Here is a 56,773-nt window from a genome sequence, read left to right on the forward strand (position 1 = left end):
GCGTGTCGGGTCCGGCCTCGGGGAGCGGGCCGGGGGCGAAGGGCAGCAGCGGAATGCCGCGCAGCCCCTCGACGCCGGGGCGGACGGCGCCCTCGCGGGCGAGCCGGGCCATGGCGCGGACGCCGGGGAGCGGGGCGGTGAGGCGGTCGGTGAAGGAGCGGGGCCAGTCGGTCCTGGTCCGGCCGAGGGGCCGGAGGACGGTCGACGGGGCGGAGGCGGGGGCGGTGCGGCCGTCGCGTACGGGCTGCGGGGCCTGCGTCGGCCGTGCCGTCTGTTCCGTCATCTGCGGGCTCCGTTTCTACGCGGTTCGTCGGAACGGTCTCGTCGGCGGTCGAAGTGCCCCGGCGGTCACCGGAGTTCTTCCAGGGCGGCTGCGAAATCGGTCAACGCCCGGGCCACGTGCGGCAGTTCCACCGGGTTCGCGGAGGTGAGGGACTCCGTCCGTTCCTCCTCGTCGGCGCCCAGGAAGGCGCCCGTGTCGAACCGCACGCGCAGGGCGCCGAGTTCGTCGCCGAAGCGGTGCCCGCCGGGTACGGGCGTGCCGAGCCGCCGGCCGAGGTGGTTCTCCAGCTCCATGGAGTCCGTGACGCCCCGCGCGGCGAGCCCGGAGCGCAGCGGCCCGAGGTCCGCGTAGAGGTGGCGGCCCGCCTGGGGCGGCCGGGCGAGAGCGCCCGCCGCGAGGACCGCGTGGTGGACGGCGGCGGCCACGTGCCCGTGCAGGGCGGCGGCGCAGGCGGCCCGTACGGTGACGTCCTCCGGTTCGTCGAGGGCGTGCGCGGCGGCGGGGGCGACGGGGCCCGCGACGAAGGCACCGAGCGCGGTGAGGACGTCGAGGGTGCGGGCGCGCGGGTCCGTGTAGCGGTCGGCGCGGTCGCGCCCCGTGGGCGGGAAGCGGGCCACGGCGCAGGGCCAGGCCGGCGGGGTGAGGGCGCCCGCCAGGTCGTACAGGACGGTGACGTCGTCGGGGCACATCTCGGCGGGGCTCAGCAGGACGGTGTCGGCGCGCCGGTGCAGGGTGTCGCGCCAGGTCTCGTCGCTGACGATGTGCAGCCCCTCGGCGACGGCGGCCTCGCAGGCCTCGCGGAGGAGTTCGGGCGGGGCGACGGTGCCGGTGGTGTCGTCGGCGACGGAGAGCAGCAGCAGCCGGGGCCGGCCGCCCTCGGCGCGGACCCGGCGGACGGTTTCGAGCAGGGCGTACGGGTCGGGCACGCCGCCGCACTCGGCGGGGGTGGGCACGTGGTAGGCGGGGCGGCCGAGGAGCCGGGCCTGCGGGGTCCACCAGGCCGGGCAGGGCCGGGGCAGCAGGACGTCGCCGCCGTGGGCGGCGATCAGGGCCAGCATCAGGGGCCGGGCGCCGGGGGCGGCGACCACGTCCTCGGCGTGGGTGCGCAGGCCGCGCCGCCACCAGTAGCCGGAGGCGGCCTCGCGGAGCATGGGGCCGCCGCCGGGCGGTTCGAAGGCGGTCCGGTCCGCGGCGGCGGCGAGGATCGCGGCGAGGCCCGGCAGCACGGGGAGACCGGGCTCCGGGGCGGGTGGTCCGTAGCTGACGGGTCCGCGCCCTTCCGGGGCCGTCTGCCGCATCTCCCGCACCTCCCGCGCACCCGAGCATCGGGGGGCGCCGGCGCGGCGCCCCCAGTGCCTTTATACGAAGGTTCGGGGAGGTTCGCCGTCTCAGGCGACGGCGACCGGGTGGCGGACGACCGCGTTGAAGAGGTAGCCCTGCGTGTTGTGGACGGCCCGCTCGGGCTGGACGTTCCCGGCCGCGTCGGTGGTCCGGGAGAGCAGCGTCGCCGGGCCTGCGTGGCGCGGGCGCCACGGCGTGGTCCAGCGGACCCAGCCGTCGCGGCGGGGCGCGTCGAGGAGCCGGGCGGGCCGCCATCGGGCGCCGCCGTCGGTGGAGACCTCCACCCGGCGCACGGGCGCGTGCGCGGACCAGGCGCGGCCGGTGAGGCGGTGGACGCGGCCCGCCTCGAGGGTGGCGCCGAAGGGGAGCTCGTACCCGGACTTGAGGGTCTGGCGGGTGATCGGCGCGCTGCCGCCGGGGGGATGCGCGGCGCCGAAGAGCCGGTAGTAGTCGGTGGACCAGGGCGAGGAGAGCGGGGTGGTGGAGACCTCGATGTCGCCGAGCCACTTGACCGAGGAGATGCCGACCCAGGACGGCACGACGACGCGGACCGGGTAGCCGTGGTCGTACGGGAGGGGCTCGCCGTTCATCTCGTACGCGAGGATCACGTCGTCGAGCGCCTTGGCCACCGGCAGCGGCCTGCGGACCCGGCCGAGGTTCACACCCCCGGTGACGTACTCGTCGTCCAGGCCGCGCGGCTGGACGTCCACGGCGTCCCTGGCGATCCCGGCGCGTCGCAGCACGTCGGAGAGGCGGGCGCCGCGCCAGCGGGCGGCGCCGATCGCGCCGAGGGTCCAGGCGGTGCCGGTGACGGTCTCGCCCTGCTGGCCGGCGTAGAGGCTGCGGCCGTTTCCGGCGCACTCGACCAGGGCCGTACGGGTGACGGAGGGGAGGTCGCGCAGCTGTCCGTACGTGAGGTGGACGGGGCCGCGGCCGTGCAGTCCGTCGCCCCAGAGGGTGAGCCGCCAGGTGGTGGCGTCGAGGACGGGGGTGGAGGTGTGGTTGCGGACGAAGAAGCGTTCCGTGGGGGTGAGGAGGCCGGTGTCCTGGAAGGCGTCGAAGCGGGACTCGGCGTTGGTGCCGCGGATCGTGAACAGCTCGGGCGGCAGCGGCTTGAGGATGCCGGGCGTGGTGGCGGCCTTCGCGGGGGTCGCGGTGGCCAGGCCGCCGAGCGCGGAGGCCGTGGGGGCGGCGGCGAGCAGCTTCAGCAGGGACCGGCGGGCCGGCGCGGACTCGTGGGGCACGTTTCTCCTCCGTGCGGCGGCGGACACGCGGTGGGTGGGGGGCGGCGGGCCCGATGCTAGGCGCAGGGAAGGCCCGGGAACGATCTGTTCACGGGCTCGTCATGTTTCGTCCTCTGACGGACCGTCAGGGAGGTGTCCTTCATCCTGTGACGAATCGTCAGGGAGGCGTCGTCTCAGCGCACCAGCACGCGCTCCAGCATCAGTTCGACCGCCGAGACGATCGCGTCAGCGTCGATGCCCGCCTCGTGGAGCTGCTCCTCCGGGGTCGCCGACATCGGCATGGAGCGGACGGCGAGCCGGGCGAGGCGCGGGACACCGCCGTGGCCGTTGGCGTACGCCTCGGCGACCGCGTCGCCGAGGCCGCCCTCGGGCCGGTGGTCCTCCACGGTCAGCACGCAGCCGGTGGCCCCGGCCGCCCGGTCGAGGGTGGCGGCGTCGACCGGCTTGACCGAATAGAGGTCGATCACCCGGACCGGCAGCCCCTCGCCCGCCAGCCGGTCGGCGGCCCGCAGGGCCTCGTGGACGGTCACCCCGGCGGCGACGATCGTGGCCCGGTCGTCCTCGCCGTGGTCGCGGAGCACCTTGCTCCCGCCGACCGGGAACTCCTCCTCGGGCCCGTACAGGACCGGCGTCGCCCCGCGCGTGGTGCGCAGATAGCGGACCCCGGCCAGGTCGGCCATGGTCGCGACGAGCCGCGCCGTCTGGTTCGCGTCGCAGGGGTAGAGGACGGTGGAGCCGTGGACCGCGCGCATCATGGCCAGGTCCTCCAGGCCCATCTGGCTGGGCCCGTCCTGGCCGATGGAGACACCGGCGTGCGAGCCGACGAGGTTGATCCCGGCCCGGCTGACGGCCGCCATCCGGACGAAGTCGTGGGCGCGGGTGAGGAAGGCGGCGAAGGTCGCCGCGTACGGGACGTAGCCGCGCGCCTGGAGCCCGACCGCCGCCCCGACGAGCTGCTGCTCCGCGATCCAGCACTCGAAGTGGCGCTCGGGGTGCTCCTTGGCGAAGCGGTCGGTACGGGTCGAGTCGCCGACCTCCGCGTCGAGGGCGACGACGTCGCCGCGCGTCCGGCCGAGGGCGGCGAGGGCGTCGCCGTAGGCGTCCCGGGTGGCGACCTCCTTGCCCCGGGCGTAGGTCGGGAGGGACGGCGGGCCGCTCGGCACCGGGCGCGGCACGAGGGCGGCGGGCGGCTCGGTGACCTCGACGCGCAGGTCGCTGGTGCCGCCGAGTTCGGCGATGGCCGCCTCGGCGTCCGGGAGCGGTTTGCCGTGCATGCCCTCGCGGTTCTCGACGGCGGCCACGCCCCGGCCCTTGCGGGTGGCGGCGAGCACGGCCGTGGGCCGGCGGAGGGTCGCGCGGGCCTCGCGCAGGGCCGCGTCGACGGCCTCGACGTCGTGGCCGTCGATCCGTACGGTGTGCCAGCCGAAGGCCTCCAGACGCTCGGCGTAGGCGCCCAGGTCGTGCTGGTGGCGGGTGGGGCCGCGCTGGCCGAGCCGGTTGACGTCGACGATCAGGGTGAGGTTGTCGAGGTGGCAGTACGCGGCGTGCTCGACGGCCTCCCAGACGGACCCCTCGGCCATCTCGCTGTCCCCGCCGACCACCCACACCTGGTACGGGACGTGGTCGAGGAACTTCCCGGCGAGCGCCATGCCGACGCCGACGGGCAGCCCCTGGCCGAGCGATCCCGTGGCGACGTCGACCCAGGGCAGCCGGGGTGTGGGATGCCCTTCGAGGAGGCTGCCCTCGCGGCGGAAGCTGAGCAGCTCCCGCTCACCGACGACGCCCGCGGCCCGGTACATGGCGTAGAGCAGGGGCGAGGCATGCCCTTTGGAGAGGACGAGCCGGTCGTTCCCCGGGTGGTCGGGGCGGTCGAAGTCGTAGCGGAGGTGACGGGCGAGGAGGACGGCACCGATCTCGGCGGCCGACATGGCGGAGGTGGGGTGGCCGGAACCGGCGGCGTCGGTCGCGCGCACGGCGTCGACGCGGAGCTGCCGGGCGAGCGAGGACATCGTTTCGTACCGCATCGAGATCCTTCCTCCACGGGCCCGTGGCGGTCGACCACGGCGGGCTCCCCACGGGCCGGGTACCCAGGCGGGCGCCCCGTATGCCCGCCTCCGTGGGGTGGCGGACGGGGGGGGCGGGCGGGGTCGGGGGCGGCGGGCGGGCGGGATCGCCGACGGGTCGTGGCCGGGATCGCGGGCGGGTCGCGAAATCCGCTCGCTGTGCTCGCGCGGGCGCGCGGAGAATGCGGCGCATGCCGATCCGATCAGCGCTGCCCGAGGACGCGGCGGCCATCGCCGCCGTCCACGTCCGCTCCTGGCAAGCCGCCTACCGCGACCTGCTCCCCCGCCCGTACCTCGACGGCCTGGACATCGACGCGCGCGCCGCCGTCTGGGCGGCGCGGCTCGCGGAGCCGCAGGCGCCGGGCGTGCTCGTGGCGACGGAGGACGGGGCCGCCGGGCAGGTCGTGGGGTTCTGCTGCTTCCGGGCCTGGCCGGGCGAAGAGCCGGACGCGGGAGTTGGCGAGGGCACGGCCGAGGGACCGGACGCGGGAACGGACTCGGGAAGGGACGACCGGCTGGATCCGGCCACGACCGGGGAGATCGCCGCGCTCTACGTGGTGCCGGAGGCGTGGGGGTCGGGGGTGGGCCGGGGGCTGCTGGCCGCGTCCGAGGAGGCGCTCGTGGCGGACGGGTTCCGGGACGCGGCGCTGTGGGTCCTCGCGGACAACGCGCGGGGGCGCCGCTTCTACGAGGCCGCGGGCTGGCGGCCGGACGGCACCGTCGTCCGGGACACGACGGCGGGCCGGGCGCTCGACGAACTCCGCTACCGGCGGCGTCTGTTCGCGTGACCGGTTGCCCACATGGCGAGATGCGGGTCTCACCATGCGGGTGATGCGCGTACCGTTGCCGTACCCACCGATACCGAGGGAGTCCGGCAATGACGCATGCCTCCGATCAGCAAAGGCCGCACGAGACCGCCGTCTACACCCATGGGCACCACGAGTCGGTGCTGCGCTCGCACACCTGGCGCACCGCCGCGAACTCCGCGGCCTATCTGCTGCCCGAACTGAAGCCCGGTCTGGACGTCCTGGATGTGGGCTGCGGCCCCGGTACGATCACCGCCGACCTGGCCGCGCTGGTCGCGCCGGGCCGCCTGACCGCGGTCGACGCCTCCGAGGACGTCCTGGCCAAGGCGCGGGCGGTCGCCGCCGAACGGGGCCTGGAGAACGTGGAGTTCGCGGTCGCCGACGTCCACGCCCTGGACTTCCCCGACGACTCCTTCGACGTCGTCCACGCCCATCAGGTGCTGCAGCACGTCGGCGACCCGGTGCGGGCGCTGCGCGAGATGCGGCGGGTGTGCCGTCCCGGTGGAGTGGTCGCCGCCCGGGACAGCGACTACGGGGCCTTCACCTGGTACCCGGCCTCCCCCGTCCTGGACCGCTGGCAGGAGCTGTACCGGCGGGTCGCGCGGGCCAACGGCGGCGAACCGGACGCGGGGCGGCGGCTGTTCGCCTGGGCGCGCGCGGCGGGGTTCACCGACATCACCACGACGGCGGGCACCTGGTGCTACGCGACGCCCGAGGAGCGGGCGTGGTGGAGCGGGCTGTGGGCGGACCGGACGACGGAGTCGGTCTACGCCCGACTGGCCGTGGAGGGCGGGCACGCGACGCCGGAGACGCTGAAGGAGATCGCGGAGGCGTGGCGGGAGTGGGGCGGACAGGAGGACGGCTGGTTCATGGTCCCCCACGGCGAGATCCTCTGCCGGGTCCGGTGATCCTCAACTAGGCTCGTTCGCATGGTGATTCTGGGGACCACTCTGCGTATCTGCGTCGACGATCTCGAATCCGCGGTGGAGTTCTACGAGCGGCTCACCGGCACCCCGGCCCAGCGTTTCGAGCGGGGCGGGGTGTCGGTGGCGGCCGTCGGGTGCTTCCTCCTGATGAGCGGACCGGAGGAGGAGCTGGAGGTCCTGCGCAAGGTCGCGGCGACCATCTCCGTCCAGGACGTGGACGCGGCGTTCACCGCGCTCGCCGAGGCCGGCGCCAAGATCCTTGCGGGCCCGGTCCCCACGCCGGTGGGCCGCAATCTGATCGCGGTCCACCCGGACGGCTCGGTCTTCGAGTACGTCGACCGGCGGGCCTGAGCCCCGCCCCGCGGTACGCGGGGCCGCCGGATCAGGCGGCGGACGCACCCTGCCCGAGGGCGCGTTCCACCGACTCGTAGGTGATGCCGTGGTCCGCGAGTGCCTCGGCCACGACGCCCGGGCGGGCGGTCAGGGCGAGGAGCAGGTGCTCGTCGCCGATCACCTTCTCGCGGCGGCCGAGGCAGATCCGGAGCGACCGCTCCAAGACGCTCGCGGCCTCGCGACTGAACGTGGGCCCTCCGAAGCGCCGGGAGCCGTCCTTCCGGTCGTCGGCGAGGGCGCCCGGCCCGTGGGCCTCCTCGACCCGGGCGACGATCTCCGGCACGTCGATCCCGAGGCCCGCGAGCGCCTCCATGTCGGCCTTCGACAGGCCGCCCCGCCGGTGGGCGTCGGAGAGCTGCGCCTCCAGCGAGGCCCGCCGGTCGGTGGCACCGAGGGCCCGCAGCACGAAGGACACCTTGGTCCCCTCCGCGTCGAACAGCGCGAGCAGCAGGTGCTCTTCGGTGACCACGGCGGCGCGGTCGCGCCGGGCCCGCTCCACGGCCTCGATCACCGCGGCCCGGGCCCCTGCCGAGAATCGCTCGAACATCAATGCCTCCCGTACTTCTTGTGCACGGCCTGCCTACTCACGCCCAGCTCCGCCGCGATCTCCTGCCACGACCAGCCCTGGGCGCGGGCGCTGCGCACCTGGACGGCCTCCAACTGCTCGAGGAGCCGCCGCAGTGCGGTCACGGCCCGAAGGCCGATCCGGGGATCACGGTCCCCGGCCCGCGCGGCGAGATCGGTTGCATCGGTCATGGCGTCAACCTACGTTGACACCCCTTCTCCTGTCAACCACAGTTGACAGGAGAAGGGGTCCGACGCGCCTAGGACGCGAGGAGATGCCCCGCGGCGACCGCCGAGGCGACCGTCCCACCGGCCACCACGGCCGACGCCGCGACCACGGGAACCCGCAGGCTCCACCGGCGCAGCGCCGCCGAGCCGGAGACGCGGGCGCGGAGCGCGTCCCGGCCGCGCAGCACGACCAGGCCGACGCCGGTCAGCGTGAGCGCCATGCCCAGACCGAAGGCGCCGACCAGCACGAGGGCGGTGCCGACCTTGCCGGTCAGGAGACCGGTCAGCAGCACCAGGAACGCCGAGGGCGAGGGCAGCAGCCCGCCCGAGGTGCCGAGCAGCAGCAGCCCGCGCCAGGTGAGGAGGGAGGGGGCGTCGGGGATGTGATGGCTGTGCCCATGGCTGTGGCTGTGCCCGTGGCCGTGCTCGTGGCCGTGGCCGTGGCTGTGATCGTGCGTGTGCCCCTCTCCATCGTGGTGATGGTGATCGTGGTGGTGATGGCCATGGCCTCCCTGCCCCCGCAGATGGCGCCGCAGCAGACTCACCCCCACCCCAACCACCACCAGCGCGGCGAGCAGTTGCAGCCACCCCGTCAGCGCCGCGATGTCCGGCGTGCTGTTCGCCGCCAGCCACCAGCCCACCGCGAGGACCGCCACCGAGAGGGTGTGCATGACGGCCACGATCCCGCCGAGCCAGACCGCGTCCCGCGCCCTGCCCCGGCCTGCCACGAGGTACCCGGCCGCCAGCGACTTGCCGTGTCCCGGCGCGCACGCGTGCAGCGCGCCGACGGCCGCCGACACGAGGAGCGCGAGCGGGAGCGCGGCGTCGTGGTCGAGCAGCGACGTCAGGTCGGTGGTCCAACTCCAGGCCGACAGGCCCGACGCGCCCGACCCGCCCGACCCGGAAGGGCCCGACCCGCCCGACCCGGCGGCCGTCCCCGTCAGCGCCAGGCTCCGCGTGGGCTCGTCGGCCGTGTGCAGCCCGCCCGCGCCGGAGTGGGTCACCGAGAGAGTCCGGTAGGCGGCGTCGACGTCCGTCAGGGCCGTGACCGTCAGTTCGATGCGGTCCGCCGCGCGCGGGCAGGCGAAGTGGACCGTCATGCCCTCGGCCCGGTCGACCGGGCAGGCGCGGCCGTCCTGGCGTACGACGAGGTGCCGGCGCAGATAGCCGGCCGGGTCGCCGCCGGACCGGTCCTTCAGGACGGCGACGTCGTCCGGCTGGGCCGACCAGGTGGCTTCGACGGCGGTGCCGGACGCCACGATCTTCACGACGGGCGGGGTTCCGAAGGGGTGCGCCTGCGCCGTCCCCGCGCTGCCGAAGAGCAGCGCGGAGACGGCGGTCAGCAGGAGCAGCACCCCGGTGCGCAGAGCTCGCACGGTGGTGCTCCCCCCTTACTTCCGGCGCCCGGCCAGCGCGTGGACCGTGCCGTCGTCCGTGAGGGCGAAGAGCCAGTCACCGCTGACGGAGAGGGCCGAGGCCACTCCCGCGCCGAGGTTGTACGAGGCGGTCTGCCGGCCGGTGGCCCGGTCCAGGACGAGCAGCCGCCCGTCCCAGGTCCCGACGTACACCTGGTCGCCCGTCACCAGCGGGTGCATCGTCGGGGAGCCGTCCCCGGCGGAACAGCCCGCCGCCGCGCGCCACTTGTCGTCCAGCGGGCTCTCGCCCGGCAGGTAGCCGGCCTTGGTCTCCCAGACCGGCTTCGACGGGGTGGGAGAGGTGGTGTCGTAGGCGCGGACGACACCGTCGCGGCCCGCGACGTACGCGGTCGTGCCCCACACGGCGGGGCTGGTGAGCGGGGCGCGCCCCGGCTCGCAGGTGCTGCCGCCGCCGAGCTTGGACTCCCAGACCACGGCGCCGGTGGCCGGGTCGTGGCCCCGGGTGCCGTACGCGGTGTGGGTCACCAACTGCGGTGTGCCCGTCGCCGGGTCGGTGAGCGCGGGGGACGAGTGGCTGTCGATGTCGCCCGCCGTGTCCTTCACCCACAGCTGGGTGCAGGTCGCGAGGTCCATGGCGATGACGGTGTTGCTCGACATGGAGTGCAGGTAGGCGGTGTCGGTGCCGGGCACGCGCACGGCGGTGCTGTGTGCCTGGCCCCAGGAGAAGGACGCTCCGAAGCCGCCGGGCAGCATGCCGCCGGTCTCGGCGTCGCGGCAGCGGACGGTGTACGCGTCCTGGTAGACGGCGACTTCCCGCTCCGTACCGCCCGTGAGGGAGAAGACGCTGACCGGGCCGCCCGCGCGGCCGTAGCGGCGCACGGTGTCGCCGTGGTTCTCCTCGCGGTCGATGGACTGCCAGGCGATCTTCCCGGTGGCCGCGTCGAGGGCGTAGATCCGGCCGACACCGGTGGTCAGATAGACCTTTCCGCCGTGGAGCGTCGGCGCCGACTCGGCGTCACCGTCGAGGTACGTACGCCACACCTGACGCCCACTGGCGATGTCGTAGGCGAGCATCATGCTGTACGGCGAGTCGAAGGCGCGCGAGGAGACGATGAGCCTGCCGTCCGCGACGACCGAGCCGTTGAGGTTGAACTGCTCGCCGGTGTGCCGGGCCCACTTCAGGTCGAGCTGGGCGCCCGGGTCGTCGCCGCTCGCGGAGCGGCCCTCCTCGGTGCCGCCCTGCCGCAGCCAGTCCTGGCCCGCCCGGGGCTTGCCGAGCGCGGAGTCGTCCACGACGCGGAAGGTGTTCCGTACGACCGGGAACTTCTTGCCCCGGGTGTCGTACGCGACCGATTCGGCGGTGTACGTGCCGGGCCGCAGCCCGTCCACGGTGCCGCTCGCGCGGGTCCAGGCTCCGCGCGGTGCGGGGCAGGCCTCGGCCTTGCCGCCGGGCGGGGTGTAGCAGTTCTCGATGCCCGGACGCGACGCGCCCTTCCCGAACCGCACGTCCTCGCGCTCGACGACGCGCCCCCGGCTGTCGCGGACGGTGAGGACCGCCTTGGCGGGGGTGCGGCCGTCGTCCTCCGCGTACACCTCGACGGGCACACCGGCCCGGCGACCGTGGACGCTGCCGTCGGCGGGGCTGACGAGCGCCGCGTCGTCGTCGATGTCGAACTGGCGGTGGATACCGGTCACATGCCCGGTGTCCTCGTTCCGGTGGGTGCGCGGGTCGTCGGTGATGGAGCTGAAGTCGAGGACCTTGTAGTCGGGCCGGGCACCGTCGATGCCGTACGTGCCCTGGTTGTTGATCTCGACCGAGCGCTTGAAGGCGCCGCGGCGGAACTCGGCCTGCTGGTTGTGGCCGGCCGCGACCATCCGTACGTCGTACTTGGCGAGTTCGTCGATGGTGGGCTGCATGCCCGCGCCCGGGCCCCACTGGGTGAAAAGCGAGCGGTGGGCGAAGACGAAGACCTGCTTGCCGACCGCGTGCCGGGCGAGGTCCTGGCGCAGCCACTCCAGCTGCGCCTTCAGGCCGCCGGCGTCGTAGTTGTCCTCCAGGACGACGATGTGGCGGCCGTTGCGGTCGAAGCTGTACCACTCGGGGCCGAGGTTGCGGCGGTAGTACTCCATGCTGCCGGCGTAGCCCTGGGAGGCCGCCGTGCCGCCGAAGTCGTGGTTGCCCATGACCGGGTAGAAGGGATGGCCGAGCCGGCCCTCCTGGAGGCCCTTGCTGAACAGGTCGTAGCCGCCCTGGCGGCGCGGTTCGGCCGCGTAGTCGGTGACGGTGAGGTCGCCGGTGGCGATCTGCAGGGTGGCGCCGTCGACCTCGGACATCGCCTGCACCTGTCCGGTCCACTGGGGCAGGATGCGGCGGGCCTCGTCGTCGGTGCGGTTGCCGACCTCCGGGTCGGAGTTCATGACCCACTTCTCGGTGGGGTTCGAGGCGTTGCGGTCGGGGACGAGGGCGAAGTCGACGCCGGTGGCGCCGGTCTCGGGGACCTTCTGGAAGAACCGCGGGATCCAGTCCTCGCGCAGGGCGGGCGTGTAGCCGTCGGGCGAGACGATGCTGACGAGGTCGGTCTCGCGCCGCGCCGGGTCGACCTGGAGGCGGTACGAGCCGTCGGCGCCGGTGGTGGTCCACACGGCGCCGTCGGTGACGTCGACGCCGGGCATGGGGCGCTCGCCCCGGTCCCGCTCGCCATTGCCGTTGGCGTCCTTGAAGACCGAGCCCTCGACCGTGACCGTGGCGGGTTCGGCGGTGTCGTCGGCGAACGCGGCCTGGGGCGCGAGGAAGGAGAGCGCGAGGGCGCCCGCGGCAGCGGCCTGGACGCGCCGCGTGGAGGCGCGCAGCCGGCGGGCGGCCATGAGCAGCGCGGCGGCGGCCACCGCGCCCAGGGCGACCGTGAGCACCGTGCGCCAGGGGAACGACGGGAGGGCGTGGACGCCGTCGGAGTCGACGAGCGGCGTGGCCGCGGTGGCGTCGGCGGTCGTGCCGTCGAACTCGACGACGACCTGGGTCAGGCCTGCCGTCTCGATGAGCGGGCCGAGGTCGAGGGCGTCGATCCGGCAGCTCCAGGCGAGCTCGACGACCACGCCGCCCGGCGCCCCGCCGTTGTCGCCGGGGACGCCCGAGCCGGTGGCCGGGCAGCCCGCGGCGAGCAGGCCGGAGGCCCAGGCCCCGGCCTGCTCGGGCGTCACGATGTCGTGGTGGACGATGAGCCGGCCGCTGGTGACGCCGTCACCGGGGGCGACCACAAGCTCCGCGTGCTCGCGCGAGACATGCGCGAACGCGGGCTGGGCGCCGATGCCCAGCACGAGGAACAGCAGCGCGAGGGAGAGCCCGGCCGCTGTGCGTATGTGTGTCATACAGCGAAAGCTAGCCACGCCGGTGTTCGGTTTCCGGTCATTCATCAACGGAAGTCATCAACCCGACCGCAAGTGTTCAGCCTTCGCTCGTTCAGGCGCCTAGGGGCGCATCCGGAACTCGTACGCGTCCGGCAGCGGTTCGTCGGTCAGGGCCGACCACAGCTCGCCGAGGGTCTCCGCGCCCTCGCGCAGGTCGGCGACCTCGAAGCCCGCGTCGAAGACGGCCCGGGCCTCGGCCCTCCGCCCCTCGGCGAGGAACAGCCGGGCCTCAAGGAGGCGGAACGCCCCACGCGCGCGTGCCTCGTCCGGCAGCCGGTCCAGGAGCGCGCGGGCCTGCGGGACGCACCCGGCCGCCAGGAGCGCGGTGACCGCCTCCCGGCCGAGCGCGCCCGTCACCAGGAGGTCGTCGCCGTCGAGGGCCTCGAAGGCCTCGGCGAACCGTTCGGCGGACCTGGCCGGGTGCCCGCCCTCCTGGTCGGCGACGGCCAGGCAGTGCAGCAGCGGCCAGCGCACGCCGCCTTCCTTCTGGAGTCCGCGCTCCCAGCTCCGTTCCGCCTGCGCGAGGTCGCCCGCGTGCCATTGCGCGATCCCGAGGTGGTACTCGGTCAGCGGCTCGGCCGGCGCGGTCTCCAGCATGTCCCGCCAGTGGTCCGCCACCAGGGACGGGCCGGGCGGGGCGCCCTCGGGCAGCGGCGGCAGGACGCCCGTACGGAGCAGCTCCAGCCACGGCTTCTGCTCCTCCCCCAGGGTCGACGCGGGGAACGGCGTCCCGGGCAGTTCGTGCCCACGGGCCAGGACTTCGAGGGCGCCCCAGCCGGAGCCCGCCGCGAGGACGGTGACAGGTTCGGCGTCGGCGGCCGAGGCCCGCCAGGTCGCGTACGCGGCGTCCACGGCGGCGCGCGGCAGGGCCGATTCCAGGGCCCGCTCCACGTCCGCGCGGGCCGCACCCCAGTCCTCGCCGTGCACGGTCCCGGCATCGGCCGCCAGCGGTCCGTACGTCTCCAGCCAGCTGAACTCCGCGCCGCCCTCCAGCTTCAGGTGCTCCAGCTGGGTCCGGGCCAGTCCGGCCTGGATCTCGGCGTACCCGGGGGCGCCGGGAGCGGTGAGCCACTCCTGCCAGCGCCGGCCGCCGGGCGCGGTGCCCCAGAGGAAGAGCTTCCGCCCCCGCAGCAGGTCCGTCGACGTCTGCACGAGTCCCCCGCCGGTCTCGTCGAGGGCGGCGATCCAGCGCCTGCCCGCGTCCGGGACGTCGTAGAAGTAGTCGGCGGGAAGGGTGCTGCGCAGCGGGTACGTACGGTCCTCGGACCGGCCCGCGCCGTCCGGGGCGACCGGTACGGGCACGCGGCGCAGGCCGCGCTCGTAGCCGTGATGCCACGCCGTTTCGGCGGGGGCGAGGATCCTGCGGTCCTCGGGGACGGCGGTGTTGGACCACCAGTAGACGGGGACGGTCCGCTCGTGCGGATTGCGGATCCGTACGCCGACGTAGAGGAAGTCGCTGCCCTCGGGCAGCCACAGGTCGACCTGGAAGGGCAGGTCGCGCAGCCGCTCCCACTCCCACAGGCGCAGCATCTGCCCGCCGCCGGGCGCCGGGACGATCGCGGCGTGCAGCGGCGAGCAGGAGAGGGTGGTGTGGCCGGTGGCGCCGATGTTCCACTCGATGCCGCCGGCGAACCAGGCGCCGTTGAGCGCGAAGGCGGCGGGCTGGAACACCGGGTTGCGGTGGACGAGTTCGCGGCCCGTGGGCTTGTGGTGCAGGGAGTGGACGCGCCCGCCGAGGCCGGGCAGCACGGTCGCGCGCACCCGGTCGTTCTCGATGACGAGCGCGTCGAGGTCGGCGGGCACGCGCTCCCGTCCGTAGCCGTCGCGGACCGGGGCGGGCATCATGGTGCGCAGGGGCGCGTACCCGAGCTGCCGGGCCATGTCGCGCGGCAGCTCGCCCTCGACGGCCCGTGGGTCGACCGCCGGGGTCCCGTCGAGGATCCGCAGCGCGGGCAGCGGGTTGTCCGGGCCCAACGGAGCCGCGGGCAGGGTCAGTACGGCACGTCGTACGGTCGTCATGGCGCCATCGAACACGGCGGGCGCGCGTCCGACCAGGGGGTCTGTCCGTCAGTCTTCGGCAAAGGCGGCGACGACGAGGTCCGTGAGGAGTGCTCCGGCCGTGCCGTCCGGGTCGAGATCGGGGTCGTAGATCGTGACGTTGAGGCCGACGCAGCGCTCGGAGCGGACCAAGGTCCGCAGCAGCGGGACGAGTTCCTCGGGAAGCAGCCCGTCGGGGTCGGGGCTGTCGACGGCCGGCATCACGGAGGGGTCGAGGACGTCGGCGTCCAGGTGCACCCAGAAGCCGTCGAGCGCGGGGGTCCCGAAGGCGGTGACCGTGGCGGCGGCGAGCTCGGCAGGTCCCCAGGCGCGCAGGTCGGCGACGGTGACGACGGGGACCTTCAGGGCGCGCAGCTCCACGAGTTCGGGGTCGTCGTGGTAGGCGTCGCGGATGCCGAAGAGCCGGACGTCCTCCTCGCGGAGGTAGGGGCCGCGGCCCTCCAGGTCGGTGAGGTCCCGCTGGCCCCGACCGGTGGCGAGGGCCAGCTCCTCGCCGCCCGCGGCGCCGACGCGGTCGGAGTTGCCGGGGTGGCGGAAGTCGGGAGAGGCGTCGACGGCGGCGAGTCCGTAGCGGCCGATGCGGCGCAGGGCGAGGGAGGCGCCGAGCTGGATCGAGCAGTCGCCGCCGAGGACCAGAGGGAAGTCCCCGGCCCGTACGTGGTGTTCGATCCGGTCGGCGAGGGTGCGGGTGTACGTCGCGAGGGCGGCCGCGTTGAAGACGCCGTCGCCCTCCTGCCAGTCGCCGAGGTCGTAGCGGGGCGGGGTGACGACCCCGCCTTCGAGGGCGCCGAGCCGGGCCACGATCCGGTTCTCGCGGAGGACCCCGGCGAGCTTGTGGCAGCCGGGCACGGTACCGGGAACCGGCGGTCGCAGGCCGAGGTTGGAGGGGGCGTCGAGGGCCACGATATTCCGCATGCGCCCCATCCTCTCCGCCGTACTCTGGATCTTCAACGGTGACGGGAGTACGGAGAGAGATGAGCACCCAGCACACCTACCGGGTGATCGTGCGCGGCGCGTTCGAGGGACTGTCCGAGGAGAGCCGGGCCCGCCTCCTCGCCGAGGTGGACGCGCACGGGATCGAGTCGATGCGGTTCACCGAGGAGGGCTCGCTCAGCTACGACAGGACGCTGAAGCACTTCTCGTACCGGCTTGTCGTCGTCTCGGACGCGGCGGACGGCGAGGAGATGGCCGGCGTCCTCGCCGAGGACCGGGTGGAGACGGCGCTCGCCGAGCTCGGTCACGCCCACGGGGCGCTGAGGTCGTCCGTGACCGACATGGACACGATGAAGATCAACTACAAGCGCTGAGCGGGGGCTGGAGGCTCCGGCGCGGTGATCGCCCAGCGCTCGTGGTCCCGCCAGGCGCCGTCGATGTGCAGCATGGCGGGCGAGAACCCTTCGAGCCGGAAGCCGGCCCGGCGCACGAGCGCGCGCGAAGCGGCGTTGCCCGGCTGGATGTTGGCCTCCAGGCGGTGCAGCCCGAGGGGACCGAAGGCGTACGGGAGGAGCAGGCCGAGGGCCTCGCTCATCAGTCCCCGGCCGGCCGCGTGCGTGAAGGCGCCGTAGCCGAGGGCGCCGCTGAGGAACGCGCCCCGGACGATGTTGTTGATGTTGAGGAACCCGGCGATCCGGCCTTGCTCCGCCCGCTCGCAGACCAGGAACCCCGCCCTGGCGGGGTCCTCGGTCAGCGCCTTGGCGTACGCGACGTAGTGCTCGGGCCGGTCGGGCGGGAAGAGACAGGGCCGGTGGGTGGCGCGGCTCTCGCGCGCCCGCGCGGTGAACTCCTCGGCGTCGTCGAGGGAGTAGCCGCGCAGGCCGACGCGCGGGCCGGCGGTGAGGTACGGGTACGGGTCAAGATCGTCGGACATGGTCCCAGGGTGCCAGGGCGGGGACGTCAGCGGCGGGCCGAGCGGACGCGGGGCGGGCAGGTCTCGCCGCGCTTGACCACGCCGATCACGACCGTCGTCCGGCCGTCGAGGGCCGCGCCCTCGTCCGGGTACTGCGTGCAGACCCACCAGCTCGGCGGCCAGAGCACCCGTCGGTCGCGGCCGCCGACGTCGTGGACGTCGAGGCGGGTGCGCGGGGCGAGGGCGGTGAACACCCGCCAGAGGCCCTTGCCGACGAAGGCCGGCATCGGCCGGGCGGGCACCGGCACGCCGTCGTCGGCCGCGACCGCGTCGTCCGCCGAGGTGACCGCCACGGCCGCGAGGGCGAGGAGGGCACCGGCGCCGAGGAATGCCGCCTTCCTCATGCGCGCCGCCGGGTCGCCGCGTAGTAGCCACAGGCCCCGCCGAGCAGGGTCGTGGCGAGGAGAGCCAGATAGAGGGGCATCGTCACCTCGGGAATGAGCAGCCGGATCCTGACCTGGCGGGTGTTCTCGAAGATCAGGACGAGGGTGATGACGGCGACGGCCGCCATCGCGATCCGGCCGGGCGTGAAGGGTCCGGTGGAGCGGGGCGCTGCGCCGCTCGATGTCTCCTTGGGACTCATGCCCGGACCTCTCCTCCGTCGTACGCGGCCGCCCCCGTGGGACCAGGATGGAGGGATCCGGTCCGCACGGGGGCGGTGGGAGGGCCGTACGGGTGAGGGTGCGGCCTCGCCCGTCGTGCCTGGTCGGTGAGCCCGGCCGGTGGGCCGACCGGCTCAGTGGTGGGCGAGGACCAGTTGCGGCTCGTCGGCCGGCTCCTCAGCCGGGTCGGGGCGCTGGATGAGCAGGGCGGTGACGACGCCGATGCCGAGCAGGGCGAGGGCCGCGTACATCGCGTGCTGGTAGCCCGCCTCGGTCGGTCCGCCCGCGTCGCTGCCCGCGGTGATCATCGCGGAGGCCAGGGCGATGCCGAGGGAAGCCCCGATGCCGAAGCAGGCACCGTTGAGGCCGGAGAGCGAACCGGGCTTGTCCTTCGGGGCGGTGGTGACGGCGAGGCCGTTGAGGCCGGTCAGCATGAAGCCGCCGTAGGTGACGCCGAGCGCCGCGAGCGAGGCGACCAGGATCCACTCGTCGTGCAGGAAGAAGGTGGCGAGGAGGAAGATCGCGAAGTTGGCGATCGCGCCGGTCACGACGATCTTCCGCCAGCCGATCCTCGGGCCGAGGCGCCCGGTCAGCGGGGCGGAGACCACACCGATCAGCTGGATCGGGGTGAGGAAGAGGACGGCCGCGGTCACGGCGGAGAGCCCGAGGCCGACCCGGGCGTCCTGCGAGAAGAGCGGGATGGTCAGCGCGATGGCGCCGAAGGCGCCGCCCAGGGTGCAGACGGTGGTGAGCAGCAGCGGCCAGGCGCGGCGGGAGGCCAGGACGTCGAGGTCGATGACCGGGTTGGCCGCGCTCTTCTGCGAGACGACGAAGAAGACCAGCGAGGCGAGACCGCCGAGCAGGAAGCCGAGGGTGAGAGGCGAGGTCCAGCCCCAGGCGGCGCCCTGGGCGAGGCCGACGAGGATGCCGGTGAGGCCGAGCGCGAGGGCGGCGATGCCCCGGGAGTCGAAGCGGCCGTCGGTCGCGGTGGGCGGGACGTCGGGGACGTACTTCCGTACGCCGATCAGGCCCGCGACGGCGATCAGGGTGGAGCAGACGAAGATGCCGCGGAAGCCGATGGTGTCGGCGATCTGGCCTCCGGCGATGGCGTCGATCCCGGCGAGGCCGCCGTTCACGGCGGTGATGATGCCCGCGGCCTTGCCGAAGCCGGCCGGCGTGAGCAGCTGGTTCAGGGTGAGGAAGGCGAGGGTGAACATCGCCGCCGAGATGCCCTGGAGGATGCGGCCGGCGATGAAGATCTCGATGTTCGGCGCGAAGACGCAGAGCAGGTTGCCGGCGATCAGGACGAAGGCGCAGACGATCATCATCGGCTTGCGGCCGCGCTGGTCGCTGAGGCGGGCGAGGGTGACCTGGCCGATGGCCGCCATCAGGAAGAAGAGGGTCTGGGAGAGACCGGCGGCGGCCGTGGTGGTGCCGAGGCGCTCGATGACATCCGGCAGTGCGGGGCTGAGCATGGTGGCGTTGATCTGGTACCCGAGAACGGCGAGCACCATCGCCAGGAGCATGGGACCTCGGCCCTTGAGGTCGGATGTGGCTGACATGTGGGCCCCTTTGCCGTGGATGTCATAACGATGAACCGAGCTTGTCTGACAAGCAACGCCCGAACAGAGTGAGTTCTACGCGCGTCACACGTCAAGACCCTTTGACCTGTGATTCGGAATACCGTTCACTTGCCGACAAGTCGACGGAGGAGGGGCAGTGGCGGTCAGCGGACAGCAGCGGCGACCGGTCGTGGTGCTCTACGAGCGCATCGCCGACGCCATCCACGACGGCACCTATCCCCCCGGCTCGACCCTGCCCTCCGAGCCGAAGCTCGCCGGCGAACTGGGCGTCAGCCGCCCCGCCCTGCGCGAGGCCCTGCTGCTGCTCCAGGAGGACGGCCTGCTCTCCGTACGGCGCGGGGTCGGCCGTACGGTCAACGACCACCCGCCCCGGCGGGGCTTCGAGCACATCCAGCCCCTGGAGGAGCTGATCGGCGCGGGCGCGCCGCTGCGGGTACGGGCGCTGCTGCGGGCGGTCGAGGAGCCGACCGACTTCACCACCCAGCACCTGCTCGCGCCGGCCAGGGCGGAGCTGCGGTTCTGGGAGTCGCTGCTGGCCGGGGAGGGTGCGGCGGCCGCGCTCAGCCAGGAGTGGGCGGCGGCCGACGACGTATTGGAGCGGGCGCACCCGGCCTTCGCCGAGGCACTGCGCACCGAGCCCGCGCCCGCGCGGACCTCGATGCTGGCGGTGCTCGCCGGGGCCTCGCGCGGGGTGTCGCTCGGCGCGCACAGCAGCGTGACGGCGACCCTGCTCGGACAGCGCAGGGGCGAGCAGCTCGGCCGCCCCGCCGACACCCCGGCGGTCCTCGTCACCCAGGTGGTACGGGTCGGGGAGACCCCGGTCCTGGCCGCCAAGCACATGCTCCCCACGGGCGCGCCGGCGCTGCCGGTCCTCCAGTCCAACTGAGCGGGCGACGGCCGTCACAGCGCCCCGCCCCCGCCGTGGCGTACACTTCCGCGCCATGCACTTGTCTGACAACCCTGCCGCTGCCCCTGCCGTCGTCGCCGAGTGGATCCGCCGCGCGCCGAAGGCCGTCCTCCACGACCACCTGGACGGCGGCCTGCGCCCCGCCACGATCGTCGAACTGGCCCGGGAGTGCGGCTACACCGCACTGCCCACCGAGGACCCGGCCGCGCTCGCGGTCTGGTTCCGGGACGCCGCCGACTCCGGCTCGCTGGAGCGGTACCTGGAGACCTTCGCCCACACCTGCGCGGTCATGCAGACCCGCGAGGCGCTGCACCGGATCGCGGCCGAGTGCGCCGAGGACCTGGCGGCCGACGGGGTCGTCTACGCCGAGATCCGCTACGCCCCCGAGCAGCACCAGGCGGCCGGGCTGACCCTGGACGAGGTCGTCGAGGCGGTCAACGACGGCTTCCGCGAGGGCGAGCGCCGTTCGGGCGGCCGGATCACCGTCCGCACCCTCCTCACGGGCATGCGCCACACCGACCGTTCGCTGGAGATCGCCCAGCTCACGGTGGCGCACCGGGACCAGGGCGTGGCCGGCTTCGACATAGCCGGCGGCGAGATCGGCAACCCGCCGGCCCGTCACCTGCCCGCCTTCCAGCACCTGAAGCGGCACAACTGCCACTTCACGATCCACGCGGGCGAGGCCGTCGGCGCGGAGTCGATCCACGAGGCCGTGCAGGTCTGCGGCACCGAGCGGATCGGTCACGGCGTGCGGATCACGGACGACATCGCCGAGGACGGCACGCTCGGCCACCTGGCCGCGTACGTCCGCGACAACCGGATCGCCCTGGAGGTCTGCCCGACCTCCAACCTCCAGACGGGCGCCGCCAAGGACTACGCCTCGCACCCGATCGACGAGCTGCGCCGCCTCGGCTTCCGGATCACGCTGAACACGGACAACCGGCTGGTCTCCGGCACCACCATGAGCGAGGAGTTCCAGCACATGGTGGACGCCTTCGGCTACGGCCCGGAGGTCTTCGAGGAGTTCACGATCGCGGCCCTCGACGCCGCCTTCCTCCCGCTTCCGGAGCGGCAGCGGCTGATCGACGAGATCGTCCGCCCGGGATACGCGGCGCTCACGTCCGCGTAGGGGGTGGGACCCCGGTCCGGGCCGGTCAGCTCTCGCGGTCGGCGAGCAGCCGCCACGTGGTGAGCGCGACGGTGGCCCGGACAAGGCCCGCGGGTTCGGCGAGGTCGATGCCCAGGGCCTTCCCGATCTGCTCCAGGCGGCGGGCGACGCTGCTGTGGTGCAGGTGGAGGAGCTGGGCGGCCCGGCGCTGGGAGCCGGTGGCGCAGTAGGCGTCCAGGGTCGCGAGGTCGCCCGCGTTGCCGGCGAGGGCGGCGATCGCCGCCACGTCCGGGTCCTCCCGTGCGGCGCCCGGCGGCACCTGCGCCAGGAGCGCGAGCGCCCCGAGCCGGGCGTGGTGGACGACCGGCCGGTGCGGGGTGGTGAACCGGAGCGCGGTACGGGCCTGCCGCCAGGACCGTTCCGGGCCGTCGGCGGCGCCGATGCCCGCGCGGGCGTCCGCGGGGAACCGGTCCTCGTCCACGCCCGTGGTCAGGAGGACGCCCACGTCGCCGACCGTGGCCGCCTTCACCGGGCGACCCGGGCAGACCAGGGCGCCGATCCGGTGGAGGGGCAGCCGCGACCGTACGGCGACGACCTCCACCGGCACGTCGGGGGCGAACCCCAGGAGCCGTAACGCCCGTGCCGTGGCGGCCTCGTCGCCGCCGGAGCTGATGACCAGTTCGACGAGGGCGGGATCGGCCATGGTGGTCCGGGCCGGTCCGTACCGCTCGACGACCGTCGCGGCGGCCAGGGCGAGCCGCTCCAGGACCACCACGTCGAGGAGCAGCGGAGGTCCGGGCCGCTCCAGCCACACCTCGCCGATCTCCTCCTCGTCCAGGGTGATCGGCACGGGCGCGGACCCGGGTACAGGCGTCGGCGGATCCGCCGGCGGGCTGCCGTCGGGCGCGACGCGCAGCGCCCGTCCCGTGCCATGGAGCCGGATCCCGGCCACGCACTCGGCAAGCCCCGCAGAGGCCCGCGCGAGCGCCGGAAGGTCCACCCGGCGGCGCATGAGCGTGTCGTAGAACGCGACGACGCGGATCGCGCCTTCGGCGTACGCATCCAGTCCCGACAGCCGTACGGCGAGTGCCTCCATGGCGCAAGAGTAGAGCGCGCGAGGGGCGCGGAGGGGCGCGCCGATCGGTGCGCGATCGGGGCGGGAGACGCGACGGGCGACGGGGTGACCGCGCGGTCGGGGGCCGTGAGGATGAGGCGCATGGATCCCGAACTCGAACCCTTCGTCCCCCTGCTCCCCCGACTGGACCTGACCGACCCGGTGGCCGCCCGGGCCAGGGTCGCCGCGCTCGCCGCCTCGATACCGGCGCCCGACACCACGGGCCTGGACGTCGAGGACCGAACGGTGCCCGCCGATCCTGACGTGCCGGTACGGATCTACCGGCCGAAGGACGCCCAGGGCGCCGTCCTCTGGCTGAGCGGCGGCGGCTGGGTCGTCGGCGACCTGGACACCGAGCGCCACTGGGGCGCCCGGCTCGCGGCCGGCTCCGGCGCGGTCGTGATCTCGGTGAACTACCGCCGGTCTCCCGAGCACCGCTTCCCCGCCGCCCTGGACGACGTGTACGCCGTGCTGTCCTGGACGGCCGAGCACGCGGCCGAGCTCGGCGTCGACCCGGACCGGATCGCGGTCGGCGGGCACAGCGCCGGCGGCGGTCTCGCGGCGGCGGTGGCGTTGCGGGCGCGGGACGAGCAGGGTCCCCCGATCCGCTTCCAGCTGCTCAATCAGCCGGCCCTGGACGACCGGCAGGAGACCTGGTCGCAGCGCACCTTCACGGACACGCCCGCGCAGGACCGCGCCACCGTCGCGATGGCGTGGCGGCACTACCTGGGCTCCGGGCAGGCCACCCCCTACGCGGCGCCGGCCCGGGCGACCGACCTGTCCGGGCTCCCTTCCGCGTACCTCTCCACCGCGGAGTTCGACCCGCTCCGCGACGAGGACATCGCCTACGCGCTGCGCCTGCTCCAGGCGGGCGTGTCGGTCGAACTGCACCAGTGGCCCGGCACCTTCCACGGGTCGCAGGCGATCCTGTCGGCCGACGTCTCCCAGCGGCAGCTCGCCGAACTCGGCGCGGCCCTGCGCCGCGCGCTGACCGGGCCCACCGGGTGAACGACGACCACCCGACCACCACCGAGGAAAGGCCTCACGACATGAGCGTCACCCCGATCGACCTCTTCTCCTCGTTCCTCCGCATCGACCCCGGCGGTGAGGTGCACGCCGTGCCTCCCGAGTTCGACCCCGAGCGGGACGGCTGGCAGGTGATGACGTTCCACGTCGAGGACGACGCCGACGTGCACGCCGACCACTGGGAGATCCACACGGAGGCGGACGAGGTGGTGGCCTGTCTGACCGGTGGGATACGGCTCTCCTTCCGCCCCGAGTCCCCGGGTGGGGCCGAGGAGGGGATCGAGCTGGCGGCCGGGACCGCGGCGGTCGTGCCGCGCGGCCGATGGCACCGGATCACGCTGAACGGCCCCAGCGACATCATGTCCCTCACCCGGCCGCGCGGAAGCCGCCTGGAGCGGCGGACCGAGGCCTGAGAGCACGTCAGGGCAGCCCCCGGGTCCGAGCGGGGGGCTGCCCTGCGGCTTCGCGCGACGGCCTACGCGCAGACGAGCGGACCCCGGGGGTCCGTGGCGGTCTGCGCGTCGGAGGCGCGCGGGGCGTGGTGCGCCGTGCGGGCTTCGAGGATGCCGCGGACCATCGGCCACTCCTCGTCCAGGACCGAGTAGAAGGCGGTGCTCCGTACGGCCCCGTCCAGGCCGCGCGAGTGGGCCCGGCGCACACCCTCGCAGGTGGCCCCCAGGCGTTCGATGGCGGCCCGGGAGCGCAGGTTGCGCGCGTCCGCGCGCATCGAGACGCGGCGGACGCCCCACGCCTCGAAGGCGTGGCGCAGCATCAGCAGCTTGGCCTCGGTGTTGATGCCGGTGCCCTGGGCTCCCGGTGAGAGCCAGGTGTTGCCGATCTCGGCCGCGTCGGGGACCGCGGTGAGCGGGTCGCCGTGGGGCACCCCGGGGACCGCGGGCCAGACCAGCGGTCCCTGCCAGTAGTCGAGCTCCAGGAAGCGGGTCGAGCCGACCACCCGCCCGTCGGCGGTACTGACGACGGCGAAGGGAAGCGCCCGGCCCGCGGCCTGATCGGCCAGGGCCCGTTCGATATAGATCTCCGCCGCGTCCAGGCTGTGGGGGACGGGCGTGAACGCGTACGTCGTACGGTCCTCGGTGCCGGCCGCGGCGATCGCGACGGCGTGCTGTGGTGCGAGGGGTTCCAGCCGTACGGTGCGGCCGGACAGCACAAGGGAAAGTGGCACGGGGCCTTCGGTCCTTCTACGAGGCGGGGAGATGCCACCCGCACCGGCGTCTCACGGTGCGTAGGCGGAGGCACAGTCTGCGGCCCGCTGCCCGCGGAGTGGGAAAAGAACAGGTAAAGACCGGCCGAAGGTCCCGTGAATCCACCCTTCTGGCCGCTAACCCACCCGGCCCTTGACAAGTGGCAGCTCAAGGATGCCGGTGTCCTCCGGCGCGGCGGTGACGATCACCGGCTTCAGCCCCCGGTTCCCGACGTACGCGTCGTCACTCGCCGCGATCACGAACTCCAGCCGGTGGCCCGCCTCGTAGCGGTGGGCGATGCCCGGCAGCTCGACCGTGAACGGCCGGGTCACGTCGGGCACGCGCACGGGCGCCACGAGCCGGTTGACCAGGGTCTTCTTCCCGTCCGGTGCCACGTCGTAGACCTTGGCGAAGAGCACCAGCCTGTCGGCGGCGTCGCCGGAGTCCTGGACCCGCTCGGCCTTCGGGGAGACGACCCGGAGTGTCGCCTTCGGGGCGCCGACGAGGTCGACGGGGGCGGTCAGTGGGGCGCTGGTCCAGGCGAGGTGGGTGCCCGCGATGTCGTACGGCTGCGGGTCGGGCAGCCCGATGAGGCCGGCGAGCGAGGATTCGGAGTGGCTCGTGGGGACCAGCCAGTTGGAGTACGTGCGGGACCCGCGGGCGACCTTGGCGCGGTTGTCGACGAGCTTGCCGTCCCCGGAGAGGTAGAGCTTCTGGCTGAGGGCGGGGACGCCGGCCGCGGTGCCGTAGCCGCTCTGCCAGGAGCGGTAGTACGCGAACTCGGCGCCCGTGTCCGTGCTCGCGTCGCGGCGCAGGTACCGGTCGAACCAGGCGAGGACGCGCCCGCCGACGTAACTGCTCTCCAGGTTCCCCTGCCCGAGGTCGAGTTCGCCGGGTGCCTGGCCGCCGCTGTGGCCCCAGGACTGCCAGATCATCTTGGTCTCGACGCCGCGCGCCTGGAGCCGCTCGTAGGTGTCCTGGGCCTCGTTGAGGGTGAAGAGGCTGTCGGCCTGGCCCTGGACGATCAGGGTCGGTGCCTTGACCCGGTCGAGGTACGAGACCGGGGAGACGCTCCGGGCGAAGTCGAGCATCTTCTTCGTCTCGGCGGCGGGGTAGCGGCCGGAGTTGAGCAGCCGGACGGTGTCGCAGGCGTCGGTGACGAAGTGCAGACAGCGCAGGCTGTTGATCCGGGACGGATCGAGGGACGGGACGAGCAGCGGCTGCCCCTCCCCCATCAGGTAGAAGCCGTTGGCCCACTGCCATTTGAAGACGCCGGGGGTGGCGCGGTCGGCGGCGTTCGGGGCGAGGGAGTACGCGAGGTCGTTCCAGGTGATGAGCGGGACGAGCGCGTCCAGCCGGGGGTCGACGGAGGCGGTGGCGAGCTGGATGGCGCCGCCGTAGGAGCCGCCGATCATGCCGACGCGCGGGTCGCCCGCGCCGTCCTGCGTGACGAAGTCCGCGCGGGTGCCGTCGTCGGCCGCCCGGGTGCCGCCGAGGAAGTCGAGGAGCCGGGCGGCGGCCTGCCCGTCGATGCGGGGGTCGTCGAGGGAGATCAGGCAGCCGGACTTGCCGAAGCCGAGCCCGGAGTAGACGAGTCCGACGTAGCCGCGCGCGGCGAAGGCCTTCCCGATGGCGTCAGTGGACCCGTCCGCCTTGCTCCCGCCGAAGCCGTTGGTGGCGAGCACGGCGGGCGCCGGGTGCGCCTCGTCCACCCCGGCAGGCCGGTACAGGTCGGCGTCGACGGCGCAGGTGCGCCCGCCCGCCTCGACGGTGAACGTCAGCGGGGTGACGGTGTACGCGCCGGGCTCGGCGCCGCTCGCGGGGCCGGCCAGGGCGAGCGGCGCGGCGAGCGCCGAACTCGCGGCCAGAGCGAGGAGCTTTCGGGAGAGCGGTAGCGCACGGGACACGGACACGGGGCCTCCACGCTGAGGATACCGACTGGTAAGTACCGAACCGGGCCCATGGTGTGACACGTGTCAGATCTCGTCAACGCGCCCGACAGCGGTTGTTGACGGAGATTCAGTGAAGGTCGGGGCGAGCGGGCGCCTAGGGGCGCGTACCTCAGGCGAGCGCCGGTACGTCCAGGGTCAGCGTCGCCGCCTCCGCGTCCAGGACTCCGGGGACGCCCAGCGGGAAGGTGAGCGCCGTCTCGCTGTGCCCGAAGCCCAGCTCCTCCACCACCGGGACGCCGAGTCCGCCGAGCCGGTCGGCGAGGACCGCGCGGACGTCCTCGTAGGGACCGCACTCCGCCCAGGAGCCCAGGGCGATGCCCGCGACACCGTCCAGCCAGCCGGAGCGCAGGAGTTGGGTGAGGATGCGGTCGAGCCGGTACGGCTCCTCCCCCACGTCCTCCAGGAGCAGCAGCCCGCCGCGGGCCGAGGGGCGGGCGTGCGGGGTGCCGAGGTCGGCGGCGAGGAGGCTCACGCAGCCGCCGAGGGTGACGCCGTGCGCCCGGCCGGGGGCCAGCGGGCGTGCGGTGGCGAGGCCGAGGGTCCGTACCGACTCGGGCTCGAACAGCGTGGCGCGCAGGGACTCCTGGGTGCGCGGGTCCTTGAGGAAAGTGGCCGCCGCGACCATCGGGCCGTGCAGGGTGGCGAGTCCGGCGCGGACGGCGAACGCCTCGTGCAGGGCGGTGACGTCGCTGTAGCCGACGAACACCTTGGGTCCGGCGGCCCGGATCGCCGACCAGTCGATCAGGTCCACCATCCGCTGCGATCCGTACCCGCCCCGCGCGCAGAGCACGGCGGACACGCCGGGGTCGCACCAGGCCTCCTGGAGGTCCCGGGCCCGGTCCTCGTCGCCGCCCGCGAGATAGCCCAACTCGCTGTGGACATCGAGGACATGGGGTGCGACGACGGGTTCCAGGTCCCAGCCGCGCAGGACGTCGAGTCCCGCCGCGAGCCGCTCCTCCGGGATCGGGCCGCTGGGGGCGACGACGGCGACGCGGGCGCCGGGGCGCAGTCGCGCGGGCCGGGTCGGCGGGGTCACGGTCATTTCCTCAGCTCCAGCGGCGGGACGTCGGAACGCACGACCCCGAAGGTCTGCGCGTACAGGGAGAGTTCGGCCTCCAGTGCGCGGATCATCGTCTCGGCCCTGCGGAAGCCGTGCCCCTCGCCCTCGAAGGCGATGTACGCGTGGGGGACGCCCCGTCCCGCCATCCGCGCGAGGAACCGCTCGGCCTGCGCGGGCGGGCAGATCACGTCGTCGAGGCCCTGGAGCAGCAGGAAGGGTGCGGAGATCCGCTCGACGTGGTCGAGCGGCGAGCGTTCCTGGTAGCGGGCCGGCACCTCGGCGAGCGGCCCGACGAGCGACTCCAGGTACCGGGACTCGAAGTCGTGGGTCTCGTCGGTGGCCCAGCCGAGGAGGTCGAGGATGGGGTAGATGATCGTGCCGCAGGCGTAGACCTCGGAGGTGACGAGGGAGGCGGCCGTGGTCCAGCCGCCCGCGCTGCCGCCCCGGACGGCGAGCCGGGCCGGGTCGGCGGTGCCCTCGGCGGCGAGCGCCTCGGCGACGGCGGCGCAGTCCTCGACGTCGACCACGCCCCACTGCTCGCGCAGCCGCTCGCGGTACTCGCGTCCGTAGCCGGTGGAGCCGCCGTAGTTGACCTCGGCGACGCCGATGCCGCGGGAGGTGAAGTAGGCGATCTCCAGGTCGAGGACGAGCGGGGCGTGCCCGGTCGGCCCGCCGTGCGCCCACACGACATAGGGCGGCAGCTCGTGCCCGGAGGGGGTCCGGTCGGGGCTGTGGGGCGGGTAGACGTGGGCGTGGATCTCGCGGTTGTCGGGCCCGGTGAAGGTACGGATCTGGGGCTCGGGGTAGTACGACGGGTCGACCGGGTCCTCGTGGGCGGAGCCGAGCACCCGGGCCCGGCCGGTGCGGGTGTCCAGCTCGACGACCTCGTACGCGCTGCGCGGGCTGGCGGCGACGCCGACGACCCGGTCGCCGAGCACGGCGAGGGTGGCGGCCCACTCGGTCCACGGTCCCGCGGCGTCGACGAGTTCGCCGCTCTCGGGGTCGAGTATCCCGAGGGCGGTGGCGCCCTTGCCGTGGATGACGGCGACGAGGCCGTTCTCCAGGGGCTGGAACCAGCTGAGGCCGATCTTCCAGAGCGGTCCGCCGAACTCCTCGGGGCGCGGGCACAGGGCGACCGGTTCGCCGCCGTCCTCGGTCTCCGTGCGGTAGAGGTTCCACCAGCCGCTGCGGTCGCTGACGTACAGGAGCAGGCCGCCGGCCGACCAGCCGACCTGCGGCACGGACTCCTCGGGTCCGCCGGCCACGGTCCGTGCCGGGCCGAAGGTGCCGTCGGGGGTGATGTCGGCGAGGAGGACCTCCGTGCCGTCCCAGGGCATGCGCGGGTGGTCCCAGCCGATCCAGGCCGCCTGTCGGCCGTCCGGGGAGAGCCGGGGTCCTGTGACGAACCGGTGCCGTCCGTCGGAGAGTTCACGGATCGCACCCCGGTCCTCGGCGGCCGATCCGTCGAGGGGCACGGCGACGAGAACGCGGCGCACGTCGGTGGGCGCGCGGCCGGTGAACTCCTCAAGGACGCACCAGACTTCGCCGCGCTCGGGGTGGAACACCGGGTCGACCCAGCGCAGTCCGCCGCCGACGGAGGAGACGGGCGTGAGCGGCCGGGGCCCGGCACCGGCGGGAGCGTCGGGTTCGTACGCGTACAGCCGCTGGTCGGCGAAGTGGACGAAGACGACGAGCGGGCCGTCACCCTCGCGCGCCTGGCCCGCCCAGGGCAGTCCGCCGTACTCGATCACCCGGCTGCGGACGTTCCAGGGGGCCGGGAGCACCGACTCCTCGGTGCCGTCGGCGCGCCGGCGTACGAGCGCCCGCCGGCCGCCCTCGGTGGGGCGGGGCGCGGTCCACCACACCTCGTCGCCGACGACGCCGACGTACTCGGGCCGCCCGTCGTGGCGGGCGGCCAGCGCGGCGTCGATCGGGGAAGGCCAGGTGCCGTAGGCGCCCGTGGGTACCATCGCGACTTCCTTTACACGGACTCGGGCGGGGACACGCGAACTCGAACTCGACGCAACCTACGCCGACTTCAGGTAGTGGTCGAGGACCCGGACCCCGAAGTGCAGGGCGTCGACGGGCACACGCTCGTCCACGCCGTGGAAGAGCGCGCCGTAGTTCAGCTCCGGGGGTAGCCTCAACGGGGAGAAACCGTAACCGGTGATGCCGAGCCGGGAGAACTGCTTGGCGTCGGTGCCGCCCGACATGGTGAACGGGAGGACGTGCCCGGACGGGTCGAAGTGCTCGACGGCGGCCCGCAGTTTGGCGAAGGTCGGCGAGTCGACCGGGGCCTCCAGCGGGACCTCGCGGTGGTGGAACTCCCACTCCACGTCGGGCCCGGTGAGCAGGTCCATCGTCGCGACGAACTCCTCCTCGCCGCCGGGCAGCATGCGGCCGTCGACGTAGGCGACGGCCTGCCCGGGAATGACGTTGACCTTGTAACCGGCGTCGAGGATCGTCGGGTTGGTGCTGTTGCGCACGGTCGGTTCGACGAGCGCGGCGGCCGGTCCGAGCTTCTCCATGAGCGCGTCGACGTCGAAGCCCTCGGCGGTCACGTCGGTCTCGATGCCGTACAGCGCGGCGAGTTCGGTGAGCGCGGCCCGTACGGTCGGGGTGAGGCGGACGGGCCAGGTGTGGGCGCCGATCCGGGCGACGGCCTCGGCGAGCCGGGTGACCGCGTTGGCGGTGTTGACCTTGGAGCCGTGACCCGCCCGGCCGTGCGCGGTGAGCTTGACCCAGGCGGTGCCGCGCTCGCCCGCCGCGATCGGGTAGAGCGTGAGGTCGGGCTGCGGATGGAAGCTGAACGCGCCGGACTCGCTGATGCCTTCGGTGCAGCCCTCGAAGAGGCCGGCGTGCCGGTCGGCGAGGAAGCCCGAGCCGTCGACGGCGCTGTCCTCCTCGTCGGCGGTGTAGGCGAGGACGATGTCGCGTCGCGGCCGGATGCCCTGGCGCGCCCAGGAGCGGACGACGGCGAGGACCATCGCGTCCATGTTCTTCATGTCGACGGCGCCGCGCCCCCACACCACTCCGTCGCGGACCTCGCCGGAGAAGGGGTGGACGGCCCAGTCGGCGGGCTCGGCCGGGACGACGTCCAGGTGGCCGTGGACGAGGAGGGCGTCGGCGGACGGGTCGGTGCCCTCGATCCGGGCCACCACGTTGGTCCGGCCCGGGGTCCGTTCGAGGAGATTTGGCTCGAGCCCGGCGGCGGCGAGCCGCTCGGCGACGTACTCGGCGGCGGGCCGTTCGCGGCAGTCGCCGCCGCCCCGGTTGGTGGTGTCGATCCGGATCAGCTCGGAGGTGAAGGTCACGACCTCGTCCAGCGCCGCGCCGTCCAGGCTCCGCAAGGGCTCAGCCATACTGCTCCTCCACCGCTGCGGAGACGATCGTGATGACCGCCTTGAACGTACGAATGCCCTCGTACATCCTCTCGCTGGTGTACGCGACACGGCGCTCGCCGCTCCGCGCCACCCCCGGGACGACGGTCGCGGCGCCGGTCAGGTGCTCGGCGTCGAACTCCAGCTCGAAGGTGAACGGGCCGGCCTCCACCGGCTCGTGCCGTACGGCGAGGGCGACGGCGTCCTTCGCGGCGGCCCGGATCTCGCTCGCCGTGCGCTTCGGGGTCCGGCACACCGCCGCGTACCGCGAGACGTAGTCCTTGACCGCGACCTTGCGCGACTCGGGCGCGTAGCCGAGGGCGTCCTCGCAGGCCAGGTCGTCCCCCGTGAAGAGGATGACGGGCACGCCGTACTCCGCGACCACACGGGCGTTGAGCAGCCCCTCGCTCGCCCGGACGCCGTTCAGCCAGACGCCGGTGATCGAGTTGGCCAGGTAGGTGTGGGCGAGGACGCCCTCGGTTCCCGCGCCGGTGTGGTAGCCGACGAAGGCGATGCCGTCGACGTCGCCGTGCTGCACCCCCTCGACCATGGACAGGGTCTTGTGCCGCCCGGTGATCATCTCGGCCCGCTCGTCGAGCTGTTCCAGGAGGAGGTTGCGCATGGACCAGTGCGCCTCGTTGATCAGCACCTCGTCGGCGCCGCCGTCGAAGAAGCCGAGGACCGCCGCGTTCACGTCGGAGGTGAACATGGGCCGACACCGCTCCCATTGCGGGGTCCCTGGCAGGACGTCGCCGGGCCAGGTGACGCCGGTGGCGCCCTCCATGTCGGCGCTGATCAGGATCTTCACTAGCCCTGTCCCCTCACGTTCGGTGACGACGACGCTCCTGCGGCGTCACGTTACGCCGCGAGGAAGGGCCAGGCCAGGACCCCGAGAAGGTTTAATGGTCTAGACCTCTAGGAGCACACGGTCGCCATCGCGCCGCCGCGCGCGTGCGGGCAGCAGGGACAGCAGACCGAGGACGGCGAGGACGGCGCCGAGCCAGAGCGGCGCACGGAGCCCGTGCGCGTCGACGAGGAGGCCGCCGAGGGACGAGCCGATGATGACGCCGAGGGTGATGAAGGAGGAGTGGACGGTGTTCACCAGCGGCCCGGCGTTTCCGGCGCGCTGGACGCGGGTGACCATGGCCGGGTTCATGGTGACACCCACCAGGCCTATGCCGATCATGAGGCCCACGGCGGCCGGGCCGACGTCGGCGAGCAGGGCGAAGCCGCTCAGGAACAGGACGTTGAGGGCGAGTCCGACGACCTGCACCCCGAGGGTGCGGCGGTCCGCGAGCCGGCCCACGACGGTGTTCCCGACGACCGTGGCGGCGCCGTAGAGGACGAGCAGGAGGGGAACGGTCCCCTCCTCGAAGCCGCTGACCTCGGTGAGGATCGGGTTGAAGTAGCTGAAGGCGGCGAAGGTCGCGCCGATGATGAGCGTGCTGGTGACGAGCGCCGCCCACAGCGGGGGCCGACGGAAGACCTGGACCTCGGCACGGAAGGAACCGCCTCCGTTCCCCGGCAGTTCCAGGTGGGGCACGCCCACCGCCACCGCCGCGGCGGCGAGCACGGCAAGCACGGCGATGGCCCAGAAGGCGGCGCGCCAGCCCAGGTGCCCGCCGATGAAGGTCGCCAGGGGCAGCCCGAGGAGGGTGCCGAGCATCAGACCGTTCATCGCCACGCCGATGGCGCGGCCGCGGATCTCCTCCCGGGTCAGCGCGGAGCAGACGGAGATGGCGACGCCGAAGAAGGCCTGGGAGGCGACGCCGGTGATGACGCGCGCGGCGACCATCGCACCGTACGAAGTGGCCGTCGCGGCCAGCAGATTGCCCGCCAGGAAGACGCCGAAGAGCACGAGGAGCGCGGGCTTGGGGCGCAGCTTGAGCACGGCGACGGTGAGGAAGGGACCGCCGACGGCCATGGCGACGGCGAAGGTGGTGATGAGGTAGCCGATCTGCGGGACGGTCGCGTCGAGCCCGGCCGCCATCTGCGGCATGAGGCCCGCGACGACGAACTCGCTGGTGACCATGGCGAAGATGCCGATGGCCAGTACGTACACGGCGCGTGGCACGTGGGTTCACGTCCTTCGTTGCTCGGGGCGGGAGGGTCAGTTTTGGACTGATCAGTACGAAATGAAGGCGCGGAGGAGCGGGGCGGACCCCCGACGGGGCCGCCCTCAGGCGCGACAGACAGATGTCAGACGGTCATGGCGTCCAGCGCGACGGCGGCGACGGACTCGATGACGGCGCGGTCGGCGCCGTTCTGCGCGGAGACGCGCATTCCGGCGACGGCGGCGGTGAAGAAGCGCGCGAACTCGTCGGGCCGACGGTTCCGCGAGAAGACGCCGTCGCGCTGACCGGCGGCGATGGTCGCCGTGAGCGCCGCGAGCCGGCGCTCCTGGTCCCGCCCGAGGAGGGCGGCCACCTGGGCGTCCCGCCCGGAGAGTTCGACGGTGGTGTTGACGCCGAGGCAGCCGATGCCGATCCCCGCCCTGCGGTGGGTCTCCTCCATCGCGACGACCGAGGCCATCACGCCCTTCAGCCGGTCGGCGGGCGGCAGCGACTCGTCCTCCAAGAGGGCGAGTTGCGTGTCCGTCGTCAGTTCGGTGTAGCGCGTCAGCGCCCGCAGGAACAGGGTGTGCTTGCTGACGAAGGTGTTGTAGATGCTGCTGCGCCCCAGACCGGTCGCCTCGCACAGGTCCTGGGTGGAGGTGGCGTCGTAGCCCTTCTCCCAGAACAGGAGCATCGCGGCGTCCAGGGCGCGCGCCTCGTCGAACGTCTTCGGGCGTGCCATGCGAGCACCGTAGCAAGTATTGGACTGGACGGTCCAATACTGATCGCGGCGCCATGCCCGCCTTGATCCGAATTCGGGCGATATCTCGTCAACCCGTCCGTATAGGCTGGCCGCTGCGGATTTTCGCCCCGCGCCCCCTACCCCCTGCGTCAGGAGACCTCTCGGTGACCACCGTGATCGCCCCCTCGGAAGCCACCGCCCCCGAGGCGGCCGACTTCGTCGTCCAGGACGTGCCCGATGTCGTGGTGCGGGACGCCCGGGAGTTCGGGGTCTACGCCCGGACCGGCGGCTGGGCGTTCGCGCTCAAGGTGGCGCGGAGCGTACGACCCGGCGGGCAGGCCGCCGGAGAGTCCGGGAAGGTCTCGGCGAAGGCCTTCGCCGAGCTGGCCGAGTGCTCCCCCGAGCGGGTCATGCGGTTCTACAAGGCCTGGGACATGGCCGCCGACGACGGCCTTGTCCCGCAGTTCGAGGCGCTGGCCCCGGGCGAGGACATCGAGCTGCCCGAGGCCGACGTCTGGCTCTCGTACTACTCCTCCCGCTCCAGCGCCTCCTCCGTGCGCGGCCACGCGATCACCGCCGCCGCCGAGGCCGAGGGCATCCGGCCGACGAAGGCCCTCGAGGTCGCCGAGAACCCGACCGCCCTGCGGGCCGCGATCCTCGCCGACCCCGGCACGGCGGAGGCCGCGCGCGGCGCGCTGCTCGACCGGATGAAGGAGGACCCGGCGCTGCAGACCGAGATGGCCCGCGCCATCGCCAGGACCGGCGACCTGAAGAAGGCCGTCGCGAACGAGGCCAAGGCCGCCGACCGGATCGGTTACGTACGGCAGATCGTGGAGAACGGGCAGATCAAGACGCCCGCCGGGCAGACCGTCGAGGCGCCCGCCGCGCTGCGCGCGGAGGCCGAGCGCCACCTCTCCCTCATCGACGAGCTCGACGACACCGAGGAGGCGGGCGAGTGGGCCGGTGAGGCGTACGACGCGGTGAAGGTCATGGTCGCGGAGGCCGTGGAGGCCGATCCCGCGCTGCGCGTCCAGGAGCGCCGCACGAAGTTCTACAACAGCCTGCAGAAGGCCACGAAGGTCTTCGAGGAGCTGACCCTCGACGAGGTCCTGGAGGAGGACGTCATGGAGGACGACATGCTCCAGCGCCTCGAAGCCCTCCAGGCGGCGATCAACAGCTGCATCGACACGCTGCGCAAGGCGACCGCCGCCTCCTGAACCGGGCCGACCGGGCTCCGCTCAGTCCTCGTGGCCGAGCTGCAGGTCGCGTTCGGTGCGTCCGCCGCCCGCGACCTGGAGCACGGTGGCGACCGGCGGATAGCCGGCCGCGATCACCGTGTACTCGCCCGAGGACAGGTCCACGAAGCGGAACGTGCCGTCAGGGCCGGTCGTCAGGGTGTCGACGACGTTCCCGGCCGCGTCGAGGAGCGTCACCCGCGCGTCCTCGACGGGCCGGCCGCCCCCGGCCCGTACGGTCCCGCGCAGCACCGCCCCACCCGCCAGCTCGATGTCCTGGCGGGTCTCGCGGGAGGCCTGCACGCTCACCGGCAGCGCGGCGGGCCGGAAGGCCGGGGCGCTGGCGGCAAGCGTGTACTCCCCCGCCACCAGCTCCGTGATGACGTAGCCGCCCTCGCGTCCGCTGCGCGTGGAGGCGACGACCTCGCCGCGTACGTCGGTGAGGGTGACCGCCGCGTCCCGTACGGGAGTTCCGTCGGCGGTCACGACAGAGCCGGCCAGTCGGCCCGCGCCGCCGAGGACCACGTCGAGCTCGACGGGCCGCTCGCCGACGGTGACGGAGACGGCCTGCGGCTGATGGCCGCCGGCCGCCGCGATCAGGACGTACGCGCCGGGGCCCGGGACGCTCAGCGCGTACCGGCCGTCCTCGCCACTGCCGCCGCGGCCGATCTGCCGCCCCTGGACGTCGATGAGGGTCAGGGCGGCGCGCGGGACGCGGCTGCCGTCGTGGTGCTGGACCGTGCCGCAGACGGGGAGTCCCGCGGTGTACGCGGCGGCGGGGGCGGCGGACGCGCGGGCGCGGGGCACGGCGGTGGGGGCCTCGGTGGTGGGGGTGTGGTGGGACACCAGCGGTTTCTCCTTGAGGAAGAAGGCGAGGACGAGGCCGAGCACGAGGACCGGCACGAGGTAGAGGAAGATGCGCGGCATCGCGTCCGCGTACGCCTGGATGTAGGCGTCGCGCAGCGCGGGCGGCAGGGCGTGCACCGCCTGCGGGGTGATCGATTCGGCGGCGGGGAGCGGGGCGCTCGCCGTGCGGGGCAGGGAGTCGGCGAGGGCGTCGTCGAGGCGGGAGGCGAAGAGGGTGCCGAAGATCGCGGCGCCGACGCTGCCGCCGATCTGCCGGAAGTAGTTGTGGGCGCTGGTGGCGGTGCCGAGGTCGGCGGGGCGGACGGAGTTCTGGACGGCCAGGATCAGGACCGGCATGACCAGGCCGATGCCGATGCCGAGGACGGCCTGCCAGAGGCTGTGGTGCAGGCGCGGGGTGTCGGTCTCCATCCGCGAGAGCAGCCACATGCCGACGACGGAGATCGCTCCGCCGGCCACCGGGTAGATCCTGTAGTGGCCGGTACGGGTGATGAGCTGTCCGGAGACGATCGAGGCGAGGACGATCCCGCCCATCAGCGGCAGCATGAGGAGGCCGGACTCGGTGGCGGTGGCGCCCTCGACCATCTGCAGGAAGGTCGGCAGATAGCTCGCGGCGCCGAAGAGCGCGATGCCGACGACCGCTCCGACGAGGCTGGTGACCGTGAAGACCGAGTCGCGGAACAGCCGCAGCGGGATGAGGGGTTCGGGGGCGAAGTGCTCGACGACCAGGAAGAGCAGGGCCGTTCCGGCCGCGCCGGCGGCGAGACCGAGGATGACCTTGGAGTCCCAGGCGTACTCGGTCCCGCCCCAACTGGTCAGCAGAACAAGGCAGGTGGAGGCGGCGGCGAGCAGGATCGCGCCGAGGACGTCGAGCCTGGCGCGGGTCTTCGGCTTGGGGAGTTTGAGCACGACGGCGACGACGGCGAGGGTGACGAGCCCGAACGGCACGTTGAAGTAGAAGCACCAGCGCCACGAGACGTGGTCGGTGAAGAAGCCGCCGAGCAGCGGTCCGGCGACGGAAGCGAGGCCGAAGGCGGCGCCGATGAGGCCCATGTAGCGGCCGCGCTCCCGGGCCGGGACGATGTCCGCGATGATCGCCTGGACACCGATCATGAGCCCGCCCGCGCCGACGCCCTGGACGGCCCGGAAGGCGATGAGTTCGTCCATCGACCGTGACCAGCCGGCCAGCGCCGAGCCGATGACGAAGACCACGATGGCGAAGAGGAAGACGCCCTTGCGACCGAAGAGGTCGCCGAGCTTGCCGTAGATCGGCAGGCCGATGGTGGCGGTCAGCAGATAGGCGGTGATCGCCCAGGACATCCGGTCAAGGCCCTGGAGTTCGCCGACGATCTTCGGCAGGGCGGTGGCGACGATCATCTGCTCGAGCGCGGCGAGCAGCAGCGCGAGCATCAGGCCGATGAAGACGAGCCGGACGCGGCGAGGATCGAGGGCGCCGTCCTCGGCCGGGAGCGGTGGAGCCGAGCCGGCCGGCGGATCGTCCGCGACGCCCGGCACCTCGCCCTTCACCAGCGTCATCGCACCCACGTGCTGCTCCCCTCGTCACGACATCAGCGCCGCGCCATTCTTCGCATTGGGCGCGAAGCGGGAGCAAGTCGGACGGTACGGAAGCTCAGTGCCGCCCATGGTCGTGAACGGGCCTGCCACAGGGCGCACTTGGGGCGCTCATCAGCGCGTTTACGGAGAGCCGCGCGACCCCCGAGTGCGCGGGGCGCTCTTGCGGGGGTCGCGGGAAAACCACTCGAATCGGTGAGCGCGTGGGCGTTACTTCTCCACCTCGGTGGCGAGGTTGGCGAGGATGGCGTCGTAGATCCGGCCAAGTCCCTTGGGCGCGAAGGTCTTCTCGAAGAAGCCGCCGATACCACCGGCGCCGTTCCAGACGGTGGAGACGACGGCCTTGGACTTCCCCTCACCGGCGGGGGTGACGGTCCAGGTCGTGACCATGGAGGAGTTGCGGTCCTTCTCCACGAGCTGCCCGTCGGTGGGCTCGGTGACCTCCAGGAGGCAGTCGCGGACGCGCTTGCTGGTGGCCTGGAGCTTCCAGTGGACGAGCGTGCCCTCGCCGTCGCCGCCCTCGCGCACCTCGTACTCGCTGAAGTGCTCCGGCAGCAGCTGCGCGCGCTTGCCGGCGTAGTCGGCGAGGGTGTCGAACACCGTCTCCGGGTCCGCCGCGATGATCCGCTCCGTCGTGGCCTCGACCTGCGCCATGGCACTTCCTCCAGCACTTGGTTCTTCAGGGGTGTGGCGCCCAGCCAACCACCTGCGCGCGGGCCTCCCAAATCCGGGTTCCCCCTGACATTCCCGCTGGGACTCCCTTTCCGGCTTGCGACGATCAAGGGAACAGGTGTTCTATTCTGGGAACGGCTGAGGACACTGCTACCGAGGAGGCGTCCATGCGCTGGGACAATCTGGGCGACAACGCCGTCGCCGGCGAGACCGCGCTGTTCGGCACGGACGCGGTCACGACCAGGACCTTCGACACCCCCGAGTTCCGCGGGATCACCTTCCACGAGGTGCGGGCCCGCTCGATCGTGAACCGGGTGCCGGGCGCCTCCCGCATGCCGTTCGAATGGACGGTCAACCCGTACCGCGGCTGCACGCACGCGTGCGTCTACTGTTTCGCCCGCAAGACCCACAGCTATCTGGACCTCGACACCGGTCTCGGCTTCGACTCCCAGATCGTCGTGAAGATCAACGCGCCGGAGCTCGTGCGCCGCCAGCTCTCCTCCCGCCGCTGGCAGGGCGCGCACATCGCGATGGGCACGAACGTGGACTGCTACCAGCGCGCCGAGGGCCGCTACCGGCTGATGCCGGGGATCATCGAGGCCCTGCGGGACCACGCGAACCCCTTCTCCATCCTCACCAAGGGCACCCTGATCCTGCGCGACCTCGATCTGCTCGTCCAGGCGTCCGAGGTGACCGAGGTCGGCATCTCCGTCTCCGTCGGCTTCACCGACCAGGAGCTCTGGCGCACCGTCGAACCCGGCACGCCGTCCCCGGAGCGGCGCCTGGACGTCGTACGGACGCTCGGCGAGCACGGCATCGGCTGCGGGGTGCTGATGGCCCCGGTGATCCCCTTCCTGGGCGACCGGCCCGAGCAGCTGCGGGAGACCGTGCGCGCCATCGCCGAGGCCGGCGCGACCTCCGTGACCCCGCTCGTGCTGCATCTGCGGCCGGGGGCGCGCGAGTGGTTCTTCACCTGGCTGCGCCGGCACCACCCGGGCCTTGTGGGACGGTACGAGCGGATGTACGCGGACGGGGCCTACGCGCCGACCTGGTACCAGCGCCGGATCACCCGTCAGGTGCACGAACTGGCCGCCGAGTTCGGGATCGGACCCGCCGGACGGCGCGCGCCGCGCCGGATACCCGTACCGGAGGAGTCCGCGCCGCTCCCGGGGGAGGCCGAGCAGCTCAGCCTGATCTGAATCCGAACGACGGCTCGCGTTCCGCCGGATTCCGCTGTCCGATGAACTGACGGATCGTCTGTTCGGGTCAACTCTGGGCGGAACAGGTCCTTTTCCCTTTCCTTCTGGGCACGGACGCCCTATGACCACACGCGCAGGAATGCTGATCGCGGCTGGGGCGCTGGTCGCCGGGACGGCCACCGTCCTGCCCGCGTCCGCCGCTCCCCGGCCCGAGCCGTCCCCCCGCCCGATCGCGCCGCTCGTCTGGAGCGGCTGCGCCACGGCGGCGTATCCGAAGCTCCAGTGCGCCACGCTCAAGGTGCCGCTGAACCACGACGACCCGGCGGGCCGGTCGATCTCGCTCGCGCTCACCCGGATCCCGCACACCGCCGCGACCTTCCAGGGCCCGCTGGTCGTCAACCCGGGCGGGCCGGGCGGCAGCGGACGCACCATGGCCGGGTTCGTGGCCGCCTCGCTGCCGGCGAAGGTCGCGGCGGAGTACGACGTCATCGGCTTCGACCCGCGCGGGGTCGGCAAGAGCGAGCCCGCGCTGAACTGCCGGCCCGGCCACTTCGACCCGGTGCGGCACGACTCGGTGCCGAGCGGTGCGGAGGGCGAGCAGCTCGGCGTCGAGCGGGCGCAGGCCTTCGCGAAGGCCTGCGGGGACAAGTACGCCGACGTCCTGCCGTACATCGACACGGTCAGCACGGCGCGGGACGTGGACGCGATCCGCGCGGCGCTCGGCGCGCCGAAGCTCACCTACCTGGGCTACTCCTACGGCACCTACCTGGGCGCCGTGTACGCGCGGCTCTACCCGGAGCGGGTGCGCCGCATGGCGCTCGACTCGGTCGTCAATCCGCAGGGCGTCTGGTACGAGGACAACATCGCGCAGGACTACGCCTTCGACACCCGCCACAAGGACTTCATGGCCTGGGTGGCCCGCGAGAACGCCACGTACGGTCTCGGCACGGACCCGGCGGCGGTCGAAGCCGCCTGGTACGGCATGCGGGACGCGCTGCGGACCACCCCGGCGGGCGGCAAGGTGGGGCCGGGCGAGCTGGAGGACACGTATCTGCCCGGCGGGTACTACAACGGCTACTGGCCGAAGCTGGCCGAGGCGTTCTCCGCGTACGTCAACGACAAGGACGCGGCCCCGCTGACCCGGGCGTACGAGAACTACGGGGCGATGGACGCGGCCTCCGACAACAGCTACTCGATCTACACGAGCGTGCAGTGCCGGGACGCGAAGTGGCCGCGCGACTGGAGCACCTGGCGCACCGACAACTGGGACGTGCACACCAAGGCGCCGTTCTCCACTTGGAACAACGCCTGGTACAACGCTCCGTGCGCGTTCTGGCCGGTGGACTCGCTGACGCCGCCGGACGTCTCGAACGACGAGGTGCCGCCGGTCCTGATCCTCCAGGCGACGGACGACGCGGCCACCCCCTACGAGGGCGGTGTGGCGCTGCGCCGGATGGTCCAGGGCTCCAGCCTGGTGGTCGAGGAGGGCGGCGGGAACCACGGGGTGACGCTGGCCGGCAACGACTGCATGGACGAGCACCTGGTGTCGTACCTCGCGACGGGGGTCGTGCCGCGCGGCGACGGGCAGGCGGAGGCCGACGCGGTCTGCTCGGCGCTCCCGGAGCCCAAGGCGAACCCGATGCCGAAGAAGCCCGCGGAGAAGCGGGCCGCGGTCGCGCCGGCCGCCACGGGCGGGGAGGTCCTGCACGCGCTCCTCGGTCACGAGCGCTGAGGCACTCCGCACTTCGCTCCACCGGGCCGGGCCCCCTCGTCGGGGCCCGGCCCGGACTGTCAGTGGCGTGCGCGAGGATGTCGGGCATGAGTTCGCACCTGACCCACGTGTCCGCCCCCGACGGTGTCGCCGCCAGCCCCCAGTACAGCCATGTCGTATGGGGCACGGGCCGGTTCGTCGCGATATCCGGCCAGTGCTCCTTCGACGCCTCGGGCGCGGTCGTCGGGGCGGACGACCCGGCGGCGCAGGCCCGTCAGGTCTTCGCGAACCTGCGCCGTTGCCTGGCCTCGGCGGGCGCGGGGTTCGAGGACGTCGTGAAGCTGACGTACTTCGTCACGGACGTCGCCCACCTGCCCGCCGTCCGGGCCGCGCGCGACGAGGCGTTCGGCACCGCGCCGCTCCCGGCGAGCTCGGCGGTCCAGGTCGCCGCACTCGTACGCCCGGAGCTGCTGATCGAGATCGAGGCCTTCGCGCTGACAGCGGAGGACGGCGAGCGCTAGGGCCTGTCGGCCCGATAGGCCTGGTCCGCGAGCCGGGCGAGGGCCGCCTCCGCCGCCGGGCCGAGGCGGGGGTGGGGCAGGGCGGCTTCGAGGGCCGGCCTGGCCCGGGTGTCGGCGAGCGTGCCGAGGCCCTCGACGCAGGCGAGGCCCACGCGCCAGTGCGGATCGTCGCGCGCCAGGCGACGTTCGAGGACGGCCATCAGGGTCGGTACGGACTCGGGGGCGCGCAGGTCGGTGAGGAGCCGGACCGGGAAGAGGGCGTAGGCGACGCGGAGTTCGTTGGTCGCAAGCGCGGCGGCGGCCCGCGCCGTCCGGGGGTCGCCGAGCCGGGCGAGGGCGTACGCGGCGGAGACGCACCGTTCGGGGTCGCGGTGGTTGAGGAGCAGGACCAGGGCCTCGAAGGCGCGCGGGTCACCGGCGAGGCCGAGCCGGAAGGCGGCGAGCTCGCGGGACCGGAGGGGCTGGCCGGGCGCGGTCAGGACGCGCGCGAACTCCTCGTGATCGTCGGTGGCGACGAGTTCCTCGAATGCTTTTCGATCGGCTTCGCCGCCGTCCTGGATCTCGTCCCGCAATCGATCGATCATCGAGCAGAATTCGGGGTCCTGGGCGATTTCCATGGCCGTCAGGGTATCCGCGATCCAGATCACATTTTCCGAACTCCCCGGGACTGGCGCGCTCGTTACCCGCCGGTTAATCTCAGGTGAGCGGGTCACCCCCGCACCCCTCACAACGGCCTGGTGACGCAGCCGTCGTGAGATCGAGTGTGTCGGTTCGGCAGTTTCAGACGTGACTCCGGGACAGAGTCCGTCGCCCCTTTTCCCGCGCGTTCCACACGCGCCCGCAACGCGACCTGTTTCGCCCCCGAGCGATTCGTGTTCGCCCGCACGCGATCCGATTTCGCCCTCGCGATTCGCCTTATCGCTCCCGCGATCGCCGCCTTCAGTCGTCACTCTTCACCTCCTGGAGTCCCCTGATGGACACCCCTCTCTCCACCATCGCCGTCGTCGGTCTCGGCACCATGGGCAAGGGCATCGCCGATGTCCTCGCCCGGGCCGGCCGCGAGGTCATCGGTATCGACATCAGCGAAGCCGCCGCCGGCCAGGCGGTCGCCGCCCTGGAGGCGTCCACCGCCCGCGCGGTGGCCCGTGAGCGGATCACCGAGGAGGAGCGGCGGGACGTCCTCGCCCGCTTCCGTACCTACTCCGACCTTCAGGCGGCGGCCGACGCCGACCTGGTGATCGAGGTCGTGCCCGAGTCGTACGAGGCCAAGCAGGAGGTCTTCCGGGCCCTGGACGGCATCATCCGGCCCGACGCGATCATCGCGACCGGCACCAACGCCCTCTCCGTGACCCGGCTCGCGGCCGACTCCGCGCACCCGGAGCGCGTGCTCGGGCTGCACTTCTTCACCCCCGTCCAGGCCATGAAGCTGGTCGAGGTCGTCTCCTCCGTCCTCACCGCACCGCAGGCCGTCGAGGCCGTCACCGCGCTGGCGCACGACCTCGGCAAGGAGCCCGTCGCGGTCGGCGACCGCCCCGGTTTCGTCGCGGACGGGCTGCTCTTCGGCTACCTCAACCAGGCCGCCGCGATGTACGAGGCGAAGTACGCCTCCCGCGAGGACATCGACGCCGCCATGAAGCTCGGCTGCGGTCTGCCCATGGGCCCGCTGGAGCTGCTCGACCTGATCGGCATCGACACCGCCCGTACGGTCCTGGAGGCGATGTACAGCGAGTCGCGCGACCGGCTGCACGCCCCCGCCCCGATCCTCAAGCAGCTCAGCGAGGCGGGCCTCACCGGCCGCAAGTCGGGGCGCGGTTTCTACACGTACGACGCCGCCGGCTCGGCCACGACGGTCCGCGACGCGCTGACCCCGCTGGAGAGCGCCGCCACGGCCCAGGGCCGCGAGGTCCGCTCGGTCGGCGTGGCCGGCTCCGGCACCATGGCCTCCGGGATCGCCGAGGTCTTCGCCAAGGCCGGGTACGAGGTCGTGCTCGCCGCCCGCTCGCAGGAGAAGGCCGACACCGCCAAGGCCCGGATCGCGAAGTCCCTCGCCCGTTCGGTCGACAAGGGCCGGATGACCGGCGAGGCCCGCGACGAGACCCTGGCCCGGATCACCCCGGCCGGTTCCGTCGACGCCTTCGCCGAGGTCGACCTCGCGGTCGAGGCGGTCGCCGAGGACCTGGCGATCAAGCAGGAGCTCTTCGCGCGCCTCGACAAGATCTGCAAGCCGGGCGCGGTGCTGGCCACCACGACCTCGTCCCTGCCGGTCGTCGCCTGCGCCCGCGCGACCTCGCGCCCGCAGGACGTGATCGGGATGCACTTCTTCAACCCGGCGCCCGCGATGAAGCTGGTGGAGATCGTCCGTACGGTCCTGACCGGCGACGACGTCCACGCCACGGTCCGCGAGGTGACGGCGAAGATCCGCAAGCACCCGGTGGACTGCGGCGACCGGGCCGGCTTCATCGTGAACGCGCTGCTCTTCCCGTACCTGAACAACGCGATCAAGATGGTCCAGGAGCACTACGCGACCCTGGACGACATCGACGCCGCGATGAAGCTGGGCGGCGGCTACCCGATGGGGCCGTTCGAGCTCCTCGACGTGGTCGGCCTGGACGTCTCGCTCGCGATCGAGCAGGTGCTGCACCGCGAGTTCCGTGACCCGGGTCTGGCCCCCGCGCCGCTCCTGGAGCACCTGGTGGCGGCCGGCTGCCTGGGCCGCAAGACGGGGCGCGGCTTCCGCGAATATGCCCGTCGCTGAGCCCTCCGCGGGCTGGGGAGGGTTGCTGAGCCCCGGGAGTGCCTCCGGCACCCCGGGCACGGGCCCTGGCGACCCTCCCCCACCTGGGCACACTCCCGCACTGATGCAGTACGTTCAGGACATGTCCAAGGCCGCGAAGTCACCCCGTGCCACGTCCCTGTCCACCGCCGACACGGAGAGCGCGGCGGGCACCCGTGCGGCCGCGCAGCGCCTGAAGATGCGCCGTGAGCTGGCGGCCGCGGCGATGGAGCTCTTCGCGACCAAGGGGTACGAGGCCACGACGGTCGACGAGATCGCGGCGGCGGCCGGGGTCGCCCGCCGGACGTTCTTCCGCCACTTCCGGTCCAAGGAAGAGGCGATCTTCCCGGACCACGACGACACCCTGGTGCGGGCGGAGGCGGTGCTGAACGCCGCGCCGCCGCACGAGCACCCGCTGGACACCGTCTGCCGGGGCATCAAGGAAGTCATGAAGATGTACGCGGGGTCCCCGGCGGTCTCCGTGGAGCGCTACCGGCTCACCCGCGAGGTACCCACCCTGCGGGAGCGCGAGATCGCCTCGGTGGCCCGCTACGAGCGGCTGTTCACCCGCTATCTTCTCGGCCACTTCGACGAGCGGGACCACCACGACGGCAACGACGACCCGCTGCTCGCCGAGGTGGCCGCCTCCGCGGTCGTCACGGCCCACAACCACGTGCTGCGCCGCTGGCTGCGGGCGGGCGGCCAGGGCGACGTGGAGGCCCAGCTGGACCACGCCTTCGCGATCGTCCGGGAGACCTTCGGCTCCGGCATAGGCGCCCGGCCGGCGTCGGCCACGCAGGGCGGCTCGCAGACGCCCGCAACGGCGTCGGGTCCGGCGTCCGGTCCGGCCGCGGCGACGGTGACCGGCGAGGGCGACGTGGTGATCGCCGTGGCCCGCACGGGCGCCCCCCTGGACGAGGTCATGCGGACGATCCAGGAGGCCCTGAAGGGCTGAGCCACCCCTCACGCACCCCTCACGTACGACGAAGGCCGCCCCCGGCATCGGGGGCGGCCTTCGTCGTATTCGTGGCGTTTTCAGGGCCACTTCGATCGATCATCGCTCATGTGTGACCAGCAGATTGCATATGAGTGAAATTGTTGGCACGCAGTGCCTTGTCAGGTGACACGCGGTGCCATACGTTGATGGTGTCCGGGCGGCCGGCGCGCAGAGATCTCCTCGTGCGCCGGCTGTCCCCACAAGCGATCGTGATTGTGCGCCCGGACGCCTGCGTCACAGGCAACGTCAGCGCCCACCAGGCGCGACCCACCGCACCACCCCCGCCGAACCGACGGCACACCTCCACCGCAGTAACTCCCCTGACGTTCACCGCTCCGCCGGAGGCACCCCGTGAAGGACATCCTGGACGCGATCCAGTCCCCGGACTCCACGTCCTCGGACTTCGCCCACATCAAGCTCCCCGAGTCGTACCGCGCCGTGACCGTCCACAAGGACGAGACGGAGATCTTCGCCGGCCTCGAGAGCCGCGAGAAGGACCCGCGCAAGTCGCTCCACCTGGACGACGTGCCGCTCCCCGAGCTCGGCCCGGGCGAGGCCCTGGTCGCCGTCATGGCCAGCTCCGTGAACTACAACTCGGTCTGGACCTCGATCTTCGAGCCGGTGTCGACCTTCGGCTTCCTGGAGCGCTACGGCCGGCTCAGCGAGCTCAGCAAGCGCCACGACCTGCCGTACCACATCATCGGCTCCGACCTCGCGGGCGTCGTGCTGCGCACCGGCCCCGGCGTGAACTCGTGGAAGCCGGGCGACGAGGTCGTCGCGCACTGTCTCTCGGTCGAGCTGGAGTCCTCGGACGGCCACAACGACACGATGCTCGACCCCGAGCAGCGCATCTGGGGCTTCGAGACCAACTTCGGCGGGCTCGCGGAGATCGCGCTCGTCAAGTCCAACCAGCTGATGCCGAAGCCCGGCCACCTGAGCTGGGAGGAGGCCGCCTCCCCCGGCCTGGTCAACTCCACCGCGTATCGCCAGCTGGTCTCCCGCAACGGCGCCGGCATGAAGCAGGGCGACAACGTCCTGATCTGGGGCGCGAGCGGCGGACTCGGCTCGTACGCCACCCAGTTCGCCCTCGCCGGCGGCGCCAACCCGATCTGTGTCGTCTCCTCCCCGGAGAAGGCCGACATCTGCCGGGCGATGGGCGCGGAGGCGGTCATCGACCGCAACGCCGAGGGCTACAAGTTCTGGAAGGACGAGCACACCCAGGACCCCAAGGAGTGGAAGCGCTTCGGCAAGCGCATCCGCGAGCTGACCGGCGGCGAGGACATCGACATCGTCTTCGAGCACCCCGGTCGCGAGACCTTCGGCGCGAGCGTCTACGTCACCCGCAAGGGCGGCACCATCACCACCTGCGCCTCGACCTCGGGCTACATGCACGAGTACGACAACCGCTACCTGTGGATGTCCCTGAAGCGCATCATCGGCTCGCACTTCGCCAACTACCGCGAGGCCTGGGAGGCCAACCGGCTGATCGCGAAGGGCAAGATCCACCCGACGCTCTCCAAGGTCTACTCCCTGGAGGAGACCGGCCAGGCCGCCTACGACGTCCACCGCAACCTCCACCAGGGCAAGGTCGGCGTCCTCGCACTCGCCCCCCAGGAGGGCCTCGGCGTCCGCGACCCGGAGATGCGCGCGAAGCACATCGACGCCATCAACCGCTTCCGCAACATCTGAGAAAGCGGGACACGTCCATGACAGAGCGTCAGAAGGACCGGCCGTGGCTCATGCGGACCTACGCCGGCCACTCGACCGCCGAGGCGTCCAACGAGCTGTACCGCCGCAATCTCGCCAAGGGTCAGACCGGCCTCTCGGTCGCGTTCGACCTGCCCACGCAGACCGGCTACGACCCCGACCACATCCTCGCCCGCGGCGAGGTCGGCCGGGTCGGGGTCCCGGTCTCGCACCTCGGTGACATGCGCCGGCTGTTCCAGGACATCCCCCTGGAGCAGATGAACACCTCGATGACCATCAACGCCACGGCGATGTGGCTGCTGGCGCTCTACCAGGTGGTCGCCGAGGAGCAGGGCGCGGACGTCACCAAGCTCCAGGGCACCACCCAGAACGACATCGTGAAGGAGTACCTGTCGCGCGGGACGCACGTCTTCCCGCCCGGCCCCTCCCTCCGCCTCACGACGGACATGATCACCTACACGGTGAACCACATGCCGAAGTGGAACCCGATCAACATCTGCAGCTACCACCTGCAGGAGGCGGGGGCCACTCCGGTCCAGGAGATCTCGTACGCGATGTCCACCGCGATCGCGGTGCTCGACGCGGTCCGGGACTCCGGCCAGGTCCCCGCCGACCGCTTCGGCGAAGTGGTCGCCCGCATCTCGTTCTTCGTGAACGCGGGCGTCCGCTTCATCGAGGAGATGTGCAAGATGCGCGCCTTCGGCCGCATCTGGGACAAGGTCACGCGGGAGCGGTACGGCATCGAGAACGAGAAGCAGCGCCGGTTCCGCTACGGCGTCCAGGTCAACTCGCTCGGCCTGACCGAGGCGCAGCCGGAGAACAACGTCCAGCGGATCGTCCTGGAGATGCTGGCCGTCACCCTCTCCAAGGACGCACGCGCGCGTGCCGTCCAGCTGCCCGCCTGGAACGAGGCCCTCGGGCTCCCCCGCCCCTGGGACCAGCAGTGGTCGCTCCGCATCCAGCAGGTGCTCGCCCACGAGTCCGACCTGCTGGAGTACGAGGACATCTTCGCCGGCTCGCACGTGATCGAGGCCAAGGTCGACTCGCTCGTCGAGGAGTGCCTGGCGGAGATCGACCGGATCCAGGAGATGGGCGGTGCGATGGCCGCTGTCGAGTCCGGCTACCTGAAGTCGCAGCTTGTCTCCTCGCACGCCGAGCGGCGGGCCCGGATCGAGGCGGGCGACGAGAAGATCATCGGCGTCAACATCTTCCAGTCGACCGAGGAGAACCCGCTCACCGCGGACCTCGACACGGCGATCATGTCGGTCGACCCGGCGAACGAGGCCAAGGTCGTGGCCTCCCTCCGGCACTGGCGCGACACCCGCTACCAGCCGCCGTTCAACCACCCGCGGCCCTGCAAGGCGCTGGAGCGCCTGAAGGAGGCGGCCAAGGGCTCCGCGAACCTCATGGAGGCCACGCTGGAGTGCGCGCGCGCCGGGGTCACCACGGGCGAGTGGGCCGGGGCGCTGCGCGAGGTGTTCGGCGAGTACCGCGCCCCCACGGGCGTCTCCTCCGCCCCGGTGGCGGTGACGGCCGAGGAGGGCACGCCGCTGGCTCTCGTACGGGAGAAGGTGGCGAAGACGGCCGCGGAGCTCGGCTCCGGACGGCTGCGGCTCCTGGTCGGCAAGCCGGGCCTCGACGGGCACTCCAACGGGGCCGAGCAGATCGCCGTACGCGCGCGTGACGCCGGTTTCGAGGTGGTCTACCAGGGGATCCGGCTGACGCCCGAGCAGATCGTGAACGCGGCCCTCGCCGAGGACGTGCACTGCGTCGGCCTCTCGATCCTCTCCGGCTCGCACGCCGAGCTGGTCCCCGACGTCCTGGACCGCCTCCGCGAGGCGGGCGCGCACGACGTCCCGGTCATCGTCGGCGGGATCATCCCGAACGCCGACGCCGCAGAACTGAAGCGGGCGGGTGTCGCCGCCGTCTTCACCCCGAAGGACTTCGGCATCACCGAGATCATCGGCCGTATCGTCGACGAGATCCGGAAAGCGAACAAGCTCGACCCCCTGGAGGTCCCCGCATGACTGTGAACCGTCTCCGCCCGCGTCGCTCGTGCCTGGCGGTCCCCGGCTCCAACCCGCGCTTCCTGGAGAAGGCCCAGGGGCTCGCCGCCGACCAGGTCTTCCTGGACCTGGAGGACGCCTGCGCGCCGCTCGCCAAGCCCGAGGCCCGGCACACCATCGTCAAGTTCCTCAACGAGGGCGACTGGACCGGCAAGACGCGCGTCGTGCGGGTCAACGACTGGACGACCCACTGGACGTACCGGGACGTCGTCACGGTCGTCGAGGGCGCCGGCCAGAACCTCGACTGCATCATGCTGCCGAAGGTCCAGGACGCCCAGCAGATCGTGGCGCTCGACCTGCTGCTCACGCAGATCGAGAAGACGATGGGCTTCGAGGTCGGCAAGATCGGCATCGAGGCGCAGATCGAGAACGCCCAGGGCCTGAACAACGTCAACGCCATCGCGCAGGCCTCGCCGCGCGTGGAGACGATCATCTTCGGCCCGGCCGACTTCATGGCCTCCATCAACATGAAGTCCCTGGTCGTCGGCGAGCAGCCGCCCGGCTACCCGGCGGACGCCTACCACCACATCCTGATGAGCATCCTGATGGCCGCCCGCGCCAACAACCTCCAGGCGATCGACGGCCCGTACCTGCAGATCCGCAACCAGGAGGGCTACAAGGCGGTCGCGCAGCGCGCCGCGGCCCTCGGCTTCGACGGCAAGTGGGTGCTGCACCCGGACCAGGTCGCCGCCGCGAACGAGATCTTCTCGCCCTCGCAGGAGGACTACGACCACGCCGAGCTGATCCTGGACGCGTACGACTACTACACCTCCGAGGCCGGCGGCAAGAAGGGCTCGGCCATGCTCGGCGACGAGATGATCGACGAGGCCTCCCGCAAGATGGCCCTGGTCATCTCGGGCAAGGGCCGCGCCGCCGGCATGCAGCGCACCAGCAAGTTCGAGATCCCGGAGGCCTGATCCCGATGCAGTTCGGCCGTACCTACGAAGAGTTCGAAGTCGGCGCCGTCTACAAGCACTGGCCCGGGAAGACGGTCACCGAGTACGACGACCACCTCTTCTGTCTGCTGACGATGAACCACCATCCGCTGCACATGGATGTGAACTACGCCGAGAACACGACGGACTTCGGCAAGAACGTCGTCGTCGGCAACTACATCTACTCGCTGCTGCTCGGCATGTCCGTGCCGGACGTCTCGGGCAAGGCGATCGCCAACCTGGAGATCGAGTCGCTGCGCCACGTGGCCCCGACCTTCCACGGCGACACCATCTACGGCGAGACCACGGTCCTCGACAAGACCCCGTCGAAGTCGAAGAACGACCGCGGGATCGTCTACGTGGAGACCAAGGGCTACAAGCAGGACGGCACCCTCGTGTGCGTCTTCCGCCGCAAGGTGATGGTGCCCACCGAGACGTACATCAAGGAGCGCGGCGGCGAGCAGCCCGGCCGCCCCGAGCTGATCGAGCCCGCGAAGAAGACGGAGAAGTAGCCATGGCCCGACTCGCCCAGACCGCCGGGCTCACGGACGTCCAGCAGGAGATTCTCAAGACCGTCCGGGAGTTCGTCGACAAGGAGATCATCCCGGTCGCGACCGAGCTGGAGCACCGCGACGAGTATCCGCAGCAGATCGTGGACGGGCTCAAGGAGCTCGGCCTCTTCGGTCTGATGATCCCCGAGGAGTACGGGGGCCTGGGCGAGTCGCTGCTCACCTACGCGCTGTGCGTGGAGGAGATCGCCCGTGGCTGGATGTCGGTCTCCGGCATCATCAACACGCACTTCATCGTCGCGTACATGCTGAAGCAGCACGGCACCCAGGAGCAGAAGGACTACTTCCTTCCGCGGATGGCGGCCGGCGAGACGCGTGGCGCGTTCTCGATGTCGGAGCCGGGCCTCGGCTCGGATGTGTCGGCCATCACGTCCAAGGCCGTCAAGGACGGCGACGAGTACGTCCTCAACGGCCAGAAGATGTGGCTGACGAACGGCGGAACGTCAACCTTGGTCGCCGTTCTCGTCCGAAGTGACGAAGGACACCCCGAGGGCACGGCGCCCCACAAGTCGATGACGACCTTCCTCGTCGAGAAGGAGTCGGGCTTCGGAGAGGTCCGCCCCGGCCTCACCATCCCGGGGAAGATCGACAAGATGGGTTACAAGGGCGTCGACACGACCGAACTCATCATGGACGGACTGCGCATTCCGGCCAATCGGGTCCTCGGCGGGACCACCGGCCGAGGGTTTTACCAAATGATGGACGGCGTGGAGGTCGGCCGCGTGAATGTCGCGGCCCGTGGCTGCGGTGTCGCGCAGCGTGCCTTCGAGCTGGGCGTCTCGTATGCCCAGCAACGTCACACTTTCGGCAAGGCGATCGCCCAGCACCAGGCGATTCAGTTCAAGCTCGCCGAGATGGCTACCAAGGTCGAGGCCGCTCATGCGATGATGGTGAACGCAGCACGCAAAAAGGACTCCGGGGAACGAAACGACCTCGAAGCGGGGATGGCGAAGTACCTCGCCTCCGAATACTGCAAGGAAGTCGTCGAGGACGCCTTCCGTATCCACGGTGGGTACGGGTTCTCGAAGGAGTACGAGATCGAGCGCCTCTACCGTGAGGCGCCGATGCTGCTCATCGGTGAAGGTACCGCCGAGATCCAGAAAATGATCATCGGTCGTAGGCTCCTCGAGGAGTACCGGTTCCAGGGTTGATTGTCGCCTTTGAGTCGGTTCGGCCGCGAAGAAGATCACACCCCGTGTTCGTCTTCCGGCCGCCGACTCGGCTTCTGGCTTACCCAGTTGCGGCCCGCAACCGATAGCATCGTTTGAAAGCCGCCGTCCCCGTTGCCAGTGCGGCATCATCCGCTACGAAGGTCATCCATGCCCCACAGCCAAACCTCTGCACCTCGCGACAGCCTCTCCGGCGTACGCATCGCACGCGGAGCATCGCCGTGGCTTCTGCCGACCGTCGCCACCGCGGCGCTGAGCCTCGCGCGTGCGCGCAAGTCCCGGCGTGCCGCGGCCATCGCCGTGCCCACCACCGCGCTCGCGGCGGGCATGCTGTGGTTCTTCCGCGACCCCGAGCGCGAGATCGCGCAGGGCCGGGTCATCTCCCCCGCCGACGGTGTGGTGCAGAGCATCATGCCGTGGAAGGACGGACGCACCCGGGTCGCCATCTTCATGAGCCCGCTGAACGTCCACGTCAACCGCGCGCCGCTGGCCGGCACGGTGACGTCCGTGGAGCACATCCCCGGCGGGTTCGTCCCGGCGTTCAACAAGGAGAGCGAGAACAACGAGCGCGTTGTCTGGCACTTCGACACCGAGCTCGGTGACATCGAGATGGTGCAGATCGCCGGTGCCGTCGCTCGGCGCATCGTGCCGTACATCCCCCAGGGGACGAAGGTCGAGCAGGGCGAGCGCATCGGTCTGATCCGCTTCGGGTCGCGCGTTGACATCTACCTTCCGGAAGGTGTCGACGTCGCCGTCGAGGTCGGTCAGACCACGACCGCGGGGGTGACTCGCATTGACCGTGATTGATCCCGACACCCGGGCCGCCGACTGGGCCGACTCCGACGCCGAGGAGGCCGAGGAGTCGGAGGAGATGCCGCTGTCGCTGAGGCTGTCCATAGCGGACGCCCTCACGCTCGGTAACGCCACGTGTGGATTCATGGCGGTGTACTTCACCACCACCGGAATCCTCATCCCGCACCTCACGGGCAGCACGGAGACCGGCATGGCGCGCAACAGCGCCGCCACGGCCGTGATCCTCATGCTGGCCGCGGCGATCTTCGACCTCTTCGACGGCATCGTGGCCCGCAAGCTGCGCTCGTCGCCGATGGGCGCCGAGCTCGACAACCTGTCGGACCTCATCAGCTTCGGTCTGGCCCCGGCCTACTTCGTACTCGTGTACGGCATGGTCGCGGTCCCGGACGGGGCGCAGCAGAAGGTCTCGGCGGTGGCCGCGGTCGCGGTGCTGCTGGCGGTGGTGCTGAGGCTCGCGAGATTCTCGTGCGTGACGATGAAGGACGGCATGTTCCAGGGCATGCCGAGCCCCTTCGGCGCGCTGACGGTCGTCTCGATCGTGCTTCTCGAGCTGCCGTTCGTCCCGACGCTGCTCGCGATCATCGGTGTCGCCTGGCTGATGGTGAGCCGGGTCGAGTACCCGAAGCCGCGGGGCATCCTCGCGGTGGCGATGCTCAGCTGGATCGTGGGCGCGATGGGCATGCTGGCGGCCTGGGCGTTCGACGCCCCGGGCGGGCAGCTGCTGCTCCAGACCGGCTGCGCGCTGCAGGTGGTCCTGGGCGCCGTGATCCCCCTCTTCGCGACCGCCCGGCGTGTGAACACCTTCCGTGACAACCGCCGCGAGAGCCGCGAGGCCCGCCAGGCGGAGGCCGCGCAGGTGCCGTAGGCAAGCAGGTGTACGTGTACGACGAAGGGCCCGGAGACTTGGTCTCCGGGCCCTTCGTCGTGTCCGCTGTCCGCTGTCCGCTTCAGGTCAGGCGCTTGTAGTAGAGCGTGGTGGGGTGGAGGGTGCCCGTGGGGTCGGCGGCGTAGTCAGGGATCGTGCCGGCCGGGGTCCAGTCCGCCTTGCGGTAGAGCGCCTCGGCGGGGCTGTCGGTCTGGGTGTCGAGGACCAGGAGCGTGAGGCCCTCGCGGGCCGCGTGGGCCTCCGCGGCGGCGAGGAGGCGGGCGCCCAGGCCGCGGCCGCGCGCGGAGCGGTGGACGATCAGCCGGGCGATCTCGCCGCGGTGGCGGCCGTTCGGCTTGTCGGTCCGGGCGAGGGTGATCGCGCCGAGTACCTCGCCGTCCGGGGCGTGGGCCGCCCAGACGTCGCGTACGCCCCGCTCCGCCTCGTCGGCGACGCCCTGCCAGTAGCCGGCCGCCTCGGCGGGGTCCAGGGGCGTCAGGAAGCCCAGCGAGGCTCCGCCGTCGACCGCGTCGACGAGGAGGGCGGCGAGGCCGTCCTGGGCGTGGGCGCGGATCCGGGCGGGGTCGAGGCGGTCGACCGTGGTCGCGGGGGTGTGGGTGTTCATGGGGCCGAGCCTCACACGGGTCTGTTTCGTGGAGGTGACGCGCCGGAGCCCCGCCGCGCGGGGGCGGGGCGGGGCGATCGGGGCGGTGGGGGTCAGCCGGCCTTGGGGGTGAACTCCTTCGCCGTGTCGGAGACGAAGGGCTCGCGGACCGTACGCATGCCGCCGGGGACGGTCTTGTCGGGCTGGATGATGACCGACTCGCGGGAGGACGGGGCCTTCGGGTCGCTGAAGTCGTGCTTCATGCCGAAGCCGAGGTCGACGTCCTTCAGGGTGAGCAGCGCCTTGTCGATGCCCTCGCGGGTGAGGTCCTTGGAGGCGCAGGCCTTCTTCAGGGCCTCGCCGAAGACGCTCGCGGCCGTCCAGCCGGCGACGATGCCGTTGTCGAGGCTGTCGCTCGGGTACGCGGCCTTGTAGTCGGCGACGAGCTTCTTCGCCGCCTCCGTGTCCGCGCCGATCGGCAGGCTCGGCGAGGCGAACCAGTACATCTTCTCCAGGGCGGGACCCGCCTGGGTGCCGAGCAGCTGCGGGGCGAAGGCCGAGTTGTTGCCGATCACCGGCACCTGGAGCTTGGTCGCCGCCGCGACACCGACCAGGGAGGCGGCCTGGCGCGGGCCCGCGCTGATCACGATCCCCTTGACGCCCGCCTGCTTGAGCGCGGCGACCTGCGCCGACATGTCGTTGTCGGTGGGCTTGATCTTCTGCTCGACGACGGTCAGGCCCGCCTTCTCGGCCGCGTACTTCGAGCCCGCGAGCGCGTTCTCGCCGTAGTCGCCCTCGAAGTAGACGTGGCCGAGCTTGTCGCCCGCCTTGAGGCCCTTCTCCTTCACCAGGAAGTCGACGGCGTTGATCGTCTCGATGTCGTACGTCGAGCCCAGGACGCGGATGTACGGGGAGCCGAGCAGGGAGGCGGACCAGGCCTGGGGCAGCACGAGCCCCTTGTCCTGGCCGTCGACGCGCTGCTTGACCGCCGCGACGAACGGCGAGCCGATGAACTGGGCGTAGCCGACCACCTTCGGCTCCAGCTCGGTATAGGCGGAGAGCGCCTTCTGCGGGTCGTAGCCGTGGTCGCGGACCGTCAGCTCCAGCTGCCGGCCGCAGATCCCGCCGGCCGCGTTGACCTGCTTCACGTACAGCTGCTGGGCCTGCGTGACGCTCTTGCCGAGCGTGGCGTACACGCCGGTCATGTCGGTGAGCGCGCCGAGCGTGATCGTCTTGTCGGTGACGCCCGTGCCGGTCTTCACCCCGCCGGCGCCGGTGCCCTTGTCCTCGCCGGTCTTGGCCTTGGAGCTGCAGCCGGCGGCGGTCAGGGCGACGAGGGTGGCGAGCGCGACGGCCAGGGTTCTGGACGCCAGTCGTCGGTGGGTCATCGTTCCTCCCCAGAGGAGTGCGAGGTCGAGGGTTGGGTGGATCGCTTGGGTTTCCGGGCGGCCAGCCGGACCAGGCCTCCGGGCAGGAAGAGCACCACCGCGACGACGGCGGCGCCGTAGAGGTAGCGGGCGGCCTCCCCCGGTGCGATCCCGCCCGTCCCGGGGGCGGAGACCAGGGGCAGCGCGTCGCTGTACCGGTTGAGGAGCTGCGGCAGCAGGGAGACGAAGACGCCTCCGACCACCGCGCCGGCGACCGAGCCGAGACCGCCGATGACGATCATGGCCAGGTATTCGAGGGAGAGCAGCATGCCGAAGTACTCCGGCACGGTGCGCTGGAAGACCAGCGCGAGGAGCACGCCCGCCAGACCCGCGTACATGGACGACAGGACGAAGACGGCGGCGCGGTAGCGGGCCACGGGGATGCCCATGACGCCCGCGGCGATCCGGTGGTCCCGGATGGCGTTCATGGCGCGGCCGGGGCGGCCGCGCAGGACCCCGCGGGCGAAGAGGGCGCCCGCGAGGAGGAGGACGAGGCCCAGGTACCAGAGCTTCTCGGCGGAGCCGAACGGCACCTGGGCGACGAGCAGCTCGCTGTCGTCGAAGGTGATCCCGAAGAGGCTCAGCGGGGGCACCGCGCGGCCGTTGAAGCCGCCGGTGAGGTCGTGGGCGTTGAAGAGGACGTGCTGGCCGATGAAGATCAGCGCGAGGGTGGCGATGCCGAGGTACGCGCCCCTCAGCCGGCCCGCGATGGGGCTGAACACGCCACCCGCGAGGCCCGCGAGAACGACCGCGAGGACGGCGGCGAGCCAGCCCGGCAGGCCGAGCCCGGTGAGCCCGTCCGCCCCGTCGCCGGCGAAGGCGCAGTAGCCGTACGCGCCGACGGCGAGGAAGAAGGCGTGGCCCATGGAGAGCTGGCCGGTGGCGCCGGTCAGCAGGTTGATGCCGATGGCGCCGATCGCGGCGGCCATGGCGAAGAGCCCGGCCTGGAGCCAGAAGCGGTCCAGGTAGAAGGGGAACGCGGCGAGGACGAGGCCGGCGGCGGCCCACCCGTAGACGCGGGGCCGGGCGAGCGCGGCGAAGGAGCGGGGTGCGAGGGTCTCAGACACGGGCCAGCTCCTTCGTACCGAAGAGTCCGGCCGGGCGGATCAGCAGCACCGCGACCATCACCAGGTACGGGGCGAGGTCGCCGATGCCCCGGCCGAGGAAGGTCAGATCGCCCTGGTAGCCGGTGGCGAGGGACTCGGTGACGCCGACCAGGAGGCCGCCGACGAGGGCGCCGGTGGTGGAGTCGAGGCCGCCGAGGATGGCGGCGGGGAAGGCCTTCATCGCGGCGAAGGAGGTGGAGCGCTCCAGGCCGGGGGTGGGGAAGACGGTGAGGAAGAGCGCGGCGACGGCGGCGAGGCCGCCGGCCACCGCCCAGGCGCCGAGCGAGACCCGGCCGAGCCGGATCCCCATCAGGGCGGCGGTCTCCTGGTTCTCGGCGGCGGCGCGCATGGCGACGCCCCAGGAGGTGTACCGGAAGGCGAGCAGGAACGCGGTGATGAGCAGGCCCGCGAGGAGGAAGGCGGCGATCCGGGTCTGCGCGAGGGTGATCGAGCCGACGGTGACGACGGCGTCGCCCCACGGGTCGCCGAGCGAAAGGATGTCCGTACCGATCCGGCGGGTCAGCTCGGTGGCGAGCAGGATGTCGACGCCGATGGTGACGATGGCGAGGACGCTGTGGTCGGAGCCCCGGTAGCGGCGCATCACGAGGAACTCGACGGCGGCGCCGACGGCCGCCGCTCCCCCGA

General features: G+C 72.4%; 51 protein-coding genes (2 of these 51 only partly in view). 21 read left to right on the forward strand and 30 right to left on the reverse strand.

All coding sequences use genetic code 11. The features are described from left to right. The 4 genes from ACWCO8_RS00785 to ACWCO8_RS00800 form a co-directional block, all read right to left on the reverse strand. On the reverse strand, positions 1-283 hold the start of the coding sequence (locus ACWCO8_RS00785; protein WP_451030271.1) for an MBL fold metallo-hydrolase. 764 nt of this gene lie to the left of the window's left edge; only the first 283 of its 1,047 coding nucleotides appear in the window; it begins with the start codon at positions 281-283; its stop codon lies off the left edge, out of view. A 65-nt stretch (positions 284-348) separates the two neighbouring features. After that, positions 349-1,581 carry an aminotransferase class I/II-fold pyridoxal phosphate-dependent enzyme gene (locus ACWCO8_RS00790; RefSeq protein ID WP_451030272.1) on the reverse strand — a complete coding sequence of 411 codons (1,233 nt, stop codon included), beginning with the start codon at positions 1,579-1,581 and terminating at the stop codon, positions 349-351. A 90-nt stretch (positions 1,582-1,671) separates the two neighbouring features. Continuing rightward, positions 1,672-2,868, reverse strand: a complete 1,197-nt coding sequence (locus tag ACWCO8_RS00795) for a sulfite oxidase (RefSeq protein ID WP_451030273.1) — start codon at positions 2,866-2,868, stop codon at positions 1,672-1,674. A gap of 173 nt (positions 2,869-3,041) precedes the next feature. After that, positions 3,042-4,892: a transketolase gene (locus ACWCO8_RS00800; RefSeq protein ID WP_451030274.1), complete on the reverse strand. Its 1,851-nt coding sequence runs from the start codon at positions 4,890-4,892 to the stop codon at positions 3,042-3,044. Positions 4,893-5,122: 230 nt separating this feature from the next. On the opposite strand from ACWCO8_RS00800, the gene ACWCO8_RS00805 reads away from it, so the two are divergent. From ACWCO8_RS00805 to ACWCO8_RS00815, 3 genes are all read left to right on the forward strand, one after another. Then, on the forward strand, positions 5,123-5,719 hold the full coding sequence (locus ACWCO8_RS00805; protein WP_451030275.1) for an N-acetyltransferase family protein: 597 nt from the start codon (positions 5,123-5,125) through the stop codon (positions 5,717-5,719). Positions 5,720-5,808: 89 nt separating this feature from the next. After that, positions 5,809-6,645: a methyltransferase domain-containing protein gene (locus ACWCO8_RS00810; RefSeq protein ID WP_451030276.1), complete on the forward strand. Its 837-nt coding sequence runs from the start codon at positions 5,809-5,811 to the stop codon at positions 6,643-6,645. Between the two features lie 21 nt (positions 6,646-6,666). Beyond that, complete coding sequence (locus tag ACWCO8_RS00815) at positions 6,667-7,014, forward strand: VOC family protein (RefSeq protein WP_451030277.1); 348 nt, start codon at positions 6,667-6,669, stop codon at positions 7,012-7,014. Positions 7,015-7,045: 31 nt separating this feature from the next. Here the strand turns inward: ACWCO8_RS00815 and ACWCO8_RS00820 are convergent, their stop codons facing one another. From ACWCO8_RS00820 to ACWCO8_RS00845, 6 genes are all read right to left on the reverse strand, one after another. Beyond that, positions 7,046-7,603: a Clp protease N-terminal domain-containing protein gene (locus tag ACWCO8_RS00820; RefSeq protein ID WP_451030278.1), complete on the reverse strand. Its 558-nt coding sequence runs from the start codon at positions 7,601-7,603 to the stop codon at positions 7,046-7,048. After that, positions 7,603-7,812: a helix-turn-helix domain-containing protein gene (locus ACWCO8_RS00825; protein WP_362002439.1), complete on the reverse strand. Its 210-nt coding sequence runs from the start codon at positions 7,810-7,812 to the stop codon at positions 7,603-7,605. Before ACWCO8_RS00825 ends, ACWCO8_RS00820 begins: the two co-directional genes overlap by 1 nt. 68 nt (positions 7,813-7,880) lie before the next feature. Then, positions 7,881-9,224 carry a hypothetical protein gene (locus tag ACWCO8_RS00830; protein ID WP_451030279.1) on the reverse strand — a complete coding sequence of 448 codons (1,344 nt, stop codon included), beginning with the start codon at positions 9,222-9,224 and terminating at the stop codon, positions 7,881-7,883. A gap of 15 nt (positions 9,225-9,239) precedes the next feature. After that, positions 9,240-12,590 carry an outer membrane protein assembly factor BamB family protein gene (locus ACWCO8_RS00835; RefSeq protein ID WP_451030280.1) on the reverse strand — a complete coding sequence of 1,117 codons (3,351 nt, stop codon included), beginning with the start codon at positions 12,588-12,590 and terminating at the stop codon, positions 9,240-9,242. 99 nt (positions 12,591-12,689) lie between these two features. Further along, entirely contained in the window at positions 12,690-14,648 is a 1,959-nt protein-coding gene (locus ACWCO8_RS00840; protein ID WP_451030281.1) for a DUF5107 domain-containing protein, read from the reverse strand. 48 nt (positions 14,649-14,696) lie between these two features. Next, on the reverse strand, positions 14,697-15,602 hold the full coding sequence (locus ACWCO8_RS00845) for an arginase family protein (protein ID WP_362002434.1): 906 nt from the start codon (positions 15,600-15,602) through the stop codon (positions 14,697-14,699). Positions 15,603-15,661: 59 nt separating this feature from the next. Here ACWCO8_RS00845 and ACWCO8_RS00850 point away from each other — a divergent pair, with 59 nt between their 5' ends. Further along, a complete protein-coding gene (locus tag ACWCO8_RS00850) occupies positions 15,662-15,994 on the forward strand; it encodes a DUF6204 family protein (protein ID WP_451030282.1) in 333 nt (110 codons plus the stop codon). Here ACWCO8_RS00850 and ACWCO8_RS00855 read toward each other — a convergent pair. The 4 genes from ACWCO8_RS00855 to ACWCO8_RS00870 form a co-directional block, all read right to left on the reverse strand. Then, positions 15,982-16,554 (reverse strand): GNAT family N-acetyltransferase, encoded by a 573-nt coding sequence (locus ACWCO8_RS00855; protein ID WP_451030283.1) that lies wholly within the window; start codon positions 16,552-16,554, stop codon positions 15,982-15,984. The genes ACWCO8_RS00850 and ACWCO8_RS00855 overlap by 13 nt on opposite strands. A 26-nt stretch (positions 16,555-16,580) precedes the next feature. Further along, positions 16,581-16,937, reverse strand: coding sequence for a hypothetical protein (locus tag ACWCO8_RS00860; RefSeq protein ID WP_451030284.1), 357 nt, complete (start codon positions 16,935-16,937; stop codon positions 16,581-16,583). Further along, positions 16,934-17,176, reverse strand: a complete 243-nt coding sequence (locus tag ACWCO8_RS00865; protein ID WP_362002427.1) for a DUF1049 domain-containing protein — start codon at positions 17,174-17,176, stop codon at positions 16,934-16,936. The genes ACWCO8_RS00860 and ACWCO8_RS00865 overlap by 4 nt, the downstream gene beginning before the upstream one ends. 153 nt (positions 17,177-17,329) lie before the next feature. Beyond that, a complete protein-coding gene (locus ACWCO8_RS00870; RefSeq protein ID WP_362002426.1) occupies positions 17,330-18,757 on the reverse strand; it encodes an MFS transporter in 1,428 nt (475 codons plus the stop codon). A 157-nt stretch (positions 18,758-18,914) separates the two neighbouring features. Between ACWCO8_RS00870 and ACWCO8_RS00875 the strand changes: the two genes are divergently transcribed. Continuing rightward, positions 18,915-19,664: a GntR family transcriptional regulator gene (locus tag ACWCO8_RS00875; protein WP_451030285.1), complete on the forward strand. Its 750-nt coding sequence runs from the start codon at positions 18,915-18,917 to the stop codon at positions 19,662-19,664. 55 nt (positions 19,665-19,719) lie between these two features. Next, complete coding sequence (locus ACWCO8_RS00880; protein ID WP_451030286.1) at positions 19,720-20,814, forward strand: adenosine deaminase; 1,095 nt, start codon at positions 19,720-19,722, stop codon at positions 20,812-20,814. A gap of 25 nt (positions 20,815-20,839) precedes the next feature. Here the strand turns inward: ACWCO8_RS00880 and ACWCO8_RS00885 are convergent, their stop codons facing one another. Next, the gene (locus tag ACWCO8_RS00885) at positions 20,840-21,889 is read right to left on the reverse strand and encodes a helix-turn-helix domain-containing protein (RefSeq protein WP_451030287.1); all 1,050 of its coding nucleotides are present in this window, start codon (positions 21,887-21,889) and stop codon (positions 20,840-20,842) included. A 120-nt stretch (positions 21,890-22,009) separates the two neighbouring features. Here ACWCO8_RS00885 and ACWCO8_RS00890 point away from each other — a divergent pair, with 120 nt between their 5' ends. Both ACWCO8_RS00890 and ACWCO8_RS00895 read left to right on the forward strand, forming a co-directional pair. Next, positions 22,010-22,915 (forward strand): alpha/beta hydrolase, encoded by a 906-nt coding sequence (locus tag ACWCO8_RS00890; RefSeq protein ID WP_451030288.1) that lies wholly within the window; start codon positions 22,010-22,012, stop codon positions 22,913-22,915. 41 nt (positions 22,916-22,956) lie between these two features. Continuing rightward, complete coding sequence (locus ACWCO8_RS00895) at positions 22,957-23,346, forward strand: cupin (protein WP_451030289.1); 390 nt, start codon at positions 22,957-22,959, stop codon at positions 23,344-23,346. A gap of 62 nt (positions 23,347-23,408) precedes the next feature. Here the strand turns inward: ACWCO8_RS00895 and ACWCO8_RS00900 are convergent, their stop codons facing one another. From ACWCO8_RS00900 to ACWCO8_RS00935, 8 genes are all read right to left on the reverse strand, one after another. After that, positions 23,409-24,116, reverse strand: a complete 708-nt coding sequence (locus ACWCO8_RS00900) for a GNAT family N-acetyltransferase (protein WP_451030290.1) — start codon at positions 24,114-24,116, stop codon at positions 23,409-23,411. 156 nt (positions 24,117-24,272) lie between these two features. After that, entirely contained in the window at positions 24,273-26,042 is a 1,770-nt protein-coding gene (locus ACWCO8_RS00905) for a CocE/NonD family hydrolase (RefSeq protein WP_451030872.1), read from the reverse strand. 154 nt (positions 26,043-26,196) lie between these two features. After that, on the reverse strand, positions 26,197-27,129 hold the full coding sequence (locus ACWCO8_RS00910; RefSeq protein WP_451030291.1) for a S66 peptidase family protein: 933 nt from the start codon (positions 27,127-27,129) through the stop codon (positions 26,197-26,199). After that, positions 27,126-29,117 (reverse strand): prolyl oligopeptidase family serine peptidase, encoded by a 1,992-nt coding sequence (locus ACWCO8_RS00915; protein WP_451030292.1) that lies wholly within the window; start codon positions 29,115-29,117, stop codon positions 27,126-27,128. The genes ACWCO8_RS00910 and ACWCO8_RS00915 overlap by 4 nt, the downstream gene beginning before the upstream one ends. Positions 29,118-29,174: 57 nt before the next feature. Then, positions 29,175-30,509, reverse strand: a complete 1,335-nt coding sequence (locus ACWCO8_RS00920) for a M20/M25/M40 family metallo-hydrolase (RefSeq protein WP_451030293.1) — start codon at positions 30,507-30,509, stop codon at positions 29,175-29,177. Continuing rightward, on the reverse strand, positions 30,502-31,335 hold the full coding sequence (locus ACWCO8_RS00925; protein WP_451030294.1) for a M55 family metallopeptidase: 834 nt from the start codon (positions 31,333-31,335) through the stop codon (positions 30,502-30,504). The genes ACWCO8_RS00920 and ACWCO8_RS00925 overlap by 8 nt, the downstream gene beginning before the upstream one ends. A 99-nt stretch (positions 31,336-31,434) precedes the next feature. Continuing rightward, a complete protein-coding gene (locus tag ACWCO8_RS00930; RefSeq protein ID WP_451030295.1) occupies positions 31,435-32,601 on the reverse strand; it encodes an MFS transporter in 1,167 nt (388 codons plus the stop codon). A 125-nt stretch (positions 32,602-32,726) separates the two neighbouring features. After that, entirely contained in the window at positions 32,727-33,323 is a 597-nt protein-coding gene (locus ACWCO8_RS00935; protein ID WP_451030296.1) for a TetR/AcrR family transcriptional regulator, read from the reverse strand. A gap of 173 nt (positions 33,324-33,496) precedes the next feature. Here ACWCO8_RS00935 and ACWCO8_RS00940 point away from each other — a divergent pair, with 173 nt between their 5' ends. Continuing rightward, positions 33,497-34,540, forward strand: coding sequence for a hypothetical protein (locus ACWCO8_RS00940; protein WP_451030873.1), 1,044 nt, complete (start codon positions 33,497-33,499; stop codon positions 34,538-34,540). 21 nt (positions 34,541-34,561) lie between these two features. On the opposite strand, the gene ACWCO8_RS00945 is transcribed toward ACWCO8_RS00940, so the two are convergent. Both ACWCO8_RS00945 and ACWCO8_RS00950 read right to left on the reverse strand, forming a co-directional pair. Beyond that, complete coding sequence (locus ACWCO8_RS00945; protein WP_451030297.1) at positions 34,562-36,967, reverse strand: MFS transporter; 2,406 nt, start codon at positions 36,965-36,967, stop codon at positions 34,562-34,564. Between the two features lie 237 nt (positions 36,968-37,204). Beyond that, positions 37,205-37,648, reverse strand: a complete 444-nt coding sequence (locus ACWCO8_RS00950) for an SRPBCC family protein (protein WP_451030298.1) — start codon at positions 37,646-37,648, stop codon at positions 37,205-37,207. Positions 37,649-37,833: 185 nt separating this feature from the next. Between ACWCO8_RS00950 and ACWCO8_RS00955 the strand changes: the two genes are divergently transcribed. The 3 genes from ACWCO8_RS00955 (at position 37,834) to ACWCO8_RS00965 (ending at position 41,097) form a co-directional block, all read left to right on the forward strand. Then, the gene (locus ACWCO8_RS00955; protein WP_451030299.1) at positions 37,834-38,865 is read left to right on the forward strand and encodes an Rv2578c family radical SAM protein; all 1,032 of its coding nucleotides are present in this window, start codon (positions 37,834-37,836) and stop codon (positions 38,863-38,865) included. A 121-nt stretch (positions 38,866-38,986) separates the two neighbouring features. Then, positions 38,987-40,597, forward strand: a complete 1,611-nt coding sequence (locus ACWCO8_RS00960; protein WP_451030300.1) for an alpha/beta hydrolase — start codon at positions 38,987-38,989, stop codon at positions 40,595-40,597. An 86-nt stretch (positions 40,598-40,683) separates the two neighbouring features. Then, entirely contained in the window at positions 40,684-41,097 is a 414-nt protein-coding gene (locus ACWCO8_RS00965; RefSeq protein WP_451030301.1) for a RidA family protein, read from the forward strand. On the opposite strand, the gene ACWCO8_RS00970 is transcribed toward ACWCO8_RS00965, so the two are convergent. Continuing rightward, positions 41,094-41,714, reverse strand: coding sequence for a HEAT repeat domain-containing protein (locus ACWCO8_RS00970; protein WP_451030302.1), 621 nt, complete (start codon positions 41,712-41,714; stop codon positions 41,094-41,096). The two genes, ACWCO8_RS00965 and ACWCO8_RS00970, sit on opposite strands and share 4 nt — an antisense overlap. Positions 41,715-42,070: 356 nt before the next feature. Here ACWCO8_RS00970 and ACWCO8_RS00975 point away from each other — a divergent pair, with 356 nt between their 5' ends. From ACWCO8_RS00975 to pssA, 9 genes are all read left to right on the forward strand, one after another. After that, the gene (locus ACWCO8_RS00975) at positions 42,071-43,852 is read left to right on the forward strand and encodes a 3-hydroxyacyl-CoA dehydrogenase family protein (protein ID WP_451030303.1); all 1,782 of its coding nucleotides are present in this window, start codon (positions 42,071-42,073) and stop codon (positions 43,850-43,852) included. Positions 43,853-43,973: 121 nt separating this feature from the next. Beyond that, entirely contained in the window at positions 43,974-44,825 is an 852-nt protein-coding gene (locus ACWCO8_RS00980) for a TetR family transcriptional regulator (RefSeq protein WP_451030304.1), read from the forward strand. A gap of 393 nt (positions 44,826-45,218) precedes the next feature. Continuing rightward, the gene (ccrA, locus tag ACWCO8_RS00985; protein ID WP_362002389.1) at positions 45,219-46,556 is read left to right on the forward strand and encodes a crotonyl-CoA carboxylase/reductase; all 1,338 of its coding nucleotides are present in this window, start codon (positions 45,219-45,221) and stop codon (positions 46,554-46,556) included. 17 nt (positions 46,557-46,573) lie between these two features. Next, positions 46,574-48,601 (forward strand): protein meaA, encoded by a 2,028-nt coding sequence (locus ACWCO8_RS00990; RefSeq protein ID WP_451030305.1) that lies wholly within the window; start codon positions 46,574-46,576, stop codon positions 48,599-48,601. Then, positions 48,598-49,557 (forward strand): HpcH/HpaI aldolase/citrate lyase family protein, encoded by a 960-nt coding sequence (locus ACWCO8_RS00995; protein ID WP_451030306.1) that lies wholly within the window; start codon positions 48,598-48,600, stop codon positions 49,555-49,557. Before ACWCO8_RS00990 ends, ACWCO8_RS00995 begins: the two co-directional genes overlap by 4 nt. A gap of 5 nt (positions 49,558-49,562) precedes the next feature. Beyond that, a complete protein-coding gene (locus ACWCO8_RS01000; protein ID WP_030320137.1) occupies positions 49,563-50,087 on the forward strand; it encodes a MaoC family dehydratase in 525 nt (174 codons plus the stop codon). 2 nt (positions 50,088-50,089) lie between these two features. Further along, positions 50,090-51,295 (forward strand): acyl-CoA dehydrogenase family protein, encoded by a 1,206-nt coding sequence (locus ACWCO8_RS01005; protein ID WP_451030307.1) that lies wholly within the window; start codon positions 50,090-50,092, stop codon positions 51,293-51,295. A gap of 168 nt (positions 51,296-51,463) precedes the next feature. Beyond that, entirely contained in the window at positions 51,464-52,120 is a 657-nt protein-coding gene (locus tag ACWCO8_RS01010; protein WP_362002386.1) for a phosphatidylserine decarboxylase, read from the forward strand. Next, positions 52,113-52,991, forward strand: coding sequence for a CDP-diacylglycerol--serine O-phosphatidyltransferase (pssA, locus tag ACWCO8_RS01015; RefSeq protein ID WP_451030874.1), 879 nt, complete (start codon positions 52,113-52,115; stop codon positions 52,989-52,991). The genes ACWCO8_RS01010 and pssA overlap by 8 nt, the downstream gene beginning before the upstream one ends. An 82-nt stretch (positions 52,992-53,073) precedes the next feature. On the opposite strand, the gene ACWCO8_RS01020 is transcribed toward pssA, so the two are convergent. From ACWCO8_RS01020 to ACWCO8_RS01035, 4 genes are all read right to left on the reverse strand, one after another. Continuing rightward, the gene (locus ACWCO8_RS01020; protein ID WP_451030308.1) at positions 53,074-53,616 is read right to left on the reverse strand and encodes a GNAT family N-acetyltransferase; all 543 of its coding nucleotides are present in this window, start codon (positions 53,614-53,616) and stop codon (positions 53,074-53,076) included. Positions 53,617-53,708: 92 nt separating this feature from the next. Then, a complete protein-coding gene (locus ACWCO8_RS01025) occupies positions 53,709-54,983 on the reverse strand; it encodes an ABC transporter substrate-binding protein (protein WP_451030309.1) in 1,275 nt (424 codons plus the stop codon). Continuing rightward, positions 54,980-56,089, reverse strand: coding sequence for a branched-chain amino acid ABC transporter permease (locus tag ACWCO8_RS01030; RefSeq protein WP_362002381.1), 1,110 nt, complete (start codon positions 56,087-56,089; stop codon positions 54,980-54,982). Before ACWCO8_RS01030 ends, ACWCO8_RS01025 begins: the two co-directional genes overlap by 4 nt. Then, on the reverse strand, positions 56,082-56,773 hold the 3' portion of the coding sequence (locus ACWCO8_RS01035) for a branched-chain amino acid ABC transporter permease (RefSeq protein WP_362002379.1). 199 nt of this gene lie beyond the right edge of the window; only the last 692 of its 891 coding nucleotides appear in the window; the start codon falls outside the window, past its right edge; the stop codon is at positions 56,082-56,084. The genes ACWCO8_RS01030 and ACWCO8_RS01035 overlap by 8 nt, the downstream gene beginning before the upstream one ends.

This window comes from Streptomyces sp. NPDC001927 (assembly GCF_053594455.1).

Coding starts and splice junctions, on each gene's coding strand:
- ACWCO8_RS00790 (WP_451030272.1), bottom strand. CDS start 1,581: ATGCGGCAGACGGCCCCGGAAGGGCGCGGACCCGTCAGCTACGGACCA.
- ACWCO8_RS00800 (WP_451030274.1), bottom strand. CDS start 4,892: ATGCGGTACGAAACGATGTCCTCGCTCGCCCGGCAGCTCCGCGTCGAC.
- ACWCO8_RS00805 (WP_451030275.1), top strand. CDS start 5,123: ATGCCGATCCGATCAGCGCTGCCCGAGGACGCGGCGGCCATCGCCGCC.
- ACWCO8_RS00810 (WP_451030276.1), top strand. CDS start 5,809: ATGACGCATGCCTCCGATCAGCAAAGGCCGCACGAGACCGCCGTCTAC.
- ACWCO8_RS00815 (WP_451030277.1), top strand. CDS start 6,667: ATGGTGATTCTGGGGACCACTCTGCGTATCTGCGTCGACGATCTCGAA.
- ACWCO8_RS00820 (WP_451030278.1), bottom strand. CDS start 7,603: ATGTTCGAGCGATTCTCGGCAGGGGCCCGGGCCGCGGTGATCGAGGCC.
- ACWCO8_RS00825 (WP_362002439.1), bottom strand. CDS start 7,812: ATGACCGATGCAACCGATCTCGCCGCGCGGGCCGGGGACCGTGATCCC.
- ACWCO8_RS00835 (WP_451030280.1), bottom strand. CDS start 12,590: ATGACACACATACGCACAGCGGCCGGGCTCTCCCTCGCGCTGCTGTTC.
- ACWCO8_RS00840 (WP_451030281.1), bottom strand. CDS start 14,648: ATGACGACCGTACGACGTGCCGTACTGACCCTGCCCGCGGCTCCGTTG.
- ACWCO8_RS00845 (WP_362002434.1), bottom strand. CDS start 15,602: ATGCGGAATATCGTGGCCCTCGACGCCCCCTCCAACCTCGGCCTGCGA.
- ACWCO8_RS00850 (WP_451030282.1), top strand. CDS start 15,662: ATGAGCACCCAGCACACCTACCGGGTGATCGTGCGCGGCGCGTTCGAG.
- ACWCO8_RS00855 (WP_451030283.1), bottom strand. CDS start 16,554: ATGTCCGACGATCTTGACCCGTACCCGTACCTCACCGCCGGCCCGCGC.
- ACWCO8_RS00860 (WP_451030284.1), bottom strand. CDS start 16,937: ATGAGGAAGGCGGCATTCCTCGGCGCCGGTGCCCTCCTCGCCCTCGCG.
- ACWCO8_RS00865 (WP_362002427.1), bottom strand. CDS start 17,176: ATGAGTCCCAAGGAGACATCGAGCGGCGCAGCGCCCCGCTCCACCGGA.
- ACWCO8_RS00870 (WP_362002426.1), bottom strand. CDS start 18,757: ATGTCAGCCACATCCGACCTCAAGGGCCGAGGTCCCATGCTCCTGGCG.
- ACWCO8_RS00880 (WP_451030286.1), top strand. CDS start 19,720: ATGCACTTGTCTGACAACCCTGCCGCTGCCCCTGCCGTCGTCGCCGAG.
- ACWCO8_RS00885 (WP_451030287.1), bottom strand. CDS start 21,889: ATGGAGGCACTCGCCGTACGGCTGTCGGGACTGGATGCGTACGCCGAA.
- ACWCO8_RS00890 (WP_451030288.1), top strand. CDS start 22,010: ATGGATCCCGAACTCGAACCCTTCGTCCCCCTGCTCCCCCGACTGGAC.
- ACWCO8_RS00895 (WP_451030289.1), top strand. CDS start 22,957: ATGAGCGTCACCCCGATCGACCTCTTCTCCTCGTTCCTCCGCATCGAC.
- ACWCO8_RS00910 (WP_451030291.1), bottom strand. CDS start 27,129: ATGACCGTGACCCCGCCGACCCGGCCCGCGCGACTGCGCCCCGGCGCC.
- ACWCO8_RS00915 (WP_451030292.1), bottom strand. CDS start 29,117: ATGGTACCCACGGGCGCCTACGGCACCTGGCCTTCCCCGATCGACGCC.
- ACWCO8_RS00920 (WP_451030293.1), bottom strand. CDS start 30,509: ATGGCTGAGCCCTTGCGGAGCCTGGACGGCGCGGCGCTGGACGAGGTC.
- ACWCO8_RS00935 (WP_451030296.1), bottom strand. CDS start 33,323: ATGGCACGCCCGAAGACGTTCGACGAGGCGCGCGCCCTGGACGCCGCG.
- ACWCO8_RS00950 (WP_451030298.1), bottom strand. CDS start 37,648: ATGGCGCAGGTCGAGGCCACGACGGAGCGGATCATCGCGGCGGACCCG.
- ACWCO8_RS00955 (WP_451030299.1), top strand. CDS start 37,834: ATGCGCTGGGACAATCTGGGCGACAACGCCGTCGCCGGCGAGACCGCG.
- ACWCO8_RS00960 (WP_451030300.1), top strand. CDS start 38,987: ATGACCACACGCGCAGGAATGCTGATCGCGGCTGGGGCGCTGGTCGCC.
- ACWCO8_RS00965 (WP_451030301.1), top strand. CDS start 40,684: ATGAGTTCGCACCTGACCCACGTGTCCGCCCCCGACGGTGTCGCCGCC.
- ACWCO8_RS00970 (WP_451030302.1), bottom strand. CDS start 41,714: ATGGAAATCGCCCAGGACCCCGAATTCTGCTCGATGATCGATCGATTG.
- ACWCO8_RS00975 (WP_451030303.1), top strand. CDS start 42,071: ATGGACACCCCTCTCTCCACCATCGCCGTCGTCGGTCTCGGCACCATG.
- ACWCO8_RS00980 (WP_451030304.1), top strand. CDS start 43,974: ATGTCCAAGGCCGCGAAGTCACCCCGTGCCACGTCCCTGTCCACCGCC.
- ACWCO8_RS00990 (WP_451030305.1), top strand. CDS start 46,574: ATGACAGAGCGTCAGAAGGACCGGCCGTGGCTCATGCGGACCTACGCC.
- ACWCO8_RS00995 (WP_451030306.1), top strand. CDS start 48,598: ATGACTGTGAACCGTCTCCGCCCGCGTCGCTCGTGCCTGGCGGTCCCC.
- ACWCO8_RS01000 (WP_030320137.1), top strand. CDS start 49,563: ATGCAGTTCGGCCGTACCTACGAAGAGTTCGAAGTCGGCGCCGTCTAC.
- ACWCO8_RS01005 (WP_451030307.1), top strand. CDS start 50,090: ATGGCCCGACTCGCCCAGACCGCCGGGCTCACGGACGTCCAGCAGGAG.
- ACWCO8_RS01010 (WP_362002386.1), top strand. CDS start 51,464: ATGCCCCACAGCCAAACCTCTGCACCTCGCGACAGCCTCTCCGGCGTA.
- ACWCO8_RS01020 (WP_451030308.1), bottom strand. CDS start 53,616: ATGAACACCCACACCCCCGCGACCACGGTCGACCGCCTCGACCCCGCC.
- ACWCO8_RS01025 (WP_451030309.1), bottom strand. CDS start 54,983: ATGACCCACCGACGACTGGCGTCCAGAACCCTGGCCGTCGCGCTCGCC.